Origin of the sequence: Pseudomonas sp. B15(2017) (assembly GCF_002113215.1) — a bacterium.
Taxonomy (GTDB): Bacteria; Pseudomonadota; Gammaproteobacteria; order Pseudomonadales; family Pseudomonadaceae; genus Aquipseudomonas.
Map to the genome: position 1 here is coordinate 1 of NZ_NEJZ01000006.1, position 57,671 is coordinate 57,671.

The following is a 57,671-nucleotide window of genomic DNA, read 5'->3' on the forward strand; positions in this document are numbered from 1 at the left end:
ACGAGCTAAAGGGTTCAGCACCACTCAGGCACTGGTGATTCTGGCCCGTAAACTTGCTCGGGTCGTATTCGCACTACTAAAGGGGCAGAGCGAATACCAACCGAAAGCAAGTTGAGGGTTTCCCCTAAACCATAGAATCTCCCACAGGGGGATTTCATTTCAGGCAGAAATCAGACCAGCGCTTTATCCAGCGCCTTTTCGATCTCGGCTTTGATCATGCCGCTCATGGCCGACATCATCAGGCCCAGTTCCACGTCGACCCGAATCGAATCCTCGGCCACATGCACCGCGCCCTTCACGCCCGAACGCTTGAGGTTCAGGACATCGCCCGACCACTGCGGCTCCAGACCATATTGATCGGAGAGTTTCTGCGCCAGTTTGTCGGCTTTCTCGCGGGCCGCTTCCTTGCCCAGGCTGTGGGCACGCTCAACACTGATATGGGCCATTGAATGACTCCTGCTTTTTGAATGGGGCTATGAATGCCTGCAACGAATCTTGACCGCCACTGCGGCAAATCGTCCCGAAGGTTGCCCATCTTACCTTTAGCCATTCCAAGACAAAGCATGGCTTGGGGATTAGAATGTCGCGCATTCTCTTTTGGTGACAGCGATATGACTGATCAGCGCAAAGGCAGCGATGCCGAACCCACCACTCACTTCGGCTTCAAAAACGTTCCGGAAAGCCAGAAAGCGGAAAAAGTCGCTGAGGTTTTCCACTCCGTGGCCGCCAAGTACGACCTGATGAACGACCTTCTGTCGGGCGGCATGCACCGTCTGTGGAAACGCTTCGCGATCGAACTCTCGGGCGTACGCGCCGGCAACCGCGTGCTGGACATCGCCGGCGGCACCGGCGACCTGACCAAGAAATTCTCGCACCTGGTCGGCCCGACCGGTCAGGTCGTTCTCGCGGACATCAACGAATCCATGCTCAAGGTCGGTCGTGACCGCCTGCTGGATGTCGGCGTGTCGGGCAACGTCGAGTTCGTCCAGGCCGACGCTGAAAAGCTGCCGTTCCCGGACAACCATTTCGACTGCGTGACCATCGCCTTCGGCCTGCGCAACGTGACGCATAAAGAAGACGCCCTGCGTTCGATGCTGCGCGTGCTCAAGCCCGGCGGCCGCCTGCTGGTGCTGGAGTTCTCCAAGCCGACCAACGCGCTGATGTCCAAGGCCTATGACGCCTACTCGTTCGCCTTCATGCCGCTGATGGGCAAGCTGATCACCAACGACTCGGAAAGCTATCGCTACCTGGCCGAATCGATCCGCATGCACCCGAATCAGGAAACCCTGAAGTCGATGATGGTCGACGCCGGTTTCGACCGCGTGACCTATCACAACATGACCGCAGGCATCGTCGCCCTGCACCGCGGCATCAAACCCTGATGCTGCTGACCGGGCTGCTCGCCAGCGTCGAACTCGGCCTCAACCGTGTGCTGCGTCTCGACAGCACGGCGCTGCCGAGACTGGCGCACCTGACCGGCAAAGTGATTGCCGTGGATTGCCGCAGCCCGGCGCTGCAACTGTTCATCCTGCCGAGCGACGAAGGCCTGATGCTGGCGTCCCACTGGGAAACCGGTGTCGACTGCACCCTGCGCGCCCCGGCCTCGAGCCTGGTGAAACTGGCCCTGAGCAAGGACAAGACGGCGGTGCTGCACGCGCCGGAAGTCGAACTCGACGGCGACAGCGGCGTGCTGCTGGAGCTGGCGGGAGTCCTGCAGGATCTGGAGCTGGACTGGGAGTTCGAACTCTCGCGCTGGCTGGGACCTGTCGCCACGCAACTGGTCGGCGGTCACCTGCGCAGCCGCGCTCGCTGGTATCAACAAGGATTTGCCAGCCTCAACCAGAACCTCGCCGAATACCTGGCGGAGGAATCGCGCACCCTCGTCGGGCAGCGCGAAGCCGAAGCCCGTTTCAGCGAACTGGACCGGATCAAACTCGATCTGGAACGTCTCGAGGCGCGCTTCGAGCGCCTTTCCCGATCCCTCGACCCAAGCGATAACGCATGAAGCTGCTCGCCGTCCGCCGTCTGTTGCGCATCCAGCGCGTCGTGATCCGCTACCGCCTCGATGACTTGCTGTTCGATCTGCCTTTGCCGTGGTTCCTGCTGGCGCTGCGCTACGTCCTGCCGTGGCGCTGGTTCCCGCGCAAGTCGCTGGACCTCAGCCGTGGCGCACGCCTGCGCCTGGCGTTGCAGGACCTGGGGCCGATTTTCATCAAGTTCGGGCAGATCCTCTCGACCCGCCGCGACCTGTTGCCGGAAGACATCGCCGACGAACTGATGCTGTTGCAGGACCGCGTGCCGCCGTTCGATTCGCAGCTGTCGGTCAAGCTGATCGAAGGACAACTGGGCAAAAAGATCAGTGAAGTGTTCAGCCGCTTCGACGTCGAACCGCTGGCCTCGGCCTCGGTGGCGCAGGTACACGCCGCACAACTGAAGACCGGTGAAGAAGTGGTGGTGAAGGTGATCCGCCCGGGCCTGAAACCGGTGATCGCCCAGGATCTGGCGTGGCTGTTCATCCTTGCCCGCGCCGCCGAGAAGGTTTCGGCCGACGCCCGCCTGCTGCACCCGGTGGACGTGGTCAGCGACTATGAAAAAACCATCTACGACGAACTCGACCTGTTGCGCGAGGCAGCCAACGCCAGTCAGTTGAGGCGCAACTTCGAAGGCTCGCCGCTGCTCTACGTGCCGCAAGTCTATTGGGATTGGTGCCGGCCGAAAGTGCTGGTGATGGAGCGCATCTACGGGATTCAGGTGACCGATCTGGCGACCCTCGCCGACCAGCGCACCGACATGAAAATGCTCGCCGAACGCGGCGTGGAGATTTTCTTCACCCAGGTATTCCGCGACAGTTTCTTCCACGCCGACATGCACCCGGGCAACATCTTCGTCAGCACCGTCAATCCGTGGAGCCCGCAGTACATCGCGATCGACTGCGGCATCGTCGGCAGCCTGACCCCGGAAGACCAGGACTATCTGGCGCGCAACCTGTTCGCCTTCTTCAAGCGCGACTATCGCCGTGTGGCGCAATTGCACATCGATTCGGGCTGGGTGCCGGCGGAAACCAAGCTCAATGAATTCGAAGCGGCGATCCGTACCGTGTGCGAGCCGATCTTCGAAAAACCATTAAAAGATATTTCATTTGGTCAGGTGCTGATGCGCCTGTTCCAGACTGCGCGCCGCTTCAACATGGAAGTGCAGCCGCAACTCGTCTTGCTGCAAAAGACCCTGTTGAACATCGAAGGCCTGGGCCGTCAGCTGTACCCGGACCTTGATCTGTGGAACACCGCGCAGCCGTTCCTCGAGCGCTGGATGCGCGAGCGCGTCAGCCCGAAAGCCTTGCTCGGCAACGTCCAGAGCCAGTTCGAACAGCTGCCGCACCTGGCCAACATGGCCCGCGATCTGCTCGAAAGGATGTCCCAACCGCACGCCAACGACCCGCCGCCACCGTGGAAAAAACGCAAGGACGATTGGTTCCTGCGTCTGCTCGGCAGTGCGCATCTGGCAGGAGGTACTATCCTCGCTGCCGGTGGTCCGCTGAACGAATTGGGGCATTGGCCTGCCGGGATCATGGTGGCCGTCGGCTTGTATCTGGTCGTTCGCCGATAGCCAGTTCCGTGATCGGCTGGCACACTGTTTCAACGCCTGAACCCGACTATTGAAGTGTGGGTTCGCTGTCGGAGTCGAAGATGAAAAACTGGCTGGACGAGATCAAGTGGGACGCCGATGGCCTGGTGCCGGCGATTGCCCAGGATCACAAGACCGGACGCGTATTGATGATGGCCTGGATGAACCGCGAAGCCCTGGAGCTGACTGCGGCGGAAAACCGTGCCATCTATTGGTCACGTTCCCGTGGCAAGCTGTGGCGCAAGGGCGAAGAGTCCGGCCACGTACAGACATTGCATGAAATGCGTCTGGACTGCGACGCCGACGTCATCATCCTGATGGTCGAACAGATCGGCGACATCGCGTGCCATACCGGCCGTCAAAGCTGCTTCTACCGCGTTTTCGAAAACGGCGACTGGAAAACGGTCGACCCGGTCCTGAAAGACCCGCACGCAATCTATTCCGCAGGACACAAACATGACTGACACCCTGACCCGCCTCGCTCAGGTGCTGGAAGAGCGCAAGGGCGCAGCCGCCGACAGCTCGTATGTCGCCAGCCTGTATCACAAGGGTCTGAACAAGATTCTGGAGAAAGTCGGCGAAGAATCGGTCGAAACGATCATTGCCGCCAAGGACGCCGCCGTCAGCGGCGACTGCAGCGACGTGATCTACGAGACTGCCGACCTGTGGTTCCACAGCATGGTCATGCTCGCCCAGCTGGGGCAGCATCCGCAGGCAGTGCTGGATGAACTGGATCGCCGTTTCGGCCTGTCCGGACACGTCGAGAAAGCCTCGCGCCCGTCCGCCTGAACAACTATTAGAGAGGAACAGCAACATGGGCATTTTTGACTGGAAACACTGGATCGTCATCCTGGTGGTCGTGGTACTGGTGTTCGGCACCAAGAAACTGAAAAACCTCGGCACCGACGTTGGCGAGTCGATCAAGGGCTTTCGCAAAGCCATGAACGACGACGAAAAGCCGGCCGATCCGACCGTCACGCCTGCGCAGCCGGTTCCACCGGTACAGCCGCAAGCCAATGCTCAGGCCAACCCGCCGCACACCATCGACGTGCAGGCGCAGAAAGTCGAAGAGCCGATCCGCAAAGACGTGTGAGCACTGACTAATGTTTGGTATCAGCTTCTCTGAACTGCTGCTCGTCGGCCTCGTGGCTCTGCTGGTGCTGGGCCCCGAGCGTCTGCCGGGTGCTGCGCGCACCGCCGGCCTGTGGGTCGGACGGCTGAAGCGCAGCTTCAACGCGATCAAACAGGAAGTCGAACGTGAAATCGGTGCCGACGAAATCCGTCGGCAACTGCACAACGAGCACATCCTGTCGCTGGAGCAGGAGGCGCGGAAAATCTTCACGCCACCGGTTCAGCAGGAGCCGACGCCCGTGCAGCCGGCGGCAGACCAGACGCCAACACCGCCTGTCGCTGAGCAAACGATTCATGCACCGGCGAGCGTCGAGCACGTTTCTGCCGCAGCCGCTGAAGCTGCCCCGGTCATGAAACCGATCGAACCCGTAGCACCTGCGGCTGCGCCAACCACGCCAGCCCCTCACGACCCAACACAGCCTCCGCGAGCACAATGAGCGATCTCCCCGAAAACGACCAGCACATGCCGCTGGTTTCGCACCTCACCGAGTTGCGCACCCGCCTGCTGCGTTGCGTGGCGGCGATCTTCATCATCTTCGCCGGGCTGTTTGCCTTCACCCAGCAGATCTACACCTTCGTCTCGACGCCGCTGCGCCAGTACCTGCCGGCCGGCGCGACGATGATCGCCACCGACGTGTCGTCGCCGTTCCTGACGCCGCTGAAGCTGACGATGATGGTCTCGCTGTTCCTGGCGATCCCGGTGATCCTGCATCAGATCTGGGGGTTCATCGCACCGGGCCTGTACAAGCATGAAAAGCGCGTCGCGGTGCCGTTGCTGATTTCCAGCATCCTGCTGTTCTACACCGGCATGGCGTTCGCCTATTTCTTCGTGTTCCCGCTGATCTTCAAGTTCTTCGCCTCGGCCACCCCGGCCGGCGTGGAAATGATGACCGACATCACCAGTTACCTCGACTTCGTCATGACGCTGTTCTTCGCCTTCGGCGTGGCGTTCGAAATCCCGGTGGCCGTTGTGCTGCTGGTGTGGATCGGTGTGGTCGACGTCAAATACCTGAAGAAGATCCGACCGTACGTGATCATCGGCTGCTTCGTGGTCGGCATGATCCTCACCCCGCCGGACATCTTCTCCCAGACCCTGCTGGCCGTGCCGATGTGGATGCTGTTCGAAGTCGGCATCCTGTTCGGCAGCCTGGTGAGCAAGCGTGAGCGCCCGGAAGAAACCGTCGACGATCATAACGACCAGCCGCCAGCGACTCAGCCATGAACCTGCTGCTGCTCGAAGAAGCCGACTTCATCGCGGCCGACCGCGTCGTGCTGCGTGATCGGCGCCTGACCCACATGCAGGAAGTCCACCGCTCGGAAGTCGGCGACAGCCTGCGGGTCGGACGCATCAACGGGTTGATGGGCTCGGCCGAGTTGCTGCGTCTGGAAGCGGGCGAAGCCGAACTGCAAGTCACCCTCGACCAACCACCGCCGGCCAAACTGCCGCTGACCCTGGTACTCGCGCTGCCCCGCCCGAAGATGCTGCGCCGGGTGTTCCAGACCGTAGCGACGATGGGCGTATCGAAGGTGATTCTGGTCAACAGCTACCGGGTCGAGAAAAGCTTCTGGCAGACGCCGTTCCTGGAGCCGGAAGCGATCCGCGAACAACTGATCCTCGGCCTCGAACAGGCCCGCGATACCGTGCTGCCGGAAATCATCATCGAGAAGCGCTTCAAGCCGTTCGTCGAAGATCGCCTTCCGGCCATCACCGACGGCACCCTCGGTCTGGTCGGTCATCCGGGCAACTTCCCGCCCTGCCCCCGCGCGCTCAGCGAACCGGTAACCCTGGCGATCGGCCCCGAAGGTGGCTGGATTCCCTACGAAATCGACCTGCTGGCCAAATCCGGCCTGCAACCGGTGCAACTCGGCGAGCGTATCCTGCGGGTTGAAACCGCCGTCACTGCGCTGCTCGCCCGGCTGTTCTGAACACTGCCGTTCCAGGCACTTCGCCAGACAAATCGCGTTACAGATTGCCATCATGCGGCCGATACACTCTCCATAAGTCCAATTAGTGGTCCGAGGGGAGTCGTCGCATGTACCGTTGGTTAGCCGAGAATCTTGGAAACGTCAGCGTCAAACGCAAGCTGGGCATCGGTTTCGGCCTGGTGCTGCTGCTGACGCTGTTGATCACCTTTACCGGCTGGACCGGCATGAGCGGGATCATCAGCCGGGGCGACAAGCTCGGTTTCATCTCCAGCCTCAATGAGCTGACCAAAGACTTGCGCCTGGCGCGCCTGGACTATGAAGCCCGCCGTGGCGAACAGGGCCCCGGCGCGGTCAACGACCTGCTCGGCAAACTCGACAGCGGCCTGCAAAGCGCCCGCGGCATGATCGAGCAACCGTCCGACGTAGCCCTGATCGATCAGCAACTGGCGGCAGTCGCCGAATACAAACGTGCCTTTGCCGACATGACCCAGGCCACCGTGCAGCGTGAAGACGCCCGCAGCAAACTCGGCGCCAGCGCCGACAACGCCGTGGCCAAGGTCAGCGAAGTCGAAAAATCCCTGCTGCAAGGCGACAGCGTTGCGCAATTCAACAGCGTGATCGAGCTGAGCAAACTGCTGCAACAGGCGCGCTATCAGGTGCGCGGCTACACCTACAGCGGCAAGGCCGACGCCGAACAACCGGCGCTGGATGCCATCGCCGCCGCCCTGAACAGTCTGGAAAGCCTGCCGAGCAAACTGCCCGAGCAACACATCGCCAACCTGCAACAGGCCACCGAATCGCTGAAGACTTACCGCGCTGCCGTCAGCCAGTTCCGCGACTCCCAGGTGAACAACGCCAAGGCGCTGGCTCGCATGTCGACCCAGGGCGACATCCTGCTCGACGTCAGCAAAAAACTCACCGAATCCCAGACCATCGTCCGCGACACCGACGCCGCGCACGCCAAGAACATGCTGATGATTGCCACCCTGCTGGCCTTGGCCTTCGGCCTGCTCGCCGCCTGGGCGATCACCCGGCAGATCATCATTCCGCTGGAGCAGACCCTGAAAGTCGCCGAACGCGTGGCCGCCGGCGACCTGACCCACAATCTGGTGTCCCTGCGCCGTGACGAACTCGGTCAGTTGCAGCGTTCGATGCAGAGCATGACCCAGGGCCTGCGCGAACTGATCGGCGGCATCAGCGACGGCGTGACCCAGATCGCCAGCGCTGCCGAACAGTTGTCCGCCGTGACCGAGCAGACCAGCGCCGGGGTCAACAATCAGAAAGTCGAGACCGACCAGGTCGCCACCGCCATGAACGAAATGGCCGCCACCGTGCAGGAAGTCGCGCGCAACGCCGAGGAAGCTTCGGAAGCGGCCGTCGCTGCTGACCAGCAGGCCCGTGAAGGCGACAAGGTGGTGGGCGAGGCCATCGCCCAGATCGAACGTCTGGCCGCCGAAGTCTGCCATTCCACCGAGGCCATGGGCGAACTCAAGCGCGAAAGCGACAAGATCGGCAGCGTGCTCGACGTCATCAAGTCCGTGGCCCAGCAAACCAACCTGCTGGCCCTCAACGCCGCCATCGAAGCCGCCCGCGCGGGTGAAGCCGGACGTGGTTTTGCGGTGGTGGCCGATGAAGTGCGCAGCCTCGCCCAGCGCACCCAGAAGTCCACCGAAGAGATCGAAGAGCTGATCGTCGGCCTGCAGAACGGCACCCAGCAAGTGGCGACGATCATGGATAACAGCCGCACCCTGACCGACAGCAGCGTCGAGCTGACCCGACGTGCCGGTGGTTCGCTGGAAAGCATCACCCGCACCGTTTCGGCGATTCAGGCGATGAACCAGCAGATCGCAGCGGCGGCCGAGCAGCAGAGTGCCGTGGCCGAGGAGATCAACCGCAGCGTGCTGAATGTGCGGGACGTCTCGGACCAGACCTCGGCGGCCAGTGAAGAGACGGCGGCCTCGAGCGTCGAACTGGCGCGTTTGGGCACTCACCTGCAAACGCTGGTGGGCCGGTTCAAGGTATAACGCTTGATCGTTCCCACGCTCTGCGTGGGAATGCCGCTCAGGACGCTCTGCGTCCCTTCGCAAGCGTGACGCGGAGCGTCACAGGATGCATTCCCACGCAGAGCGTGGGAACGATCGGTGACGTCGCGTTTAGAGGACTTGTCGCAGGAACGCCTGGGCTCGCGGATCCTTCGGCGCGTCGAAGAATTCCGTCGGCGAAGCATCTTCCAGCAGTTTGCCGTGATCGAAGAACAGCACCCGATCCGCCACTTCCCGGGCAAAACCCATTTCGTGGGTCACGCAGACCATGGTCATGCCTTCCACGGCCAGGTTTTTCATCACGTCCAGTACTTCGCCGACCATTTCCGGGTCGAGGGCCGAAGTCGGCTCGTCGAACAGCATGACCTTGGGATCCATCGCCAGCGCCCGGGCAATCGCCACACGCTGCTGCTGACCGCCGGACAGGCGCGACGGGTACTCGCGGGCCTTCTGGGCGATACCGACCTTCTCCAGCAACGCCAACGCCTTGGCTTCGCTTTCTTTCTGGCCGCGCTTGCGCACGACTTTCTGCGCCAGGCACAGGTTCTCCAGCACGGTCATGTGCGGGAACAGATTGAAATGCTGGAACACCATGCCGACTTCGCGGCGGTAGGCGTTGATGTCGGTTTTCGGGTCGGCCAGTTGCAGGCCGTCGATGCTCACCGAACCGGAATCGAATTCTTCCAGACCATTAAGGCAACGCAGGAAGGTCGACTTGCCGGAACCGGACGGACCGATCACCACCAGCACTTCACCCTTGGCGACAACGGTGCTGACGTTATCCACCGCGCGCACCACTTGCCCACGGGTGTCGAAGACTTTTACCAGATCGCGGACTTCAATCACTTTGCGCGAGCCTCCGCTCAAGCCGGCTGGCGATTTTCGACAGCGGCAGGTTGATCAACAAGTACAGACCGGCGACGCAGAACAGGATCTCGAACGGCGAGAACGAGGTGGTGATGACTTCACGACCGCTTTTCAGCAGCTCGGTAATGGCGATCACCGACACCAGCGAAGTGTCCTTGACCAGACTGATGAACTGTCCGGCCAGCGGCGGCAGCACGCGTTTGAAAGCCTGCGGCAACACCACATGACGCATCGACTGGCCGGCACTCAGGCCCAGCGAACGGGCCGCTTCGTTCTGCCCACGGGCAATCGACTGCACACCGGAACGGATGATTTCCGCCACGTAGGCGCCCGTGAACAGCGACAGCGCAGCGATCCCGGCGAACTCCCGGGACAGGTTCATTACCGTGCCAATGAAGAAATAAAAAATGAAGATCTGCACCAACAGCGGCGTGCCGCGTACCAGTTCGACATAGATCGTCGACAGGTCGCGCAGGGTCGGGTTGCTCGACAGCCGGCACAGCCCGGTGGCCAGACCGATCAACAAACCCAGCACGCCGGACACCACCGACAGCCAAAGTGTCGTCCACAGGCCCCACAACAGCGGACCCGCCGCCCAATGCCGCGTCACGCCCACGACGTCGCCTTCGGCCACATCGTCGCCCTGGGCGAATTGCAGGCTGTTTTCGTCGACGGTCAGGTGCTGCTCGTCACCGGCATCGTTGCGCAGGGTGACTTGCGCGCTGCCGCCCTTGCGCACCAGTTCGCTGACGGTGGAAATATCGTTCGCGCGCTGGGTTTCCTCGGCCTGATAGGCGAAGTACTGCGGCACACGGTTCCAGCGCCATTCGTAGGACATCAGCGACGTGGCGTAATACAGCGCGCCGGCCAGGCCGACCAGCACCAGCACGGTCAGGACGTGCCAGGGCCATTGGGCTTTTTTCTGTTTCATTGAATGTTTCTCTGATTCGCTCGTTCCCACGCTCTGCGTGGGAATGCATCCTGTGACGCTCTGCGTCACGCTTGCGAAGGGACGCGGAGCGTCCCGGGCGGCGTTCCCACGCAAAGCGTGGGAACGATCAGCGGGCGGGCCTTATTCCATGTCCTTGAGCCACTCGGTGCTCTTGAACCACTTGTCATGGATGCGATCGTAGGTGCCGTCTTCGTGGATCTGGTGCAGGAAGTTGTTGATGAAGTTGATGCTGTCGTAGTCACCCTTCTTCAGACCGAACGCCAGCGGCTCGTAGGTGAACGGCTTGTCGAGGAACACCAGCTTGCCGGCGCCGACCTTGTTCACCGCGACCACGTTGTACGGGGCGTCGTAGATAAAGGCGTCAGCCTTGCCGTTGACCACGTCGAGCACGGCTTCCTGCTCGTTGTCGTAGCCGTGGTACTTGGCCTTGGAGATCAGCTTCTTGGCGACCATCTCGCCAGTGGTGCCGAGCTTGGAGGTGATGCGGTAGTCGGCGCTGTTCAGGTCTTTGTAGGACTTGATGGTGCCTTCCAGCTCCTTGCGGATCAGCAGGGTCTGGCCGACCACGATGAACGGTTCGCTGAAGTTCAGGCGCAGGTTGCGTTCCTGTGTCAGGGTCATGCCGCTGCCGATCATGTCGAACTTGTCGGTCATCAGTGCCGGGATGATCCCGTCGTAACCGGTGGAGACCAGTTCCAGCTTGACGCCCATGGCCTTGGTCATGGCTTTGAGGAGGTCGACTTCGAAACCGATGATTTCGCCGCGCTTGTTGGTCATTTCGAACGGCATGTAGGTCGGATCCATACCGACTTTCAACGAGCCGCGCTTGACCGCGTCATCGATTGCGCCGGCCTGCGCCGCGTTGACTGCAACCAGTGCCGTGACGCCGACCAGCAGCATCGACAGATACTTCTTCATCTTCAAGTCCCCAAAACCATTGCGTTTGCAGCGCGAAAAACGACAGAAATGGACAAGAGTGTCCGGGTGCGCCAATTCGGGGACGGATGCTAACGCACTCGTTCGTTTGCACAAGGTTTTTTGATCGGTCGGTGCCGGATGGGGCGCAGAGCGTCCCGGCCTGCATTCCCACGCAGACGGTTCGACGTGGGAATGATTGATCCGCGTCGGTAATCGGCAGGCAAAAAAAACCCCGCTTTCGCGGGGTTTCTTCATCAGGCCGGTTGCGCCTGCAAGCTCACAGGCTTGAGCGGCAGCAGCGGCGCATGGGGATCGGCTTTCACCGAGGCCCGCCAGGCGTCCAGCCACTCGGCGTGGCCTTCGGCCCACACCTGCTCGTGCAGACGGGCCAGGGCCACCGGATCGCTCAGCAGTTGCAGGCGCTCATGGTTGTTCAGCCCGGCCGGGCCGACCTTGATCGCGTGACGCACACGTTCCTGACGCAGCCATTCGATCGGCTCGGCCTCACCGTGACGCGAGGTCGCCAGCGAGCACGCCAGGGCGTTCTGCTGCGGATCGACCACGGCGCGGATGAAGCCATCGTTCAGCGCGTGCCAGCGGTTTTCGTGGGTGTACTGATCGGTGGCCAGCAGCGCCTGTGGCGGATTGTATTCCTCGGGGATGAGGAACAGGCTCTCGTCACGGGATTTGAGGCCCAAACCGACGCGGCTGGAAATCACCGACACCGGAATCGACAGCATCAGCGAACCGACGATCGGCACCAGCCACCACAGGAAGCTCGGGTTCAGCCAGATCACCAGCAGCGCCCAGAGGAAGCCCAACAGGGTCTGCGGACCGTGACGCTTGACCGCTTCGCTCCACGGCGTCGAATCGTCGTCACGCTGCGGCGAGTTCCAGGTCGCAGCCCAGCCGAGGAACGCGGCGAGCACGAAACGGGTGTGGAAAATCATCCGCACCGGCGCCAGCAGCATGGAGAACAGCATCTCCAGCAGCATCGACAGAGTGACCTTGAACTTGCCGCCGAACTCTTTCGCGCCCTTGGCCCAGATCAGGATGACGCTCAACAGTTTCGGCAGGAACAGCAACACGATGGTCGTCGAGAACAGCGCAATTGCTTTGTCCGGGTGCCATTGCGGCCACAGAGGATACAGCTGACGCGGTTCGAGGAAGTACTGCGGCTCCATCAGCGTGTTCACCGCCAGCAGCGCGGTCGACAGCACCAGGAAGAAGAACCACAACGGCGCCGACAGGTAAGACATCACGCCGGTCAGGAACACCGCGCGGTGCACCGGGTGCATGCCTTTGACCAGGAACAGGCGGAAGTTCATCAGGTTGCCGTGGCACCAGCGACGGTCACGCTTGAGCTCGTCGAGCAGGTTCGGCGGCAGTTCCTCGTAGCTGCCCGGCAGATCGTAGGCAATCCACACGCCCCAGCCGGCACGGCGCATCAGCGCGGCTTCAACGAAGTCGTGAGAGAGGATCGCACCGGAGAACGCACCCTTGCCCGGCAACGGCGCCAGGGCGCAGTGGTCGATGAACGGCTTCATGCGGATGATCGCGTTGTGACCCCAGTAGTGGGATTCACCCAGCTGCCAGAAGTGCAGACCGGCCGTGAACAACGGACCGTACACGCGGGTGGCGAACTGCTGCATGCGTGCATACAGCGTGTCCATGCCCGAAGCGCGCGGCGCGGTCTGGATGATGCCGGCGTCCGGAGTGGCCTCCATCAGGCGCACCAGACTGGTCAGGCACTCGCCGCTCATCACCGAGTCGGCGTCGAGCACGACCATGTACTTGTAGTCACCGCCCCAGCGACGGCAGAAGTCGTCGAGGTTGCCGCTCTTGCGTTTGACGCGGCGGCGACGGCGGCGATAGAAGATCTTGCCGAAGCCCTTGGCTTCGCGGCAGACGTCCAGCCAGGCCTGCTGCTCGGCAACGCAGATGTCGGTGTCGTTACTGTCGCTGAGGACGAAGAAGTCGAAACGGTCCAGATCACCGGTAGCCGCGACCGACTCGAAGGTCGCGCGCAGGCCGGCGAACACCCGAGGCACGTCTTCGTTGCAGATCGGCATCACCAGCGCGGTGCGCGCGTCTTTCGGAATCGGCTCGTTACCGGCACTTTTACCGGAGATCCGGTACTTATCGTGACCGGTGAGCAATTCGAGGAAGCCCATCAGCGCGGTCCAGAAACCGGCCGACACCCAGCAGAACAGAATCCCGAACATGATCAGGATGCTGGTCTGCAGCGCATACGGCAGCACTTGCGTGGCGGTTTGCAGCAGCGGTTGATGCAGGACTTCTTCCAGATCGACAAACGACCAGCCCTGGTACGGCATGATGCCTTTCATGTACCAGCCGGCGACGATGGTCTGACCCAGCATCAGCAGCAAAAGAATGTAGCGACGGATCGAACCGACCGTGCGCCAGCGCGCCGCCGGCAGCACATTGGCGTCCTTCGGCGGTTTCGGCGGATTGGTCCGGCCGGTCAGGCGGCGCCAGCCACGCACCAGAATGTTGGTGCGCCACGGTTCCGGCACGACCTTGGTCCGACGGATCGGCGGCGTGGCCTTCATGCTGATCCGGCCGCTGGCGTCGAGCACCAGCATTTCCGCGTCTTGCAGCTCTTCGGCGGTGCTCAGGATCAGGCGCTTGCCCACCGAAGCCTGGGCGGCTTCGGTCGGAGCGTCAAAAGTCTTGGACGACAGGCGTTCATGCAATTCGCTGAAGGACTGGCAGCCCGCGAGTTCCGCGCGCTGCTCGTCGGTCATCGGCAGATGCGCCAGGTACTCGGACAGAGTCTCTGGCTGTACTTGAGAGTTACTCATCGGCAGGCAACTGATAGCTCCAGGTCTCGGTCAGGACTTCTTCAGTCGGTGCCGATTCCGGTGTGGCTGGGGCCGCGTCCGCAGCGGCTGGCTGCTTGGCGTCTTTGTTGGCCTTGTCCTTGGCATCTGCAACCGGCTTGGCGTCGGCCTGTTTGGCCTCGGCGGCCTTGGCTTCCTTGTCGGCTTTCTCTTGTTGCTTGGCGGCAACCTTGTCGGCCTTGGCCACCGACGAATTGGACGTCGGCACCGAAGACTTGGCCAGATCAGCGGTAACCACTGGCTGCACCAGCGCTGCGCGCATCTCGGTGGACTTGCTCGGGTCCTTGATCTTCATCCGCAGGGTCAGGCGCCAGCCCTTGGTTTCCGGGTTGTAGCGCACGCTGTTCTCGACCAGTTCGGCGTTGTCGCCGACGCTGACCTGGCTGCGAACGTCCGCATCCGGGGCCAAAGCGGCCAGGGACGGGCCTTCGAAGTCGATCAGGTAGGCAACGCTGCCATCCGGCTGACGGATCAGGTTCGATTGCTTGACGTCACCCGTGGAGCGCAGGGTCTGGTTGACCCAGGCGCTGTCCGGCGCGTGCAGCGCGGCTTCGTCGATGGTCCAGTGCATGCGGTAGGCGAAGTCCAGCGGCTGGCCCGGCTCCGGCAGTTTTTCCGGGCTCCAGAACGCAACGATGTTGTCGTTGGTTTCGTCGGCGGTCGGGATCTCGACCAGATCGACCGTGCCTTTGCCCCAGTCGCCCTTCGGCTCGATCCAGGCGCTTGGGCGCTTGTCGTAGCGGTCGTCGAGGTCTTCGTAGTGGCTGAAGTCACGGCCACGCTGCAGCAGACCGAAACCACGCGGGTTCTCGACGCTGAAGTTGCTCACGGCCAGGTGTTTCGGGTTGTTCAGCGGACGCCAGATCCACTCGCCATTGCCGGCATGGATCGACAGACCGCTGGAGTCGTGCAGCTCACGACGGTAGTTGAGCACTTTCGACGGCTGGTTGGCGCCGAACAGGAACATGCTGGTCAGCGGCGCAATGCCAAGCTTGCCGACCTTGTCACGCAGGTACATCTGGCCCTTGACGTCGACGATCGTGTCGCTGCCCGGACGCAGGATCAGACGGTAGGCGCCGGTCGCACGCGGCGAATCCAGCAGGGCGAAGATCACCAGGTGCTTGTCGCCCGGCTTCGGCTGCTGAATCCAGAACTCGCGAAAACGCGGGAATTCTTCGCCGGACGGCAGAGCGGTATCGATCGCCAGGCCACGGGCCGACAGGCCGTAGGTGTGACCCTTGCCGACGACGCGGAAGTAGCTCGCGCCCAGCATGGTCATGATTTCGTCTTGCTTGTCAGCCTTGTTGATCGGGTACAGCACACGGAAACCGGCGTAGCCCAGTTGTTCGGTGGCCTTCGGATCGAACTGCAGGTCGCCGAAATCGAAACGGCTCGGATCGTATTTGATCTCTTCGACGGTGTTCGCGGTGATTTCGTTGATTTTCACCGGCGTATCGAAGTGCATGCCCTGATGATAGAAGGACAGCTTGAACGGGGTCTTCTGGTCGGCCCATTCGGCTTTTTCGGTGCGGAAACGGATCTTCTGATAGTCCGCGAATTTCATCTCACGGAATTCGTTTGGCAGGTTGCTGCGCGGGGCTTCGAACTTCTGCCCGGCCAGCTCTTTGGCCTTGGCCGACACATCGTCAAGATTGAATGCCCAAAGCTGGCCGGCGCTGAGCAGGCAGAGTACTGCCGAGCCCGCTACCAGAGCGCTGCGCAAGCGTTTGGCAGACAATTTTGCTGCATTACAGGGACTAACAATCACGAGCAACCCTCGCCGAAAACAGATCAATAAACCAACGGCCAGATGAAGTGCCTGTGAGGGATTCGGTACAAAAAAACCGACCTTTCAGGGCACCCTTGCCAAGTTGGCGAGCATTGTTCCGACTCCGCTGGGTCAAAATGATTCCCCAATCGGATCCGGACAAGTCTCTACCTAAGTCAAAATGGACCAACGAACGCTGATCCCCGTAGCGCGCGATTATCTAGTAGCCCGCGTGACAACGCATCAGGGGTAACAAAGTATTTATCGCGAAAATTCCCTGTTTTCAGTCGAAAAGCCCTTAAAAAGATGTTTCAAGCGCTTTCATGTCTGTAACAGGAAGGTGACCGGGCCATCGTTGACCAGATGCACCTGCATATCCGCGCCGAATCTACCTGATGCCACTGTGCCATGCATCTGTTTCGCTTTGCTTAATAGATAGTCGAATAACTCCTCGCCCAACGCCGGAGGGGCGGCGGTCGAGAAACTCGGGCGCAACCCGCTTTTGGTGTCGGCGGCGAGGGTGAACTGAGAGACCAGCAGCAACCCGCCGCCCACATCCGTCAGGGACAAATTCATCTTGCCCTCGGCGTCACTGAACACTCGATAGTTAAGCAGCTTATGCAGAAGTTTGTCGGCGCTGGCCGGTGTGTCGTCGGGTTCGACCGCCACCAGCACCAATAACCCCTGATCGACACTGCCAACCACCTCGCCCGCCACTTCGACCCGCGCGCCTTTCACGCGCTGCAGCAGACCTTTCATGCTTCTTCAGGCGGCAGGTCGAGCAGACGCCGGGCCATTTTGCTGGCGGCGCGCACCAGTGCATCGGTGATGCCCGGTTCGGACGCGGCGTGGCCAGCGTCGCGGATCACCTGCAGCTCACTGTTCGGCCAGGCCTGATGCAGTTCCCAGGCGTTGTCGAGCGGGCAGATCACGTCGTAGCGACCATGGATGATCACGCCCGGCAGATGAGCAATCTTGCCCATGTCGCGAATCAACTGGTCTGGTTCAAGAAACGCATTGTTGGTGAAGTAGTGGCATTCGATCCGCGCGATCGACAGCGCGCGCTGCGGCTCGGAGAAACGGTCGACCACCAGCGGATTCGGGCGCAGGGTCGCGGTGCGCCCTTCCCAGGTCGACCAGGCCTTGGCCGCGTGCATCTGGGCGATCTGGTCGTTGCCGGTCAGGCGCTTGTGGAAAGCGCTGAGCAGGTCATCGCGCTCGTCCAACGGGATCGGTGCGAGGTAGTCCTGCCAGTAATCGGGGAACAGACGGCTGGCACCGGCCTGGTAGAACCATTCGATTTCCTGCGGACGGCAGAGAAAAATCCCGCGCAGGATCAGACCATGCACGCGCTCCGGGTGAGTCTGCGCGTAGGCCAGCGCCAGGGTCGAACCCCAGGAACCGCCGAACAGCACCCATTTATCAATGCCCAGGTGTTTGCGAATGCGCTCAAGGTCTTCGACCAGATCCCAGGTGGTGTTGTTTTCCAGGCTGGCGTGGGGCGTGGAACGACCGCAGCCGCGCTGGTCGAAGGTGACAATGCGATACAGATTCGGATCGAAGTAGCGGCGACTCTGGGCGTCGCACCCGGCGCCGGGACCTCCGTGGATGAACACCACCGGCAAGCCTTCCGGTGAACCGCTTTCGTCGACGTACAGCGTATGGGTGTCATCGACGGCCAGATCGTGCCGTGCGTGAGGTTTGATCTGCGGAAACAAAGTCTGCATTGCGCGCTCCGTAAGGGGTCGAGGTCATCCCTGGGGGGACTTCTATTATTCTGCCGTCCGGCATCATAAACCCGATTTACGTCAATGAGCATGCCCGCGCGCTGTCACAATTTGTCAGCCATGAACCCCAGCAGGTTCTCGAAGAGACGATCGACCTCGGCGACCTGATGCCGCGCTCGCAGGCAGCCGTGAACCAGCCCTTCGCCGTAGTACAGCGTTGCGTCGACGCCCGCCGCGTTCAGCCGTTCGGCGTAGCACACGCCGTCGTCACGCAGCGGATCGAACTGCGCCACCGCGATCCAGGCCGGGGGCAACCCACCGAAGTCCTCGGCCAGCAACGGCATCGCATAAGCGTTCGGCTTCACAGTGCCGCGCAGGTACAAGGCGTGATAGCAATCGACATCGCTGCTGGCGAGCAACGGCCCATCGGCGCATTCGCTGCGAGACGGTAACTGCTCGTCGCCACCCAGCCCCGGATAGATCAAGACCTGCGCGCCCGGCAGCGGCTCGCCGGCATCGCGCAGCGCCAGGCACAACGCCGACGCCAGATTGCCCCCGGCGCTGTCGCCCGCCACCAGCATCCGTCCGGGATCGAACCAGAACGGCCCGCTGCGCAATGCGCGCCAGACGCTCAGACAATCCTCGAAACCGGCCGGGAACGGATGCTCCGGCGCCAGCCGATAATCCACCGCGACCACCATCGCCCCGAGCGCCATGGCCAGCTCGCAGCAGATGAAATCGTGGGAATCCAGCCCGCCGACCACCCAACCGCCGCCGTGCAGGTACAAAACGCACGGCCAGCCACTGGCCGGTGGCTGGACGGGCGGGCGATAGGAACGCACCGCCACCCCGCTCAACTGGAAATCCACCACCTCCAGCCCCGCCGGCCGTTCGGGCGTGAAGGCGCGGCACATCTCGTCATAGGATTTGCGCAACCCGCCGAGGCTGCTGTCATCGCTGGCAAAGCCTTCGGTCCTGGCGACGAACGCCGCCATCGACGGCGAGAGTGGATAAGTGCCCATCAGTTTTTCAGGCTGGCCTGAACCGTGGCCACGCCATCCTTGCCGTCGAAACTGCTGACACCCGCCAGCCAGCGTTGCAGGTCTTCGGGATGCTCACGCAGCCAGGTCCTGGCCACTTCCTGCGGTGTCTTGCGCTCCATGATCGGCACCATCAACTGGCTTTCCTGAGCCGCGGTGAAGGTCAGGTTTTCCAGCAGTCGATGGACGTTCGGGCAGCGCTCGGCGTAGTCCGGCGCGGTGACGGTGGAAACAGTGGCGGCGCCCTCGTTTGGACCGTAGACGTCTTCGCTGCCGGTCAGGTAGGTGATCTTCATGTTGATGTTCATCGGATGCGGGGTCCAGCCGACGAACACCACGAATTCCTTGCGGTTCACCGCTCGTTGCACGGCGGCGAGCATGCCGGCCTCACCGGATTCGATGATCTTGAAATCCTTCAGGCCGAAGTGGTTGGTTTCGATCATGGTCTTGATCGTGGTGTTGGCGCCGCTGCCGGGCTCGATGCCGTAGATCTTGCCGCCGAGCTGATCCTTGAATTTCGCGATGTCGCCGAAGGTTTTCAGCCCGGCCGCCGCGACGTAGTCCGGCACTGCCAGCGTCGCCTGGGCATCCGCCAGACTTGGCTTGTCCATGACCTTGACCTGATTGGCGGCGAGAAACGGCGCGATGTTCTTGTCCATCGCCGGTTTCCAGTAGCCGAGGAAGATATCCAGACGCTTGTCGCGGATGCCGGCGAAGATGATTTGCTGCACCGCACTGGTCTGCTTGCTTTCATAACCGAGGCTGTTGAGCAGCACGTCGGCCATGCCGCTGGTGGCGATCACGTCGGTCCAGTTGACCACGCCCATGCGCACGGTTTTGCAGGAAGCATCGTCGGAAGCCATGGCGCCGGCGCTGAGCAGCGCACTGCTGGTGAGGATTAACGCACAACGAGTGAACAGTTTTTTCATGTGGGATCGTCTCGTGCGGCAGCGGGTTATTGTTCGGATCGGTGTCTTCTTGCACCGTGGCCGAAACATTACGCAGCAGACGAGACGGAAAAACGAACTGTGGCGACCGGGATTTGCACAGTGGCGACTGTTTGGCTGCGCCCCCAGACCGCTCACTCACTGCAGATCGTTCCCACGCTCCGCGTGGGAATGCCTCAAGGGACGCTCCGCGTCCAGTGACGCGGAGCGTCACGGGCTGCATTCCCACGCAGAGCGTGGGAACGATCAGAGCAGACTCAGTTGTAGTGTTTTTTGCCCCAGGCGAGCAGCCCCTGCAGCAACTCCTTCAACACCACCCGCGTCGGCTCCGCCAGATCGGCGCGGTAGCGGAACGGTTCGAACTCTTCCATATAGGTGCACTGGCCCAGTTCCAGTTGCACGGCGTGGATGTCATCGGCCGGGTTGCCGTAGTGACGGGTGATGTGGCCGCCCTTGAAGCGCCCGTTCAGCACATGGGTGTAAGCGTCGTGGCGGGCGCAGATCGCTTCCAGTTGCGCGGCCAGTTGTGGATCGCAGCTGGCGCCATTGAAGGTGCCGAGGTTGAAGTCCGGCAGCTTGCCGTCGAACAGGTGCGGGATGATCGAGCGGATCGAGTGTGCATCGAACAGCAGCGCGTAACCGAACTCGGCCTTCAGCCGCGCCAGCTCTTGCTGCAAGGTGCGGTGATACGGCGTCCAGATCTGCTCCAGATACGTCGCACGTTCTTCTTTCGACGGCTCCTTGCCTTCCTTGAACAACGCAACGCCATCGAACAGCGTCGCCGGATACAGACCGGTGGTGGCGCCGGCGTACAGCGGTTTGTCGTCGGATGGCCGGTTCAGGTCGATGACGAACCGCGAATACTCGGCAGCCAGCGTGCTGGCGCCCAGTTCGGCGGCGAAATCGTAAAGCTGCGGAATGTGCCAGTCGGTGTCCGGCAGGCTTTTCGCGTCCGGGATCAACCCGGCCTCGACCGCCGGGGTCAGGCGCACACCGGCGTGGGGCATGCTGATCAGCAGCGGTACGCGACCTTGTTTGAAGTTCAGAACCTTATCCACAACCGCTCTCCTACAGACTTGATTCAACGCCGTGACGCACGACGCGTTTGTCCAGTTCGCCACCCAGCCAGTACGCCAGATCCGCCGGGCGGTCGATCTGCCAGGCGACAAAATCCGCGACCTTCCCAACCTCCAGCGAACCGTGGGTCTCGGCCATGCCCAGGGCTTGCGCCGCGTGAATCGTGGCGCCGGCCAGCGCTTCTTCCGGGGTCATGCGGAAGCAGGTGCAGGCCATGTTCAGCATCAGGCGCAATGACAGCGCCGGCGAAGTGCCGGGATTGAGGTCGCTGGCGATGGCGATTTTCACCTTGTGTTTACGCAGGGCTTCCATCGGCGGCAACTGGGTTTCACGCAGGAAGTAGAACGCGCCCGGCAACAACACCGCGACAGTATCGGACTTGGCCATGGCGATGGCGTCGGCTTCGTCCATGAACTCCAGGTGATCGGCGGACAACGCGTGATAGCGCGCGGCCAGACTTGAGCCGTGCAGCGACGACAATTGCTCGGCGTGCAGCTTCACCGGCAACCCGAGTTTTTGCGCGGTGATGAACACCCGCTCGACCTGTTCCGGGGAGAACGCCAGGTATTCGCAGAACGCATCCACCGCATCCACCAGGCCTTCGGCGGCCAGCGCCGGGAGCATCTCGGCGCAGATGTGATCGATGTAATCGTCAGCGCGATCCTTGTATTCCGGCGGCAAGGCGTGAGCGGCCAGGCAGGTGCTGCGCACGCTGATCGGCAGCTCGGCGGCGAGGCGACGGATGACCCGCAAAATCTTGCGCTCGCTGGCCAGATCGAGACCGTAGCCGGATTTCATTTCGACCGTGGTCACGCCGTCGCGCATCAGGCTTTTCAGGCGTTTGGCGGCGCTGGCGAACAGCTCGTCTTCCGAAGCTTCACGGGTGGCGCGCACGGTGCTGGCGATGCCGCCACCGGCCGCTGCGATCTCGGCGTAGCTGACGCCTTGCAGGCGCTTCTCGAACTCGCCGCTGCGGTTGCCGCCGAACACGGTGTGGGTGTGGCAGTCGATCAGGCCGGGGGTGACCCACGCGCCTTGCAGGTCATTGACCGCCGGGTATTCGCCGGACGGCAATTGGCTGCGCGGGCCGATCCACTCGATGAGCGCACCGGACGTCACGATGGCCGCATCCTCGATGATCGAGTAGACGCCTTGCGCCATGGTCGCGACGTGGCAGTGTTGCCAGAGGGTTTTCATCCCAAGTCCTCGTCTTGTGATCGTTCCCACGCTCTGCGTGGGAACGATCAGTGGTGGGGTTAAAGGCTCGGCAGCAGTTTCGCCGGAACCAGTTCGGTCAGAACCCGCGATGCCAGCAGTTCAGTCGCCGCATTGATGTCCGGCGCGAAGAAGCGGTCCTTCTCGTAGAACGGCACTTCGCGACGCAGAATCCCTCGGGCCTGCTCCAGTTTGGCCGAGGTCTTCAGACCATTGCGCAGGTCCAGCCCCTGCACCGCCGCCAGCCATTCCACCGCGAGAATCCCGCGCGTGTTCTCGGCCATTTCCCACAGGCGCTTGCCGGCGGCCGGAGCCATCGAAACGTGGTCTTCCTGGTTGGCAGAAGTCGGCAGGCTGTCCACCGAGTGCGGATGGGACAACGCCTTGTTTTCACTGGCCAGGGCCGCAGCGGTCACCTGGGCGATCATGAAGCCGGAGTTCACGCCACCGTTGGCCACCAGGAACGGCGGCAGTTGCGACATGTGTTTGTCCATCATCAGCGAGATACGGCGCTCGCTGAGGGAGCCGATTTCGGCGATGGCCAGGGCCATGTTGTCGGCGGCCATGGCCACTGGTTCGGCGTGGAAGTTGCCGCCGGAAATCACGTCGCCTTCGGCCGCGAACACCAGCGGGTTGTCGGATACGGCGTTGGCTTCGACAACCAGCACTTCGGCGGCCTGACGGAACTGGGTCAGGCACGCGCCCATGACTTGCGGCTGGCAACGCAGCGAATACGGGTCCTGAACCTTTTCGCAGTTCTGGTGCGAGTCGGAGACTTCGCTACGCTCGCCCAGCAGATCGCGGTAAGCGGCAGCGGCGTCGATCTGGCCTTTCTGGCCGCGGGCTGCGTGGATGCGTGCGTCGAACGGCGAACGCGAACCGAGCACCGCTTCCACCGTCAGCCCGCCCAGCGCCAGCGCGCCGGCGAACAGGTCTTCACCTTCGAACAGACCACGCAGCGCAAACGCGGTGGAAACCTGTGTGCCGTTGAGCAACGCCAGACCTTCTTTCGCCGCCAGGGTCAGCGGGGTCAGGCCGGCGACTTTCAGCGCTTCGGTCGCTTCCATCCACTCGCCCTTGTAGCGCGCCTTGCCCTCGCCCAGCAGCACCAGCGACATGTGCGCCAGCGGTGCCAGGTCACCGGAAGCACCGACCGAACCTTTCAACGGAATGTGCGGGTAAACCTCGGCGTTGATCAGGGCGATCAGCGCATCGATTACCACCCGACGGATGCCGGAGAAACCACGGCTGAGGCTGTTGACCTTGAGCACCATGATCAGGCGCACCAGCTCATCGCTGATCGGCTGGCCGACGCCGGCGGCGTGGGACAGCACCAGCGAACGCTGGAGGTTTTCCAGGTCTTCGCTGGCGATACGGGTCGAGGCCAGCAGACCGAAACCGGTGTTGATGCCGTAGGCGGTGCGGTTTTCCGCAAGGATCTGCTCGACGCACGCCACGCTGGCTTCGATCTGCGCGCTGGCGCTGTTGTCGAGGGTCAGCTTGACCGGGTTCTGATAAACGTCACGCAGTTGGGCCAGGCTCAGTTGGCCGGGGATCAGGTTCAGCGCAGTCATTTAAATGCTCCTTTTGAGGCATTCAGCTCTTAGTTAAAGAGAAACTACCAGTCGCTCCGGAGCATTCCGTTATCCGTCGCCTCTCGTCTTTTGGACGATCCGCGCCTTGGCACGCTGGTATGGGTAGTTGTCAGTGCAGATTCGGTAATGCGTTGTGCAGCAGGTTCGAGTCTTTCAGAACGCGAGCGGCGGCGGCGATGTCCGGTGCCAGCCAGCGGTCCTGATCGTAGGCCGGGACTTTTGCGCGCAGCAGTCGCCAGGCGGTATCGGTGCCCGCGCCGAAGCGCTGTTCCTTGAGGAACTCAAACGCCTGGGCCGCCAGCAGGTATTCGATGGCGAGGATCTGCGTGCAGTTTTCCAGCGCGCGGTGCAGCTTCAGCGCGGCGTTGGTACCCATGCTCAAGTGATCTTCCTGCAGGCCCGAGGTGACGTAGTTATCGAGCACCGCCGGTTGCGCCAACTGGCGGTTTTCCGCGCACAGCGATGCGGCGACGTATTGCACGATCATCATCCCGGAGTTCACCCCCGGATTGGCCACCAGAAACGCCGGCAGACCGCTGACGTGCGGGTTGATCAGGCGATCCAGGCGCCGCTCGGCAATCGAGCCGATTTCAGCCATCGCAATCGCCAGCAGATCCGTCGCCAGCGCCACCGATTGCCCGTGCGGGTTGGCCTGGGACATCACCCGGAAGTCGTCCGGCGTGCCCAGCAGCAACGGGTTGTCGGTGCAGCCATTGAGTTCGGTTTCGATCTGTTTGATCGCGTGTTCCAGTTGATCGCGCGCGGCACCATGCACCTGCGGGATCGAGCGGATGCTCAGGGCATCCTGAGTGCGAATGCCTTTGCTCGCGGCGATCACTTCACTGCCATCGAGCAAGGCGCGCAGATTGACGCCGACCTGCTGCATGCCCGGATGCGGCTTGAGCGCGATGATCTCCGCATCGAATGCGGCGATCTGGCCGCGCTGGGCTTCGAAGCTCATGGCGCCGATCACATCCGCCCATTGCACCAGACGCGTGGCGTCGGCGATCGCCAGGCAACCGAGGCCGGTCATGCACGGCGTGCCGTTGACCAGGCACAGACCGTCCTTCGCCCCGAGCTGCACCGGTTGCAGGCCCTCTTCGGCCAGCGCCTGCTGCGCGGACACCACTTGCCCGCGATAGCTGACATTGCCCACGCCCAGCAGCGCGATGCCGATGTGCGCCATGTGGGTCAGGTAACCCACCGAACCCTGGGACGGCACTTGCGGGGTGATGCCGCGATTGAGCAGCGCCAGCAACGCCTCGACCACCCGGCGATGAATACCGGATTTGCCGTGGCTGTAGTTGCGGATCGCCGAGCACATGATCGCGCGCGTCTGCTCATCGGTCAGTATCGGGCCGACGCCGCAGGCATGGCTGAGCAAGGTGTTGCGCGACAGCTGGCTGAGCTGTTCGTCTTTCAGCGAAACGTTGCACAGCGCACCGAGACCGGTGTTCACGCCATAGGCGCGCTCGCCGCTGGCAACGATGCGCTGGACGATGCCCTGTGCGTTTTCAATGCGCGCCCAGGTCTGCGCCGACAGCTCGAGCTGCGCGCCGTGACGGGCGACTGCGACCACATCCTGCCAACGCATCGGAGCGTCGGCGATAACGATTTTTTCAGCCTGGGACATCTAAAACCTCTTGGACTTGATCGTTCCCATGCTCTGCGTGGGAATGCCGCTTGGGACGCTCCGCGTCCCGCTCTCAACGCAAGACTGGAGTCCTGCGCAATGGTGACGCGGAGCGTCACGGTATGCATTCCCACGCAGACGGTTCGACGCCTCGACGTGGGAACGAGCCTGCCGTAAAACCTTTAAACCACCGCCGCCCGGCGCTGCACGAACCGGTCGACATATTCGTCCGCCGGCGAATGCAGGATCTCTTTCGGCGTACCGACCTGGATCAGGCGGCCGTCCTTGAGAATCGCGATGCGGTTACCGATGCGCACGGCCTCGTCGAGGTCGTGGGTGATGAAGACGATGGTCTTGTGCAGGGTCTTTTGCAGCTCCAGCAACTGGTCCTGCATCTCGGCGCGGATCAGCGGATCGAGTGCACTGAACGCTTCGTCCATCAGGATGATGTCGGTGTCCGCCGCCAGGGCGCGAGCCAGGCCCACACGTTGGCGCATGCCGCCGGAGAGCTGGTGCGGGTATTTGTTTTCGTAGCCCTTGAGGCCCACGGTGTTGATCCAGTGCAGCGCGCGTTCGGCGCACAGCTGCTTGCTCTCGCCGCGCACTTTCAGGCCGTAGGCAACGTTGTCGAGGACGGTCTTGTGCGGCAGCAGGCCGAAGCTCTGGAACACCATGCTGATCTTGTGCCGGCGAAATTCGCGCAGGGCTTCCATGTCGTATTGCAGGATGTCCACGCCGTCCACCAGGATCGCGCCGCTGGTCGGGTCGATCAGGCGGTTGAAGTGGCGCACCAGCGTCGATTTGCCGGAGCCGGACAGGCCCATGATCACGAAGATCTCGCCGGTGCCGATGCTCAGGGACAAGTCGTTGACCCCGACCACGCAACCGGTTTCGTTCAGCACCTGATCCTTGGTCTTGCCCTGGCCGACCATCGCCAGAGCGTCCGAGGCACGATTGCCGAAAATCTTGAAGACGTTTTTGACTTCGATCTTGCTCACGGTTGCGTTGCTCATTTGCTCACCTCATGCCGTGGCCGACCATAAGCCTGGGTAATGCGGTCGATGACCACTGCGAGAATCACGATCGCCAGACCGGCTTCCAGGCCGCGTCCGACGTTGAGGGTCTGAATGCCCACCAGCACGTCTTCACCCAGGCCACGGGCGCCGATCATCGAGGCGATCACCACCATCGACAGGGCCATCATGGTGGTCTGGTTGATCCCGGCCATGATGCTCGGCAGGGCCAGTGGCAGTTGCACGCCGAACAGTTGCTGCCAGCGGTTGGCGCCGAAGGCGTTGATGGCTTCCATCACTTCGCCGTCGACCTGGCGGATGCCCAGATCGGTCAGGCGGATCAGCGGCGGCGCGGCGTAGATCACGGTGGCGAAAATCGCCGGTACCTTGCCCAGGCCAAACAGCATCAGCACCGGAATCAGGTACACGAAGCTGGGCATGGTCTGCATGATGTCGAGCAGCGGCATCAGCACCGAACGCAGGCGATTGCTGCGCGCCGAGAGAATCCCCAGCGGTACGCCGATCAGCACCGAAATGACCGTCGCCACCATCATCAGCGCGAGGGTCTGCATCAACTTGTCCCACAGACCGACAGCGCCGACCAGGAACAACAGACCGACGATCACGGCGGTGGTCACGGCTTTGCGCGTTGCGTGCCAGGCCACGACACCGACGATGGCCAGCATCAACCACCACGGCGCGGCGCGCAGCAGGCCTTCAAGATTGACGATGGCCCACAGCAGGGTGTCGGAGATATGGCGGAACACATCGCCGTAGTTGGTGACCAGCGCGTCGACCCAACCGTTGACCCAGTCGGCGATGGAAAAGGTAAAGCTTTCGGGAAACATAAGCGGCTCTCAATCAGGAAACTCAATCAAGCGATTGCGGCGAATACCCCGGCCCGCCTCTCGGTTGGCCGGGAGGAATTCGACCTACAGCGCCGCTTCGATTTTCTTGGCAGCGTCTTCACTCACCCACGCATGCCAGACCTCAGGATGTTCCTTGAGGAAGATTTTCGCCAGTTTTGGCGACTCGATACGTTCCTTCGCCATGCGGCCCAGATTCTGGTTCAGCAGGTCGATCGGCAGGTTGACCTTTTCCAGCACGGCCACCAGTTCCGGGGCTTCGTCGTGGAAGGTCTTGGACAGGCCAACCTTGATGGTCACGGTCTTGTCGACGCCCGGTTTTTCTTCCAGTTTCACCGCGTCGATCTGCCCCATCAGCGGGGTTGGTGTCCAGTAGTAGAACAGGATCGGCTCGCCACGCTTGTAGCTCGACAGCACGGCCGCATCCAGCGCCGGGCCGGTGCCGGGGCGGAAGTTGGTGTAGCTGTTTTCCAGGCCGTAGCTTTTCAGCATTTCGCTGTTGTCCAGCTCGCAGGTCCAGCCGGCCGGGCAGTTGTAGAAGCGGCCTTTGGAAGGCTCTTCGGCGTCCTTGAAGACGGCGGCGTATTTGCCCAGGTCGGCGATGTTTTTCAGGTCCGGCGCCTTGGCTTCCAGCTTGCGCTTGGCATCGCCTTCGATCACGTAGCGCGGCACGTACCAGCCTTCCACTGCACCGACCACCGGGGCGCCGACACCGACGACCTTGCCGGCCTTCTCGGCCTTGTTCCAGACCTCGCTGCGGCCGACCCATTCTTCGGCAAAGATCTGGATGTCGTTGCTGCTCAGGGCGTTTTCCATGGTGATGGAGTTGCCCGGCAGGCTGTCGGTCTTGCAGTCGTAACCTTTCTCCAGCACCACCTGCAGAACGTCGGTCAGCAGCATGCCGCTTTCCCAGTTCAGGCCGGCGAATTTCACCGGTTTGCCGGACTCGCACCAGCCGGCGGCCTGGGTCGCGCCAGCGCTGGCCAGCAGGCCCATGGAAAGCAATGTGGTCAGCAGGGTCTTGTTCGATTTCATTGTTGTGACGCTCCTAATCATGAATTGGCTTACGGCAGTCAAGAGGCATCCAGCCCTGTCCACGTCCAAATCAGGCCTGCGCCGCAGCGCGACCGGCCCCGCTTGTTTTAGGTTGTACAACGCTGTCCTGCTCGACGGGCAGAATCAGTCGATCGGGTACGGTGCCGTGCCATTTTTTCGCGCAGACGTAGTACAGCGCTGCGGGCAGCACGAGACCGATGATCCAGGAAATATCCACATCCCCCAGGGCCGCTACCAATGGACCGGTATAGAACTTGGTGGAAATGAACGGCAGTTGCACCAGCACCCCGAACACATAAACGCTGATACCGAGGAGGTTCCAGCGGCCGTAGCGACCGTTCGGATCCGCCAGCGCCGGTACGTCGTAGCGCTCGCGGGTGATGCAGTAGTAGTCCACCAGGTTGATCGCACTCCACGGCGTGAAGAACGCCAGCAGGAACAGGATGAAGGACTTGAACGCACCGAGGAACGAATGCTGGCCGAGCAGCGCAATCAGGGTCGCTGCGCCGACGATCACCAGCACGAACACCAGGCGCTGCATCCGGGTGACCGTCAGGTGGCCACGGAAGCCGCTGATGATGGTCGCGATGCACATGAAGCTGCCGTAGGAGTTCAGGGTGGAGATGGTGACCTTGCCGAACGCGATGCTGAAATACAGCAGCGCGGCAGTGGCACCGGTCCCGCCCAGACCGACGATGTAAGCGACTTCATGCCCGGCGAATTGCCCGTTGGCCGAAGCGGCTGCGAACACACCGAGGATCATCGCCACCTGCGCGCCGATCACCGAACCGGCACCGGCGGCGAAAAAGGTTTTCACCGAAGACACCTTGCTCGGCAGGTAGCGCGAGTAGTCCGCAACATACGGGCCGAAAGCGATCTGCCAGGAGGCTGCGAGCGAAACCGCCAGCAGGAAACTGCTCCAGCTGAAGTGACGGATTTCCAGAAGTGCGCCGACGTCCACCTGACTCATCAGGCGGCTGAACAGGTACACGAAAGCGATCACGCCAATGGCACTGGCGATCCGGCCGATCCAGTGAATCACCCGATAGCCGAGCACCGTGACCACCACGATGACGCTGGCGAACAGCAGGATGCCGACGGTGTCGCTGACCCCGAACAACTGGCCCAGCGCCTGGCCGGACAGCACGGTCCCGGTGGCGGTGAAACCGAGGTACATCAAGCACACCAGCACGATCGGAATCGCCGCGCCGTAGACGCCGAACTGCACCCGGCTGGAAATCATCTGCGGCAGGCCAAGCTTCGGCCCCTGCGCCGCGTGCAGCGCCATCACCCCTCCGCCCAGCAGTTGACCGATCAGCAGACCGATCAACGACCAGAACACATCGCCGCCCAGCACCACGGCCAGGGCCCCGGTGACAATCGCGGTGATTTGCAGGTTGGCACCCATCCACAGGGTGAACTGACTGAACAGACGACCGTGTCTTTCCGCTTCCGGGATGTAGTCGATCGAACGCCTTTCGATCAACGGTTTACTGCCTGCACGATCGGTGTTGCCTGCCATGATTCAACCTCTGTGGATTGTTTTGATTGTTCACTAAGCTTCTGTAGGGCAGCTTTTCTGTGGGAGCGAGCTTGCTCCGGGCGGCGATCCGACGAAAGCGATTTGTCAGTCAGCACAGATACTGAATGTGCCGGCCTCTTCGCGAGCAAGCTCGCTCCCACACAAAGCCAAAGCCCTTTATTTGCCGGTGATCATCGGCAGGTTCAGCCCTTGTTCCCTGGCGCAGTCGATGGCGATCTGGTAACCGGCATCGGCGTGACGCATGACACCGGTGCCCGGGTCGTTGTGCAGAACGCGAGCGATACGCTCGGCCGCTTCGTCGGTACCGTCGCAGACAATCACCATGCCCGAGTGCTGGGAGAAGCCCATGCCGACGCCGCCGCCGTGGTGCAGGGACACCCAGGTCGCACCGCTCGCGGTGTTCAGCAGCGCGTTGAGCAGCGGCCAGTCGGAGACGGCATCGGAGCCGTCCTGCATCGATTCGGTTTCACGGTTCGGGCTGGAGACCGAGCCGGAGTCGAGGTGGTCGCGACCGATCACGATCGGAGCCGACAGCTCGCCGCTGCGCACCATTTCGTTGAACGCCAGACCGAGCTTGGCGCGCAGGCCCAGGCCGACCCAGCAGATACGCGCCGGCAGACCCTGGAAGCTGATGCGCTCGCGCGCCATGTCCAGCCAGTTGTGCAGGTGGGCGTCGTCCGGGATCAGCTCTTTGACTTTGGCGTCGGTCTTGTAGATGTCCTGCGGATCACCCGACAGCGCAGCCCAGCGGAACGGGCCGATGCCACGGCAGAACAGCGGACGGATGTAGGCCGGTACGAAGCCTGGGAAATCGAATGCGTTTTCGACGCCTTCTTCCTGAGCCATCTGACGGATGTTGTTGCCGTAGTCGAAGGTCGGCACGCCCATCTTCTGGAAATCGAGCATGGCTTTGACGTGAACGGCCATCGATTGCTTGGCGGCCTTGACCACAGCGGCTGGCTCGGTCTTGGCGCGGGCGCGGTATTCGTCCCAGGTCCAGCCGGCCGGCAGATAACCGTTGAGCGGATCGTGGGCGCTGGTCTGGTCGGTGACCATGTCCGGGCGTACGCCGCGCTTGACCAGTTCCGGAAGGATTTCAGCGGCGTTGCCGCACAGGGCGATGGAAACCGCCTTGCCTTCAGAGGTGTATTTGGCGATGCGGGCCAGCGCGTCGTCGAGGTCTTTGGCCTGCTCGTCGACGTAGCGGGTCTTCAGGCGGAAATCGATGCTGATCTGCTGGCATTCGATGTTCAGCGAGCAGGCACCGGCGAGGGTCGCGGCCAGTGGCTGGGCGCCACCCATGCCGCCGAGGCCGGCGGTCAGGACCCACTTGCCGGTGAGGTTGTCGTTGTAGTGCTGGCGACCGGCTTCAACGAAGGTTTCGTAGGTGCCCTGGACGATGCCCTGGCTGCCGATGTAGATCCAGCTGCCGGCGGTCATCTGGCCGTACATGGCCAGGCCTTTGGCGTCGAGTTCGTTGAAGTGTTCCCAGGTCGCCCAGTGCGGAACCAGGTTGGAGTTGGCGATCAGCACGCGCGGGGCGTTGCTGTGGGTCTTGAACACGCCGACCGGCTTGCCCGATTGCACCAGCAGGGTTTCGTCTTCGTTGAGGTTGGTCAGGCTCTCGACGATCTTGTCGTAGCACTCCCAGTTACGCGCGGCGCGGCCGATGCCACCGTAGACCACCAGCTCTTTCGGGTTCTCGGCGACTTCCGGGTCGAGGTTGTTCATCAGCATGCGCAGCGGCGCTTCGGTCAGCCAGCTCTTGGCGGTCAGCTTGTTGCCGCGGGCGGCGCGGATCTCAACATTACGAAACTTAGTAGGCTTATTGTTAGTCACGAAAAAGACTCCTCAGCGATCAATTCAAACCAACCCTGGCAGTGGGCAAGCAGCCTGTGCGCCTCAGTGCGCGACAAGCGAATCAGTGGACGCTGCGGAGAGTCTCGTTCGACTCATACGCATACGTCTTTACTTGTACATACAAGCATATGCAATCAAGCGGCCAACTTGTTGGAGGACCGTTCAACAAAAATCCAGGACAGGTCTGCAGAGCGCCTGAATCAAGGGCTCCGGCGTTCATGAATTTTTTCGCGGGGTGGATTGAGGACAGCGACAGGTTGTTACGAAAGCGTGGCTTTGCGCCACGCTGGGGCGTTCGGTAACAAGTTGGTGCGCATTTCGGGAACGTCGGGACGAAAAAAAACCGCTGCTTTCAAAGCAGCGGTTTTTGATCGTTGATCGTTAGATCGTTCCCAGGCTCTGGTGCGAACGAGCAGTAGAGAGAATCAGCGCGCAGACAGTTCAATCACGCAGCAACCGGCATTGACGGCAATCTCGGTCAAACCGGTGTTACCGTCCAGTTGCAGGCAGTCATGGCGGCCGAGTTGCGAGGCGCCGCCACCGACCGTGACTTCCAGCCGTTCACTGACGCTGAAGACCAGCACCGTGCTCGCCGAACTGAAAAACCGCAGTTCGCCGTCCAGCCATTGCAGGCGTGCGCTGTAACGCTGCGGCGAGTAGATCAGGTTGAAGTCGCGGATCGCGCCGCCGAGCAAGGTGCAGGACACCTGGCTCTCGCCGCTGAAGGCAAACGGGTCGAGGGGTAACAACGGCCGGGTATCGTCGCCGTCGACACACAGGGACATGCCGTCGCCCTGCAATACCGTGATTACCCGCTGGTAACCGGCGAAGGTCGAGAAACCGCCGGATTCGGCGATGTCGGCAATCGACAGACGCCAGCCGAAACCGTCGAGGCCGGCGCCGGCGTCACGGGTGATTTCCTCGGTGCTGCCGCCGCCGTTTTTCCACGGCATGCGCGGGTAGCCTTCGGCGCGTAGAACCTTCAACTCTTTCATTTATGGAACCGACCTTCCAGACGATGACGGGAACCGGGGTGGATCAGGCGCGCCGCCGTCACCGGCTGACGACCCGACCAGGTACGACGGCGGATCAGCAGGCATGGCTCGCCTTTTTCGATCTGCAGCAATTTGCATTCGGACGCTTCGGCGAGGATCGCTTCAACCACGTGCTCGCCTTCGGTCAGCGGCGCGACCTGGTTCAGATAGGCGTAAGGCGTTTGCAGGGTGAAGTCCTGCTTGAGGTATTCCGGAGCCACCAGCGCGTTGACGAAGCGGTCTTCGATCTGCACCGGAATGTCGTTTTCGTAGTGCACGATCAGCGAGTGAAAGACCTTCTGCCCTTCGCGCATGTCCAGCGCCAGCGCGCGCTCGGAACCGGCGGCCTCTTCTTCCAGGGTGATCACCTGGCAAGTATGGCGATGGCCACGGGAGGCGATTTCGTCGGCGATGTTGTGTACTTCGAACAGCGCGGACTGGCTCTTCGGTTCGGCGACAAAAGTACCGACGCCTTGCATGCGCACCAGCAGGCCGTCGGCGGTCATTTCCCGCAGCGCGCGGTTGATGGTCATGCGGCTGAAGCCCAACTGGCTGACCAGCTCGCTTTCCGACGGCACGCGGTAATGCGGCGGCCAGTTACCGCTGTCGATCTGTTGAGTGATCATCTGTTTGACGCGGGCGTACAAGGGCGCCGGACTGTCGCCCATGTTCGCGGCCAACGGGGAGACTGGAGGCGGAGTCGGCACGGTGGATCCCTGTTCATTGGATGAAAGTTGCTAGCTTGCCGGAGTTTACCGGGCAGGCAAACGTCTGTATATGTATATACAAATAACACACGATGGGGTGCCGAACCATGTCCGCCTTCTTTGCCGAACGCGCGCTGCTGCCTAACGGATGGGCCAACAATGTACGTCTCGAGGTCAGCGCCGATGGCGTGTTGACCCGAATCCAGGCCGATTCCACCGCAGATGGCGCCGAACGGCTGAGCGGTCCGCTGCTGCCGGGGATGCCGAATCTGCACTCCCACGCGTTCCAGCGAGCGATGGCGGGACTGGCGGAAGTGGCCGGCAACCCCAACGACAGTTTCTGGACCTGGCGCGATCTGATGTATCGGCTCGTCGGAAAAATCAGCCCCGACCAGCTCGGGGTGATTGCCCGCCAGCTGTACATCGAAATGCTCAAGGCCGGTTACACATCGGTCGCCGAATTCCATTACGTCCACCACGATAACAACGGCCAGCCGTACGCCGACCCGGCCGAGCTGGCATTGCGCATCAGCCAGGCGGCCAGTGCCGCCGGCATCGGCCTGACATTGCTGCCTGTGCTTTACAGCCACAGCGGTTTTGGCGGCCAGACGCCGAACGAAGGTCAGCGCCGTTTCATCAACAGCACCGAAAACTACCTGAAACTGCAATCGCGCCTGCAACCCCTGCTCGCGCAGCAAAAGGCGCAGTCGCTGGGCCTGTGCTTCCACTCTTTGCGCGCGGTCACCCCGCAGCAGATCAGCGAAGTGCTGGCAGCCAGCGACAAGCAATGCCCGGTGCACATCCACATTGCCGAACAACAGAAAGAAGTGGACGACTGCCTAAGCTGGAGCGGTCGCCGCCCGCTGCAATGGCTGTATGAAAACACCGAAGTCGATCAGCGCTGGTGCCTGGTGCACGCGACCCACGCCAATCCGGAAGAAGTCACGCTGATGGCCAGGAGCCGCGCCATCGCCGGTCTGTGCCTGACCACCGAGGCCAACCTCGGCGACGGTATTTTCCCGGCGGTGGATTTCCTCGCGCAGGGCGGGCGCATGGGCATCGGCTCAGACAGTCATGTGTCATTGAGCGTGGTGGAAGAATTGCGTTGGCTGGAATACGGCCAACGCCTGCGCGATCAGCGGCGCAACCGCTTGTATGGCGCAGATCAGCCGATGGTCGGGCGCACGCTGTATGACGCGGCGCTCGACGGTGGTGCTCAGGCGCTGGGCCAACCGATCGGTGCGCTGGAAGTCGGCAAGCGAGCTGACTGGATTGTGCTCGATGGCAGCGATCCATACCTGGCCACGGCCAGTGGTGACGGGATTCTCAATCGCTGGCTGTTTGCCGGTGGCGACCGTCAGGTGCGCGATGTGCTGGTCAACGGTCAGTGGGTCGTGCGCGAGGGGCGACATGCCGAGGAGGAGGACAGCAATCGCGCCTTCACCCAGGTCTTGCGAGAGCTTTTGGGCTGACACAAAACCTCTGTTCTGATCGCTCCCACGCAGAGCGTGGGAGCGATCAGAACAGGAGAAGTCAGTTGGACGTCTTGGCCATCTGCTGATCCGACGTACGCCAGATCAGGCGCGTGGTGTCGTAACCCTGCTGGCGCGCCTTGCTCAACAGTTCCTCACGCACCACACCGTTGACGGTCGGCGTGCGCGACAACAGCCACAGATAGCGGCGACTCGGGTCGCCGACGAGAGCGGTCTTGTAGTCATCGCTGACGTACAGCACCCAGTACTGACCCTTCGCCACACCCGGAATCAGACGCGAGAACCAGGTATCGAACTCGACCCACAACTTGTCGGTCTTGCCCGGCACCTGTGGATAAGCCGTGCCTTTGACTTCTTCCCACGTCCAGTCCGCCGTCAGGCAGCGGTTGTACACCGCGACATTGCCGTCGGGCTTGAGGGAATATCGGGCTTCGGATTGTGCGCAATTGCGCTGGAAATACATCGGCAGACGCGCCAGTTCGTACCAGGTGCCCTGGTAACGCTTGAGATTGACACTGTTGACCGTCTTCGGCGCCAGCGGATCTTCACCGGACGTGGCGCAGCCGGCCAATACCAGGCCGGCCAAAAGGACAAGCAATAACCGCTTCATTGTTTTTCTCCCGTGGGCGCGAAGCCCCGGTTTACTTCAGGCCTTGGCCGGAAAACATCAGCACTTTGTCACCGGCGTACTGCACGCTGATAAAGCTGTTCTTGTCGCCCCAGGTGCAACTGGACATGCCGAGCGCGCCCGAGCAATCGGTGGGCTTGCCGAGCAGCGTCTCGACTTCAGCCTTGGCCATGCCGGCCGAGAGCTTCGAATAGTTTTCCTGATTGACCTTGCTGCATGCAGCCAACAGCACGCAAAACGACAGCAGGGCGATAGATCGCAGCGACATGGTGTAACTCCTGGAGCGGAAGGGGGATGGCATGGCGCCAACCAGAAGCTTAGAAGAGAAAACCCCTGTCTGGTTCCCTGGCAGGCCGGCTATTTGTTAACCCGCTCGTCCGGCTTTCGCCGATAAATCAGACAGTTTGTAAAGCTGTTGAGCATTTCGTCGCCTTTCGCAAAAGGCGCCTAATCTTTGGCGCGCGGCGGTCGAAATAAGAGCAGCGCAAAGCCCCAGAGTGTGGCAAATTGCCGCCCTTTCTTGACCAGCCCCTTCGCGGTAGCTCCCTTAATGACCAGAAACATGAAATTCAGCCACAAGATCTTGTTGGCTGCCGCCCTCGTGGTGGCCGTTGCATTCGCCTGTTTCATTTTGTTCAACGACTATCGCCAGCGCGAAGCCCTGCAAAGCAGCACCGAAGCGTCGATGCAGGAACTGGGCAGTCTGACCACCAGCAACATCCAGACCTGGCTGGAAAGCCGCATCCAGTTGCTGCAATCGATGGCGCAACAGGTCGTCGCCGACGGCAACGCCCCGGCCAGCCTGAAACGCATCATCGACCTGCCCGCCTACACCGGCAATTTCCAACTCAGCTACTTCGGCGGCGCCGACGGCGTGATGCTCTCGGTCCCGGCCGGCAACCGTGCGCCGGATTACGATCCGCGCGCCCGTGGCTGGTACAAGGCAGCCAATGCTGCACAACAGACCATCGTCACCGAGCCGTACATCGCCGCCTCGTCGGGCAAACTGGTGATCACCGTGGCCACGCCGGTGCAGCGCCAGGGCCAGATGATCGGTGTGGCCGGCGCCGACATTGATCTGTCGAGTGTCAGCGCGATCATCAACTCACTGAACTTCGGCGGCCACGGTCACGCGTTCATCGTCAGTGCCGACGGCAAGATCCTGATCCACCCGGACAGCAAACTGGTGCTCAAGACTCTGGCCGAGGCCTATCCCAACGGTGCGCCGAAAGTCAGCCCGGGCCTGAAGGAAGTCGAGTTCGACGGCAAGACCCAACTGATCTCCTTCACCCACGTCAACGGCGTACCGTCGGCCGACTGGTACGTGGCGCTGGTGCTGGACAAGGACACCGCGTTCTCGATGCTCAGCGAATTCCGTACCTCGGCGCTGATCGCCATGGTCATCGCCGTGGTGATCATCATCGCCCTGCTCGGCATGCTGATCCGTGTGCTGATGCAGCCGCTGCTGACCATGGGCCGCGCCATGCATGACATCGCCGAAGGCGAAGGCGACCTGACCAAACGCCTGATCATCCACGGCCACGATGAATTCGGTGCGCTGGGCTTGTCGTTCAACCGTTTCGTCGAGCGCATTCACACCTCGATCCGCGAAGTGTCGTCGGCCACCGGGCAAGTCAACGAAGTCGCACTGCGCGTAGTCGCCGCGTCCAACTCGTCGATGTTCAACTCCGACCAGCAGGCCTCGCGCACCAACAGCGTGGCCGCCGCGATCAACCAGCTCGGCGCCGCCGCCCAGGAAATCGCCCAGAACGCCGCCCTCGCCTCGCAACACTCCAGCGACGCCCGCAGCCTGGCCGAAGACGGCCAGCAGGTGGTGGATAAAACCATCCACGCGATGCAGCAACTGTCGGCGAAGATCAGCGACTCCTGCGGCAACATCGAAACCCTGAACAGCAACACTGTGAACATCGGGCAGATTCTGGAAGTGATCACCAGCATCTCCCAGCAGACCAACCTGCTGGCGCTCAACGCGGCCATTGAAGCAGCCCGTGCCGGTGAAGCCGGTCGTGGTTTCGCCGTGGTGGCCGATGAAGTCCGCAACCTGGCGCATCGCACCCAGGATTCGGCGCAGCAAGTGCAGAAGATGATCGAAGAGCTGCAAGTCGGTGCGCGTCAGGCGGTCGGCATCATGACCGAGAGCCAGCGTGAGAGCGAAAGCAGCGTCGGCATCGCCAACCAGGCCGGCGAACGCCTGGGCAGCGTGACCCAGCGCATCGGCGAAATCGACGGCATGAACCAGTCGGTGGCGACGGCGACGGAAGAGCAGACAGCGGTGGTCGAGTCGATCAACGTTGATATCAACGAGATCAACACGCTGAACCAGGAAGGGGTCGAGAATTTGCAGGCGACGTTGCGCGCTTGTGCGGATCTGGAGCAGCAGGCTGCGCGGTTGAAGCAGTTGGTGGGTAGTTTCCGGATCTAAGGCGTCCGAAGCCGTCTTCGCGCGTAAAACCGCGAAGACGGAACAACACGCTTGTCACCTCGGCCTGACTCAGGACTGAATTAAGACTAAACTCGGTCCTAGTCCACTGAGCGAGGCGCAGCCCGTGAAGCTTTCATCCCAGATCAAACCCATCAGTTACCTGAAAAGCCATACCGCCGAAATCGTCAAAACGATTAGCGAAAGCCGTGAGCCGCTGGTGATAACCCAGAACGGTGAAGCGAAGCTTGTAGTCATGGACATCAAGAGTTTTGAAGAGCAGGAAGAAACAATGGCTCTGCTCAAACTGCTTGCCATGGGAAATCGAGAAATTGAGGAAGGCAAGTACAGGGACGTTGAAGACGTTTTCGCAGAGCTGGACAGGATCGACCCCCAATGAGTTTGAAGGTCGTTATTCTTCAGTCCGCCGAAACAGATCTCAAAGATCTTCGCACCTACCTCATCAAACAGTTCTCACCTCAAACCTGGCATAGCACTTATGCCAGCTTGAAGGTCGCTATTCGCAGTCTCGCATCCTTACCCTATTCAGGATCCATTCCCGAAGAAATAGAAAGACTGAACCTTGGTCAATATCGGCAAGTCATCTCTGGTTTGAATCGCATTATTTATGAAGTCCGAGAGCAGACTATTTATATCCATATCATCGCCGATACGAGAAAAAACCTGCCTGCACTCTTGATGAAGCGTTTGCTTCAAGGCAATCCCTGAGTCTGATGCAGCTCAGAAACTCGACCCCGGCTGCGAAAGAAACTCCAGCTCCTCCACCGTAGACTCCCGCCCCAACACCGCATTGCGATGCGGAAACCGGCCAAACCGGGCAATCACCTTCTGATGCCGCTCGGCATAATCCAGGTTGTCGGCAAACACCCCGCGCTCCGCCTCCGGCTGTTCTGCCACCAGTTCGATGAATCGCGAGACGGCTTCATTCTGCACCGCGAGGTTTTCGCAGTGTTCGAAGACAAGGTAGATGAAGAGTCGCTGGATCGGTTTCAACTGCCGATCGAAGTCTGCAGCAACCCCCTGAGCAACCAGCTTCTGGGCCCGTAGATCACCGGAAAAAGCCTTGGGTGTATCGCGAAAGATCATGCGCGGGAGTTGGTCGAGCAACAGCACCACCGCCAGCCAACCTTCGGGACGTTGCGTCCACTCGGTCAATCCGCCGGCGAGGGCCTGATCGACAAAGACCCCGAAACGCTCACGCGCTTCGAGGTCCTGGCTGTCTTTCTTGCCAAACCACAACTTGCCCTGTTGCGCCGAAACTTCAGTGGCTGATTCGGCATGACCGAACCACCAATCGAGCAACGGCTGCCAGGGCGCGGTCATGGTTTATTCCTTGTGGTAAGCCGTGGCGCGGGCGACTTCTTCTTTCGAGCCGAGGAACACCGCTACGCGCTGGTGCAGGCCTTCAGGCTTGATGTCGAGAATGCGCTGGTGGCCGTCGGTGGAAGCGCCGCCTGCCTGTTCCACCAGGAAAGACATCGGGTTGGCTTCGTACATCAGGCGCAGCTTGCCCGGCTTGGACGGCTCGCGGCTGTCGCGCGGGTACATGAACAGACCGCCACGGGTCAGGATGCGGTGCACGTCGGCCACCATCGCCGCGACCCAACGCATGTTGTAGTTCTTTTTCAGCGGGCCTTCTTCACCGGCCAGCAGTTCGGAAACGTAGCGCTGTACCGGAGCTTCCCAGTGACGCTGGTTGGACATGTTGATGGCGAATTCCTGGGTGCTTTCAGGAATGGTGATGTCTTCGTGGGTCAGGACGAAGCTGCCCATTTCGCGGTCCAGGGTGAAGCCCTTCACGCCGTTGCCCAGGGTCAGGATCAACATGGTTTGCGGACCGTAGATCGCGTAACCGGCCGCGACCTGCTGGGTACCTGGCTGCAGGAAGGCCTTTTCGTTCAGGGCTTCGTTCTGGCTCAGGTATTCGTTCGGGCAACGCAGTACCGAGAAGATGGTGCCGACCGGGGCGTTGATGTCGATGTTCGACGAACCGTCCAGCGGGTCGAATACCAGCAGGTAGGCGCCTTTCGGGTATTTGCCCGGGATCTGGTAGGCGTTGTCCATTTCTTCGGATGCCATGCCGGCCAGGTGACCGCCCCACTCGTTGGCTTCGAGCAGGATTTCGTTCGACAGCACGTCGAGCTTCTTCTGCACTTCGCCTTGCACGTTTTCCGTGCCCATGCTGCCCAGAACGCCGCCCAGGGCGCCTTTGGACACGGCGTGGCTGATTTCCTTACAGGCGCGCGCCACCACTTCGATCAGGAAACGCAGATCGGCAGGAGTGTTGTTGCTGCGGGTCTGCTCAATCAAATAGCGACTCAGGGTAACGCGGGACATGGACGGCTCCGGTGGAATGGGGGGCTAAAAACCCGCGCAGTTTACAGGGAGTCTGAAACCGTAGCGAGCAATGACGCCCGGTAACGTGCGTCGAGTGCAATTCCTGCTATCAGACGTGATCGGACCTGGAGAGTTCAGGCACCGGATTCAGCGTAGTTGGAAACCCGACGGGTGTAGCGACCACACCCGTCATATTCAGGATTTGGCCGGTGGCTTGCGCAGCAGACTGAAGGCCATCGCCGCCAGAAACAGCACGCTGAGCAACAACACCGCCCACAGGCCGAATTTCTTCCAGTTGGTGTCGCTGGTCGCTGCCGCAGTGGCCGTCGAAGTCTGGGTCGCCAGCGCTTCGCCCTGCACCGCGGCCTTGCCCAGCGTGGCCAGTTTCTCCGGTTTGAAATCGGGAATCAGCGTGGTCAGCGGCAGGTTCGCCGTCTTCACGGTCGGATTGCCCAGCGCCAGGCTGTACGGCCCTTCACCACGGGCAAGGAAGATTACCTGCGTGGCGCGCACCGCATATTTCAAGCTCGGTGCCTGTTCGCCGAGGCCGCCGCCGCGTTCGTCGACCGTGAGCTTCAACTGCTGCACGGTCTGGCCGTAAAGCTGCAATTCGTTCTGCAGCACGTCCTGGCCATTCTGGGTCAGGCGATAGAGCAGACCGCTGCTCAGCGGTTGCCACGGCAGACTGCTTTCGCGACGTCCCGACAACGTCACCGGCGCCAGACTGTTGGCCTGCTTCAGTTCGACCTGCACCCGCTCGATGTTCAGCCCCATCGGCAACTGCCAGGTGTATTCCCCGACCTTGCCGCTGCTGCCCGCCAGCGCCGGCGACCAGACCAATGGCAGCGGCAGGTGACGCGGGTCGCTGCTTTTCAGTTGTGCCGACGTCAGCTCCGGCGCCGAGGCCGGGGAATCCCACAGCAGACGCAGATACCGCGCCGATTGCCCCGGCAGCGCCACTTCATGTTGCTCGACCCGTTCGTCGGCAAAGGTCAGGCGCGCGACCTGGCCTTCGCCCCAGGCTTGCCAGTGCTGCAAGTCGTCGCTGGCCTCGATGCTGAAACGCTGGAAGCCGTCGCGCTCGCTGGTCCAGTCGAGGATCAGTTGCTGCAACGGCGCCTTGATCGCACTGGCGTCGAGCAGCCAGCCACGCAGCACTTCTTCACCGGCTTCGAGCTGGCTGGACGGCTGCACTTCCACTAGCGTGCCGGTGGTGGTGGATTGCACGCGAACGCTCGGCGCGCGCTCGGTCGCATCCGCCGAGTTGTACAGCGGGAACCACTTCACGTCATGTAACTGGCCGTCGTCGCGGGTCTGTGCTGATTCCCGGGCCAGGGCATAGGCCTGCGGCTCTCCGGCGGCATTGAACACCCGCAGATCGCTGAGATCGGTCTGACGTGCCTGCAACTGCACGCTCAGCGGCAGTTCGAGGCGATACCACGGGCCTGCGCCACTTACCGACAACGGCACCTGCGCGGCGAAGTCCGCCGGTTTTTCCTGGGCGCCGGCCGTCATGGCCACCCCCAGCAACAGCCAACCGAGATTAAGCTTGCGACTCAAGACGACACTCCTTCGGTTTCCGGGGCCGGTTTGTCCGCCGCCGGTGCAGCTTCGGCGCGTTTGGGCGGCAGCGGCGCAAAGTAGCCCACCACCAGCAGCAACACGCCGACGCCGATGAACGAGACGATCCGGGCCAGTCCGCCACGGTTGCTCAATTCGACAAAAATCAGTTTGGCCACCACCAGCGCAATCAGCGCCGCGCCGATCAGCCACACTTCGCGGCGATGGCGCAGGTGCCCGCCGATCATCAGCCCCAGCGCCATCAGCGTCCAGACGATCGACAACCCGGCCTGCACCAGCATCGATTCGAGCAGCAGATCCAGCTCGAACGGAATCCCCGCCCAATGGTGCGCGGCGCGGGTGACCAGCGCGGTGCAGAAGGCGAACAGCGAAACACCGGCAATCAGTTGCGTGGCGTAAGCCGCGTAATCCAGGCGGATCGACAGCTCGGCAACAGCGCTGCGCGACCAGACGTAAACACCGAACAAAGCAAACAGCAGACCCAATTCCAGCGGGTTGAGCAGCGGCACATAAGGCAGCGGTTCGGCGTTGCCATCACTGATGCCATTGGCCAGCCAGAACCAGACCAGCATCAGCACCGCCAGCGGTGCCGCCGCGTACAAACGGTACTCCCGAGGGAACGCCGCCACCGGCCATGGCCAGTTGCGCGGCGCGGCCATCAGCAACAGATACACGCTTGGCAGAATCGCCCAGCCCAGCCAGCGCCAGGCGTTGTATTGCTCGGACAACAGCAGCAGGCCGTAACGCAATTCCAGCGCCAGCACGCCGATCAGCAGCCAGCAACCGAGTACATGCGCCGTACTCAAGACCCGCGCCGGCAGCATGGGCGCCAGACGCCGCAGGCTGATGAAATGCACGACGAACACCACCGCCCACGCCAGCCAGCCGAAATTCGCCGCCGGGTGATAACGCGAATGCCACGCGGCGAGCAACGACAGCCCGGCCGCTGGCATCAGCAGGGTGCAGAGCAGACCGAGCGACGGCCATTTCAGGCGCGAGGCCAACAGCGTCCACAACACGACGCTCAGCGCAGCGACCAGCAGCAACAGCGTCGCCTGCACATTCAGCGGCGCAAACCGCAGCACTTCACTGACCCACGCCAGCGCCCACCAACCGGCGCCCCACACCAGCAACACTTCGGACAACCGCTGCAAACTCAGCACATCGAACGCCGACGCGTGATTGCCCAGTTGCAGGCGCCACGCCCCGATCATCGCCGCCAGCCCCAGCACCAGCGGCGTCCAGAAACCGCCATGGGCCAGCGGTCGCAGGCCTTCGCTGGACAACGGCCCGAGCAACTCGGGGCCGGCCAGCAAGAACGCCGCGCCGCCGATCAACTGCAACAACAGACCGAAGACAAAACTCACGCGCTGCCTGAGGTACAGACTGAGCCAGATGATCAGCAAGCCACTGGCCGCCCACACCGCACTCGCGGTTTGCCACGGCAGCACGAACAACACCGCCAGATTGACCAGCACCAGCCCCGCCAGCAGCACCACCGACAAACCGCGCAACAGCCGCACATCGCTGCGCACCATTTCGTCACGCGCCGCCAGCAGCATGCCGGCGATCAACGCCAGACCAATCAGAGAGGCGCTGAGCAAACCGCTCCAGCCAGCGCTGAACACGGCCGCCGAATCCTCGCCTGCTCCTTGCAGGCGCAGCAGGAACAACACCCCGCCGAGCAGTTGCACGGCAAACGCGGTGAACAGGAATGTGCGCGATTGCAGGCGCAAGCCGACGAACAAGGTCACCAGTCCGGCCAGGGCCCAACTGATCGCCGTGCCCTGCGTGAAGAAGAACAGCGGTGCCAGCAGATAAAGGAACGTCAGCCCCAGACTCGCCAGCACCGGCTGCCCCTGACGCTCCCACGCCGAAGTCTGCTCCGGCGACGCCTTGCGCAATTGATAGAAACTGAACAGCAACGCCGCGCCGAGCATCAATGCGCCCAACGGCGCACCGTCGAGCAGACTGCTTTGGCCAATGCGTAACTGGCTGAGAAACGCCAGCGCCGAACCCAGTTGCAGCAGCAATGCGAAGACCCGGGCCAACGGTCGTTGCTGACGCAAGCCCAGCCAGAAAATTCCCGCGCCCTCCACCGCCCACGCGGCGGAAGTCCAGCGCGCATCCAGCCCCAGCGGAATCGCCAGACTGGCGAAGATCACCCCGAGCGCCAGGCAAGTCTCACCCAGCAACAACGCCCGGCCGCCCATCAGCACTTTGGCGAGGGCCATGTAGATCATGCCCAGCGCTAGCGCGCTGAACGCTGCGGCGAACTCCAGATGCTGGATCAATGCGAATTGCAGACCGAAACCCACCAGCGGCGGACCGAACAGCATGGTGCCGTCAACGTAATCACCCTTGCGCGCCGACCACTGCAGCAGCGCCTCACGATCGCTTTCTGCCGGGGCGTCCGGCATGTCCAGCAACTTGCGCCGGGCGAACAGCAGGCCGATGGCCAGGTACATCAGGAAGAACAGAATCAGGAACGGCTCGGTGCTCCACAGCAGTTCCGGCGTGTACAAACGCAGGCCCCAGGCGAAACCGATGCCGAAGGTGCCAATGAAGCCGATCAGGTTGAGCAGGCGCCAGGCCTTGAACCAGGCGATGGCCAGGATGCCGGCGTTGAGCAATGCGAAATAACTGAACAGCGCGACATGGTTGCCGGCGCCGGTCGACGTCAGGATCGGCGCGGCGAAACCGCCCAGTGCGGCGACGCAGGCCAGTGCCAGAGAATCCTGGGTGATCGCCAGAATGGCCGAGAACACCGTCACCGCTACCAGCAAGCCCAGCGCAGCAGACGGATCAAGCAGCGGGTGCAGACGCATCGCCGCAAACACCGTCAGGTACAACACCGCAATCCCGGTACCTTGCAGCATCAAGGCGTAGCTGTTGTTGCGATGGCGCAACCACCAGCCCAGCGCCAGCAATCCCAGCGCCGCCGCTGCGACCCCGGCGTAACGCATTTCGATCGGCACCACCATGCCTTCGGTGGCGTAGCGCAGCAGGAAGGCCAGACCGAAGAACAACAGCACCACACCGACCCGCAGCACGGTATTGCCACCGAACAGCCAGTTGCGCGCAGCACTGATGCCGCGCTCGATAAGGTTCGGGCCACGAGGTTCGGCAGGCGGTGATGGTTCGCGGGTAACGGGCTCCGGGCGCCAGGCATCGACCGGCAGCGGCTGATCAGCTTCGCTGGCGGCGACGGCGACAGGTTCGAGTTCGGGTGGCAGCTCCCAGATCAGCTCGGGTTCTGCGCCAGAGGGTTGTTCAAATACCGTGACAGGCTCAACGAGCGTTTCGCTGGCCGGTGCGACACTCGCCGGTGCCGGCGAATGTGCCGGAGCGCCCTCCAGCAGAAACAGACGCTGTTCGACGCCCTGCAACGCGATCTTCGCGTGATCCAGCTGACGCTGTTGCTCGGCAGCCTGTGAACCGAGCCGCGCGATGCGCATCGCCTGTCCGATGGCGAGCCCCAGTAACGCGCCCAACAGTGCATCGCTGAACGACTCGTCGAGCAGCCAGCCGAGCAAAAGCCCGATCAACATGAACATCCATTGCATGGTCGATATCCCTGAGCAGCCCCGTGGCGGGGCGAAACCAAGGCTCAGTATATCGGCCCGGCCCAACAATCGTGGGGCCGGGCGCACATTTGTCGCTAAAAGTTACTCCAGTGCCTTCCAGATATCCGTGGCGTACTCGCGGATCGTCCGGTCGGACGAGAACCAGCCCATGCGCGAGGTGTTCAGCACCGCCGAACGCCACCAGTTATTGGCGTCGTGCCAGAGCGCATCGACGCGCATCTGCGCTTCCCAGTACGAATCGAAATCGGCGCAGACGAAGAACCGGTCGTAATCCACCAGCGAATCGATCAGTCCGGTGTAGCGCGACGTGTCGTCCGGCGAGAACACCCCGCTGCGGATCGCCTGCAGCACGTCGTTGAGGCGATGGGACGCAGCGATATCCGGCAAGGCGCTGAACTCGTGGTTCTGCTTGCGCGCTTCGACCTGCTGGGCACTGAGGCCGAAGATGAACATGTGCTCGGCGCCGATGTTTTCGCACATTTCCACGTTGGCACCGTCGAGCGTGCCGATGGTCAACGCACCGTTGAGGCCGAACTTCATGTTGCTGGTGCCCGAGGCCTCGAAACCGGCAGTGGATATCTGCTCCGACAGGTCCGCCGCAGGAATGATGCTTTCCGCCAGACTGACGTTGTAGTTGGGCAGGAACACCACTTTCAGCAGCCCGCGCACGGTCGGGTCGTTGTTCACCACCCGGGCGATGTCGTTGGTCAGTTTGATGATCAGCTTGGCCTGGTGATAACTCGCCGCCGCTTTGCCGGCGAAGATTTTCACGCGCGGCACCCAGTCGATTTCCGGCTCGGCGCGAATCGCCTGATACAACGCGACCGTATGCATGAGGTTGAGCAACTGACGTTTGTATTCGTGAATCCGTTTGACCTGCACGTCGAACATCGCTGCCGGATTGACCGCGATCCCCAGCCTTTCATGAATCAGGTACGCCAAGGCTTTTTTGCTGTGCAACCGTTGCTCGGCGAAGGCTTTGCGAAAGGCGGGTTGTTCGGCGAACGGCTCAAGATCGAGCAATCGCTGTTCCGGGTTATCCAGGACGTCCGGGCCGAGGGAATCGACCAGCATCGATGTCAGTTCAGGGTTGGCCTGGTACAGCCAGCGGCGGAAGGTAATGCCGTTGGTCTTGTTGTTGATCCGCTCCGGATACAGCTTGTGCAGTTCGGCGAACACGGTTTTGCGCATCAGTTGCGTGTGCAGCCCGGACACCCCGTTGACGCTGTGGGAGCCGAGGAACGCCAGGTTGCCCATGCGCACCCGGCGCCCGTTGTCTTCCTCGATCAGCGACACCGCGCGCAGCACGTCGAAATCGTGGATGCCCTTGGCCCGCAGCGAATCGATGTGCTGGGCGTTGATCAGGTAAATGATCTGCATGTGCCGCGGCAGCATGCGTTCCATCAGCCCCACCGGCCAGGTTTCCAGCGCTTCGGGCAGCAGCGTGTGGTTGGTGTACGACAGCGTATCGACAGTGACTTGCCATGCCGCATCCCAGGCCACGTCGTAGACATCGACCAGTTGGCGCATCAGTTCGGCGACAGCGATCGAAGGGTGCGTGTCGTTGAGCTGGATTGCCGCGTGATCGCCCAGCGTCAGCACCGAGGTGTGCATGTTGCGGTGACGGCGCAGCAGATCCTGAAGCGAGGCTGCGACGAAGAAGTATTCCTGACGCAGGCGCAGTTCCTGCCCGGCTTCGGTGCTGTCCGCCGGGTAAAGTACGCGGGAAATACTTTCGGCCCGGGCCACTTCGGCGACGGCGCCCAGGTGGTCACCGGCGTTGAAGCGCTCCAGGTGCAGGTCTTCCATGGCCCGGGCCCGCCACAGGCGCAAGGTATTGACGCTCGCCCCGCGCCAGCCGACCACGGGGGTGTCGTAGGCGATGGCCCGCACGGTTTCCGCCGGATGCCAGACCTGTTTCGATTTGCCTTCGCTGTCGGTCACGGTCTCGACGCTGCCGCCAAAGCCGATCGGATAGACCACCTCTGGCCGCTCGAACTCCCAGGGGTTGCCGAAATCCAGCCAGTGTTCGGTCTGTTCCTGCTGCCAGCCGTCGACGATGGCCTGGCGGAACAGCCCGTGTTCGTAACGAATGCCGTAGCCGTGGCCGGCGATGCCGAGGGTCGACATGCTTTCCATGAAGCACGCAGCCAGCCGTCCGAGACCTCCGTTGCCCAGCGCCGCATCCGGCTCCAGGATGCGAATGCGCTCCAGATCGACGCCCAGTTCGGTCAGCGCTTCACGGGCGACGTCCAGCAGACCTAGGTTGCTCAGGCTGTCGTACAGCAAGCGGCCGATAAGGAATTCCAGCGAGAGGTAATACACCCGCTTCTGACCTTTGCGGTAGATCTGCCGGGTGTGGTCCATCCAGTGCTCGACCATGTGATCGCGCGCCGCCAGGGCGATGGCTTCGAACCAGTCATGGTCGAAGGCGTGATCCGGGTCTTTGCCCACCGCGTAGGTGAGTTTGGTCAGGACGGCGTCGCGGAATGCGGCCACCTCTGCTTCGCGAACTAGTGGTTCTTGAGTCATCGATAGGACCTCGAGCGAGCGGGGAATTGTCAGAGCCTAGACGGTCTGACCGACGGTAGGGGCTCTGGTTCGGCAGTTTTTCGTGAGAGTGAGACTTCGTCCGGCAATACCTTGGGCAATGCCTTAATGAATGCAGGGGCCGTGCCGAATTGTTGGACGATACTTGCGCATGAAGAAAAAATCTGGCGAAAGGTTGTTCAAAAATCCACCAGTCCCGGTATGATCGCGCGCCCTGATGCACACGCCTGGTAAACACCGATGATGAAGCCCAACCTGATCGCCGCAGCCGAGATCGACCGTCTCGATACCTGGGCCAAATATTCGGCCCCGATGTGCGGCTCGTGCGTCTCCAGTTGCTGCACGCTGCCGGTCGAGGTCAAGATCAAGGATCTGGTGCGTATCGGTGTGGTCGACGAGTTCGAACTGGGCGACCCGCCGAAGAACATCGCCAAGCGTCTGCAAAAGGAAGGTCTGGTCGAGCGTTTCAACCAGAAGTCGGGGATCTTCACCCTCCAGCGCATGAGCAACAACGATTGCTACTACCTGGATCGCAAGAGCCGCCTGTGCACCATTTATGACAAGCGCCCGGACACCTGCCGCAACCACCCGAAAATCGGCCCGCGCCCGGGATATTGCGCTTACAAGCCAAAGGAAGTGGAGCGGGTGCAGAATTCGCGGTCGATCGAACGCTTCTGATCCTGCTTGATCGTTCCCACGCTCCGCGTGGGAATGCAGCCCGGGACGCTCCGCGTCCCAGACGCCGAACGCGATATTCAAATCCCGGACAAACAAAAACGCCCCCGGTCTCTCGACCGGGGGCGTTTTTTTCAAGCCTGGCTAAAGCTTATGCCTTGGCTTTCTTGGCAGCGCGGGTGCGCTCGCCTTCGTCCAGGATCTTCTTGCGAAGACGGATGGACTTCGGCGTCACTTCGCACAGCTCGTCATCCTGGATGAATTCCAGAGCCTGCTCCAGAGTGAAGCGGACAGGTGGAACCAGAGCGATGGTTTCGTCTTTACCCGAAGCACGCATGTTGTCGAGCTTCTTGCCCTTGGTAGGGTTGACGCCCAGGTCGTTGTCACGGCTGTTCAGACCCACGATCTGACCGTTGTAGATCTCCTGACCGTGTTCCACGAACAGCTTGCCACGAGCCTGCAGGGTTTCCAGGGAGTAGGTCAGTGCCTTGCCGGTTTCAACCGATACCAGAACACCGTTCTGACGGCCGGACATGTGACCGGACTTCATGGTGTCGTAACGATCGAAGATCGAGGTCAGGATGCCTGCGCCGTTGGTCAGGGTCAGGAACTGGTTACGGAAACCGATCAGACCGCGAGCCGGGATGTTGTACTCCAGGCGCACACGGCCCTTGCCATCCGGGGACATGTTGGTCAGGTCGCCCTTACGCAGACCCATTTCTTCCATGACCTTGCCCTGGGACTCTTCAGGGATGTCGATGGTCACGTTTTCGAACGGTTCCTGCTTCACGCCGCCCACTTCGCGGATGATCACTTCAGGACGGCCCACAGCCATCTCGAAGCCTTCGCGACGCATGGTTTCGATCAGTACCGACAGGTGCAGCTCACCACGACCCGATACCTTGAACTTGTCGGCGGAATCGCCTTCTTCAACTTTCAGGGCAACGTTGTACAGCAGCTCTTTGTCCAGACGTTCCTTGATGTTGCGGGAAGTCACGAACTTGCCTTCTTTACCGCAGAACGGCGAGTCGTTGACCTGGAAGGTCATGGAAACGGTCGGCTCGTCGACGGTCAGCGGCTTCATCGCTTCGACAGTGTTGATGTCGCACAGGGTGTCGGAGATGAACAGCTCGTCGAAACCGCTGATGCAGACGATGTCGCCGGCCTGGGCTTCTTCGACGTCAACGCGGTGCAGACCGTGGTGACCCATCAGCTTCAGGATACGACCGTTGCGGCGCTTGCCTTCGGTGTCGATGGCGACGACCGGGGTGTTCGGCTTGATGCGGCCACGGGCAATACGGCCAACGCCGATCACACCCAGGAAGCTGTTGTAGTCCAGTGCGGAGATCTGCATCTGGAACGGACCGTCACGGTCAACGGCCGGCGCTGGAACGTTGTCGATGATCGACTGGTACAGCGGGGTCATGTCTTCGGCCATGTCGGTGTGGTCCAGACCGGCGATGCCGTTCAGGGCCGAGGCGTAGACGACTTTGAAGTCCAGCTGTTCGTCGGTGGCACCCAGGTTGTCGAACAGGTCGAAGATCTGGTCCAGAACCCAGTCAGGACGCGCGCCCGGACGGTCGACCTTGTTGATCACGACGATCGGCTTCAGACCGGCTTCGAACGCCTTCTTGGTCACGAAACGGGTTTGCGGCATAGGGCCGTCTTGAGCGTCAACCAGCAGCAGCACGGAGTCGACCATCGACATGACGCGCTCTACTTCGCCGCCGAAGTCGGCGTGGCCCGGGGTGTCCACGATGTTGATGTGGTAGCCGTTCCAGTTGATGGCGGTGTTTTTCGCCAGAATGGTAATGCCGCGTTCTTTTTCCTGGTCGTTGGAGTCCATCACGCGCTCGTCGTTGAGCTCGTTGCGCTCCAGGGTGCCGGATTGACGCAGGAGTTTGTCTACCAGGGTGGTCTTACCGTGGTCAACGTGGGCAATGATGGCGATGTTACGTAGATTTTCGATCACTTGTGTATCTCGATCAGAGGATTCGGTTTGCTGACAAGTCCTGGCAGCGATTAGCAGTAGTGTCCGGCATGGCCGTTACAGCTTGACGGCGGTGTCGGGGGGCCGGTGACGCAGGCCACAGGCAAACAGCCCCGGGCACTTAGCTCGGTCGATAAACGCGCACATTGGCATGCCCCTCACTGAGCAAATGGTGGGCATGCAGGCGACTCATCACGCCTTTGTCGCAATACAGCAGGTACTGGCGAGTAGGGTCCAGTTCCTTGAAACGAGCGTTCACTGCGTAGAACGGCATCGTCTGTACCTCTATGCCGGCGAGTTCCAGCGGGTCATCCTCGGCGGCATCCGGGTGGCGGATGTCGATGACGATCTGACCGGCCAGCGCTTCGCTGACTTCTTCGATCTGCAAATCCTGGCCCAATTCGTCGATCACCCGATCGATCGGCACCAGTCTGGCGTTTGCGAGCGCACGCTCGAGCACCGCCATGTCGAATTCCTGCTCTTCGTGCTCGACCCGGCCACGCTTGGCGGCGGTCTTCGGGTTGACCGAGATGACGCCGCAGTATTCCGGCATGTGCCGGGCGAAATCACCGGTACCGATCTGGTCGGCCGTGTCGATGATGTCTTGCTTGTGGGCGACGATCAGCGGTCGCAGCACCAGTTTGTCGGTAACGCAATCGATGACCGACAGGTTCGGCAACGTCTGGCTCGACACCTGGGAAATCGCTTCGCCGGTGACCAGCGCATCAATATGCAGGCGCTCGGCAATGCTCGACGCTGCGCGCAACATCATACGCTTCAATACGACGCCCATATGACTGTCGTCGACCTTGCCGAGAATTTCGCCCAACACTTCTTCGAACGGAACACTGACAAATAGCACGCGTTGCGAGCTGCCGTACTTCTTCCAGATGAAATGCGCGACTTCCATTACGCCCAATTCGTGGGCACGACCGCCCAGATTGAAGAAGCAGAAGTGCGTCATCAGGCCGCGGCGCAGGATCTGGTACGCGGCAACCGTCGAGTCAAAGCCGCCGGACATCAATACCAGCGTCTGTTCCAGCGCACCGAGCGGGTAGCCGCCGATGCCATTGTGCTGGCTGTGGATCACAAACAACCGTTTGTCGCGAACTTCGATACGGACTTCGATTTCCGGCGCTTTCAGGTCGATCCCCGCGGCACCGCATTCACGGCGCAGCTTGCTGCCGACGTATTTTTCGACGTCCATCGAGCTGAACGCATGCTTGCCTGCACGCTTGCAGCGCACCGAAAAGATCTTCCCGGCCAGCGCGTCGCCGTAGTGCTGCTTGCACTTCTCGGTGATGTCGTCGAAGTCGCCCAGCGGGTACTCGTCGATCTGCAGAAAGTGCGCGATGCCCGGCATGCAGGTCAGGCGTTCGCCCATTTCCTTCAGGGCCTTGGGATCGGTGACGCGGGTTTCCAGCTCGAGATTGTCCCACACACCGTTCACCACCACCGCCGGGTCCAGGTCGCGGAGCACGGTGCGGATGTTCTTGGCCAGCTGGCGGATGAATTTCGTCCGGACAGGTCGGCTTTTGATGGTGATCTCGGGAAAGACTTTAACGATTAGTTTCATGAAAACAGCGCGCGCAGGGCCAGCCGAAAAAGGGGGGCGCGGATTATAGCGGAAATTGCTCAAGGTTTAACCAGTTAATGTGCAGAAGGTTTTACACGCACCAAAACGGGTCATTTTTAGATTTGAACGCTACATTAAAGGGCGAGATTTTCGCCATTAAGGCGCTTTCGACCTTCAGAAGCGTGAATTTGGGGCAAAAAACCCATGCTGGGGCACTGGCATGCAATTTGCTCCCTTGTGAGGCAGGTTGCCTTGGCAGAGTATTCGCGCCGGCATCACCAACATTTAAGGGCATCCACTACCCGCCCTAAGCCACCCGGAGGACACTATGTCGAAGTCGGTTCAACTCATCAAAGATCATGACGTCAAGTGGATTGATCTGCGCTTCACGGACACCAAAGGCACTCAGCACCACGTGACCATGCCGGCTCGCGATGCGCTGGAAGACGACTTCTTCGAAGCGGGCAAGATGTTCGACGGTTCCTCCATCGCTGGCTGGAAAGGCATCGAAGCCTCCGACATGATCCTGATGCCGGACGACGAAACCGCCGTTCTGGACCCGTTCACCGAAGAACCGACCCTGATCCTGGTCTGCGACATCATCGAGCCTTCGACCATGCAGGGCTACGACCGCGACCCACGTGCCATTGCCCGTCGCGCCGAGGAATACCTGAAGACCACCGGTATCGGTGACACCGTATTCGCCGGTCCCGAGCCTGAGTTCTTCATCTTCGACGAAGTGAAGTTCAAGTCCGACATCTCCGGCTCGATGTTCAAGATCTACTCCGAGCAAGGCTCGTGGATGTCCGACCAGGACGTGGAAGGCGGCAACAAGGGCCACCGTCCAGGCGTGAAAGGCGGCTACTTCCCGGTTCCGCCGTTCGACCACGACCACGAAATCCGTACCGCCATGTGCAACGCACTGGAAGAGATGGGTCAGACCGTTGAAGTTCACCACCACGAAGTGGCAACCGCCGGTCAAAACGAAATCGGTGTCAAGTTCAACACCCTGGTGAAGAAAGCTGACGAAGTTCAGACTCTGAAATACGTTGTACACAACGTGGCCGATGCCTACGGCCGCACTGCGACCTTCATGCCGAAGCCACTGTACGGTGACAACGGTTCGGGTATGCACGTGCACATGTCCATCGCCAAAGACGGCAAGAACACCTTCGCTGGCGAAGGCTATGCCGGCCTGTCCGAAACCGCCCTGTACTTCATCGGCGGCATCATCAAGCACGGTAAGGCCCTGAACGGCTTCACCAACCCGGCCACCAACTCCTACAAGCGTCTGGTGCCAGGCTTCGAAGCTCCGGTGATGCTGGCCTACTCGGCTCGCAACCGTTCCGCCTCGATCCGTATTCCTTACGTCAACAGCCCGCGTGGCCGTCGTATCGAAGCACGTTTCCCGGATCCGGCTGCCAACCCGTACCTGGCTTTCGCAGCACTGCTGATGGCCGGTCTGGACGGTATCCAGAACAAGATCCACCCAGGCGATGCTGCCGACAAGAACCTGTACGACCTGCCGCCTGAAGAGGCGAAAGAGATCCCGCAAGTTTGCGGCAGCCTGAAAGAAGCTCTGGAAGAGCTGGACAAGGGCCGTGCGTTCCTGACCAAGGGTGGCGTGTTCTCCGACGACTTCATCGATGCCTACATCGCGCTGAAATCCGAAGAAGAAATCAAGGTCCGCACCTTCGTACACCCACTGGAATATGAGCTGTACTACAGCTGCTGATCCGGTAGCGCCGCGCTACGCGGCGTGGCAAAAGAGAGGCCTCCTTCGGGAGGCCTTTTTTATTGGACGGATGTTTTCCATCCGAGCCTTCCCCGCTCCACTGTCCTATGCTGCATCCCATCGTTTTCGTTTTCGGTCGATTTCATGGGTCGCACCCTTCTCTATATTTTGCTGCTGATCGCCCTGCCCGTCGCCGCGCAGATCTACAAGTACACCGACGCCGGCGGCAACACGGTGTACAGCGATCACGCGCCGGACGGCGTGCAGGCGCAGGCGGTGGAGTTGCCGCCGCTCAACAGCGTCCAGCCTCAGGCACCGAATGCGCCGTCTACCGATACGGTCAGTCGTGAGCCTGCGCGCAATGCCTACGAAGTGCTGGAGCTGACCGGCCTGCCCACCGAGGAAGCCCTGCGCGCCAACAACGGCACCTTCACGGTCAGTGTGCTGATCAAGCCGCGTCTGCAACCGACGCATCAATTGCGCCTGCTTTTGGACGACGCGCCTTATGGCCAGCCGAGCAACGTGCCGATCCTGCAACTGGTGAACGTCGACCGGGGCGAGCATCGGCTGGCGGTGCAGGTCATCAATGGCGAGGCGATCATTCAGCAGAGTCCGGCGGTGGTGTTCACCGTGCAGCGGGTGCACAAGCCATGACGCAGGGATCGATTGCCTTGTTCCTGTCGTTGATCGCGCTCGGCGCATCGGCCGAGGTGTTCACTTACATCGACGCACAGGGCAATCGCGTCTACACCGATCAACCGCGTGGCAACGCCAAGCGCGTGCCGCTGGCCACCAGCAATCGCATGGCCTCGAATCCGAGCAGCGCCGCCACGATCACGCCGTCGAAGAAATCTGCGGAACCACCGCTGTTCCACTACGACATGCTGCGCGTGCTGATCCCCGAGCCGGACGCGACCATTCGCAGCAGCGCCGGCGAACTGATCGTCAGCGTCACCAGCGAGCCGGGCCTGCAAAGAGGTCATCTGTATCGCTTGCTGCTGGATGGCAAAGCCGTCGGCGAACCAGGTCTGAGTCCGGTGTTCCCGCTGAGCAATATCGATCGCGGCAGCCACAATCTGTCGGTCGAGATCCTCGACGCTCAGGGCCGAACCGTGGAGAAAACCGCCAACCAGCCGTTCCACATGCAACGCATCTCTCTGGCCCAGAAGCGTCAGGTCAAACCGTGCGTCAGCGCCGACTATGGCGTGCGTCCGGAATGCCCGCTGAAAGACAAACCCGCCGAACCGAAAAACCCTTTCCTGCGTTTCTTCTGACGCCGTTCAGCTTTGCGCACTATATTGGTGCAATACACTGCACCGTACTCACATTCCAACCCATTTTGGTTCGAAAGTACCCGCCAGAGCGGTTTGACTGCCACGCAAACGAGCGTCAAACGCCCGTTTCAGGGGTTGAACGCTTCTTTTCGGAGCCTTGGTTTGGTTTTTGCATTTTCCTCGCATCAGCGCTGTATCCCTGCGCGCGCCATGCTCCAAAAGAGGTCCTCATGACCATCAGTGACGCACTGCATCGCTTGCTACTCGACAACCTGACCACCGCTACCATCCTGCTCGACAGCGAATTGCGCCTCGAGTACATGAACCCGGCGGCGGAGATGCTGCTGGCCATCAGCGGCCAGCGCAGCCATGGCCAGTTCATCAGCGAGCTGTTCACCGAGTCCACCGAGGCGCTCAACTCGTTGCGCCAGGCGGTGGAGCAGGCGCACCCGTTCACCAAGCGCGAAGCGATGCTCACCGCTCTCACCGGACAGACCCTGACCGTGGATTACGCGGTGACGCCGATCCTCAGCAACGGCGCGACCCTGCTCCTGCTGGAAGTGCATCCCCGTGACCGTCTGTTGCGGATCACCAAGGAAGAGGCGCAGTTGTCGAAGCAGGAAACCAGCAAGATGCTGGTGCGCGGCCTGGCCCACGAGATCAAGAATCCGCTGGGCGGTATCCGCGGTGCCGCGCAATTGCTGGCCCGGGAGCTGCCGGAAGACAGCCTGCGCGACTACACCAACGTGATCATCGAAGAGGCCGACCGCCTGCGTAATCTGGTCGACCGCATGCTCGGTTCGAACAAACTGCCGTCGCTGGCCCTGTGCAATGTCCACGAAGTGCTGGAGCGCGTCTGCCAACTGGTCGAGGCCGAAAGCCAGGGTTGCATCACGCTGGTGCGCGATTACGACCCGAGCATTCCCGACGTCCTGATCGACCGCGAACAAATGATTCAGGCGGTGCTGAACATCGTGCGCAATGCGATGCAGGCCATCAGCAGCCAGAACGAGCTGCGCCTGGGCCGCATCAGCCTGCGTACCCGCGCCATGCGCCAGTTCACCATCGGCCACGTCCGCCATCGTCTGGTGACCAAGATCGAGATCATCGACAACGGCCCGGGCATTCCGGCGGAACTCCAGGAAACCATCTTCTTTCCCATGGTCAGCGGCCGTCCGGACGGTACCGGGCTGGGCCTGGCCATCACTCAGAACATCATCAGCCAGCACCAGGGCCTGATCGAATGTGACAGCCATCCAGGCCACACCACGTTTTCGATCTTTCTGCCACTGGAACAAGGAGCCACATCGACATGAGCCGTAGTGAAACCGTGTGGATCGTCGATGACGACCGTTCTATCCGTTGGGTTCTGGAAAAAGCCCTGCAACAGGAAGGCATGACCACCCAGAGCTTCGACAGTGCCGATGGCGTGATGAGCCGCCTCGCGCGCCAGCAGCCGGACGTGATCATCTCCGATATCCGCATGCCCGGCGCCAGCGGCCTGGACCTGCTGGCGCGGATCCGCGAGCAGCACCCGCGGCTGCCGGTGATCATCATGACCGCTCACTCCGATCTGGACAGCGCTGTCGCCTCCTATCAGGGCGGCGCGTTCGAGTACCTGCCCAAGCCGTTCGACGTTGACGAAGCGGTGTCGCTGGTCAAGCGCGCCAACCAGCACGCCCAGGAACAACAGGGCCTGGAAGTCGCTCCGACCCTGACCCGCACCCCGGAAATCATCGGCGAAGCGCCGGCGATGCAGGAAGTGTTCCGCGCCATCGGGCGCCTGAGCCATTCCAACATCACCGTGCTGATCAACGGCGAATCCGGCACCGGTAAAGAACTGGTGGCTCACGCCCTGCACCGCCACAGCCCGCGCGCGGCCTCGCCGTTCATCGCGCTGAACATGGCGGCGATTCCGAAAGACCTGATGGAATCCGAGCTGTTCGGCCACGAGAAAGGCGCGTTCACCGGCGCGGCCAACCTGCGTCGCGGCCGCTTCGAACAAGCCGACGGCGGCACGCTGTTCCTCGATGAAATCGGCGACATGCCGGCAGACACCCAGACCCGACTGCTGCGGGTGCTGGCCGATGGTGAGTTCTATCGCGTTGGCGGGCACGTGCCGGTCAAGGTTGATGTGCGGATCATCGCCGCGACTCACCAGAATCTGGAAACCCTGGTTCACGCCGGGAAATTCCGTGAGGACTTGTTCCACCGCCTCAACGTGATCCGCATCCACATCCCGCGCCTGTCGGATCGCCGCGAAGACATCCCGACCCTGGCCAAGCACTTCCTCAGCCGCGCCGCGCAAGAACTGGCAGTCGAGCCGAAGCTGCTGAAAAGCGAGACCGAGGAATACCTGAAAAACCTGCCATGGCCGGG

The 57,671-nt window shown here is 61.6% G+C and carries 50 protein-coding genes and 2 pseudogenes (1 of these 52 running past the window's edge); 22 read left to right on the forward strand and 30 right to left on the reverse strand.

The genetic code is table 11. The features are described 5' to 3' along the window. A pseudogene (locus tag CAF73_RS30455) lies at positions 1-115 on the forward strand (IS110 family transposase); the annotation flags it as partial. 55 nt (positions 116-170) lie between these two features. Here the strand turns inward: CAF73_RS30455 and CAF73_RS10865 are convergent. Next, positions 171-446, reverse strand: coding sequence for a polyhydroxyalkanoic acid system family protein (locus tag CAF73_RS10865; RefSeq protein ID WP_007952417.1), 276 nt, complete (start codon positions 444-446; stop codon positions 171-173). Between the two features lie 165 nt (positions 447-611). Between CAF73_RS10865 and ubiE the strand changes: the two genes are divergently transcribed. The 11 genes and pseudogenes from ubiE to CAF73_RS30785 all read left to right on the forward strand — a co-directional run bounded on the left by ubiE (position 612) and on the right by CAF73_RS30785 (position 8,705). Next, complete coding sequence (gene ubiE / locus CAF73_RS10870; protein WP_007952418.1) at positions 612-1,382, forward strand: bifunctional demethylmenaquinone methyltransferase/2-methoxy-6-polyprenyl-1,4-benzoquinol methylase UbiE; 771 nt, start codon at positions 612-614, stop codon at positions 1,380-1,382. Beyond that, entirely contained in the window at positions 1,382-2,005 is a 624-nt protein-coding gene (locus CAF73_RS10875; protein ID WP_085702675.1) for an SCP2 domain-containing protein, read from the forward strand. Before ubiE ends, CAF73_RS10875 begins: the two co-directional genes overlap by 1 nt. Continuing rightward, entirely contained in the window at positions 2,002-3,606 is a 1,605-nt protein-coding gene (gene ubiB, locus CAF73_RS10880) for a ubiquinone biosynthesis regulatory protein kinase UbiB (protein ID WP_085702676.1), read from the forward strand. Before CAF73_RS10875 ends, ubiB begins: the two co-directional genes overlap by 4 nt. Positions 3,607-3,686: 80 nt before the next feature. After that, the gene (gene hisI, locus CAF73_RS10885; protein WP_085702677.1) at positions 3,687-4,088 is read left to right on the forward strand and encodes a phosphoribosyl-AMP cyclohydrolase; all 402 of its coding nucleotides are present in this window, start codon (positions 3,687-3,689) and stop codon (positions 4,086-4,088) included. Next, positions 4,081-4,413 carry a phosphoribosyl-ATP diphosphatase gene (locus tag CAF73_RS10890; protein WP_085702678.1) on the forward strand — a complete coding sequence of 111 codons (333 nt, stop codon included), beginning with the start codon at positions 4,081-4,083 and terminating at the stop codon, positions 4,411-4,413. Before hisI ends, CAF73_RS10890 begins: the two co-directional genes overlap by 8 nt. 25 nt (positions 4,414-4,438) lie before the next feature. After that, a complete protein-coding gene (locus tag CAF73_RS10895; protein WP_085702679.1) occupies positions 4,439-4,717 on the forward strand; it encodes a twin-arginine translocase TatA/TatE family subunit in 279 nt (92 codons plus the stop codon). A gap of 10 nt (positions 4,718-4,727) precedes the next feature. Continuing rightward, entirely contained in the window at positions 4,728-5,192 is a 465-nt protein-coding gene (gene tatB / locus CAF73_RS10900) for a Sec-independent protein translocase protein TatB (protein ID WP_085702680.1), read from the forward strand. Continuing rightward, a complete protein-coding gene (gene tatC / locus CAF73_RS10905; protein WP_085698099.1) occupies positions 5,189-5,977 on the forward strand; it encodes a twin-arginine translocase subunit TatC in 789 nt (262 codons plus the stop codon). Before tatB ends, tatC begins: the two co-directional genes overlap by 4 nt. Then, on the forward strand, positions 5,974-6,681 hold the full coding sequence (locus CAF73_RS10910) for a 16S rRNA (uracil(1498)-N(3))-methyltransferase (RefSeq protein ID WP_085698098.1): 708 nt from the start codon (positions 5,974-5,976) through the stop codon (positions 6,679-6,681). The genes tatC and CAF73_RS10910 overlap by 4 nt, the downstream gene beginning before the upstream one ends. 224 nt (positions 6,682-6,905) lie before the next feature. Then, positions 6,906-7,850 (forward strand): annotated as a pseudogene (locus CAF73_RS30780) (methyl-accepting chemotaxis protein); the annotation flags it as partial. Between the two features lie 141 nt (positions 7,851-7,991). Next, positions 7,992-8,705 (forward strand): methyl-accepting chemotaxis protein, encoded by a 714-nt coding sequence (locus CAF73_RS30785; RefSeq protein WP_371918969.1) that lies wholly within the window; start codon positions 7,992-7,994, stop codon positions 8,703-8,705. A gap of 129 nt (positions 8,706-8,834) precedes the next feature. Here CAF73_RS30785 and CAF73_RS10920 read toward each other — a convergent pair whose 3' ends face one another. From CAF73_RS10920 to hutC, 20 genes are all read right to left on the reverse strand, one after another. Then, positions 8,835-9,569: an amino acid ABC transporter ATP-binding protein gene (locus tag CAF73_RS10920; RefSeq protein ID WP_085702682.1), complete on the reverse strand. Its 735-nt coding sequence runs from the start codon at positions 9,567-9,569 to the stop codon at positions 8,835-8,837. Next, on the reverse strand, positions 9,562-10,521 hold the full coding sequence (locus CAF73_RS10925) for an amino acid ABC transporter permease (RefSeq protein ID WP_085702683.1): 960 nt from the start codon (positions 10,519-10,521) through the stop codon (positions 9,562-9,564). The genes CAF73_RS10920 and CAF73_RS10925 overlap by 8 nt, the downstream gene beginning before the upstream one ends. Positions 10,522-10,662: 141 nt before the next feature. After that, entirely contained in the window at positions 10,663-11,460 is a 798-nt protein-coding gene (locus CAF73_RS10930) for a transporter substrate-binding domain-containing protein (protein ID WP_085698095.1), read from the reverse strand. 254 nt (positions 11,461-11,714) lie between these two features. Next, positions 11,715-14,285: a glucans biosynthesis glucosyltransferase MdoH gene (mdoH, locus tag CAF73_RS10935; protein WP_085702684.1), complete on the reverse strand. Its 2,571-nt coding sequence runs from the start codon at positions 14,283-14,285 to the stop codon at positions 11,715-11,717. Beyond that, entirely contained in the window at positions 14,278-16,092 is a 1,815-nt protein-coding gene (locus CAF73_RS10940) for a glucan biosynthesis protein G (RefSeq protein WP_085684400.1), read from the reverse strand. Before CAF73_RS10940 ends, mdoH begins: the two co-directional genes overlap by 8 nt. A 321-nt stretch (positions 16,093-16,413) precedes the next feature. Then, positions 16,414-16,851 carry a D-aminoacyl-tRNA deacylase gene (gene dtd / locus CAF73_RS10945; protein WP_085698093.1) on the reverse strand — a complete coding sequence of 146 codons (438 nt, stop codon included), beginning with the start codon at positions 16,849-16,851 and terminating at the stop codon, positions 16,414-16,416. Next, positions 16,848-17,819, reverse strand: a complete 972-nt coding sequence (gene pip, locus CAF73_RS10950) for a prolyl aminopeptidase (protein ID WP_085698092.1) — start codon at positions 17,817-17,819, stop codon at positions 16,848-16,850. Before pip ends, dtd begins: the two co-directional genes overlap by 4 nt. A gap of 104 nt (positions 17,820-17,923) precedes the next feature. Next, positions 17,924-18,841 (reverse strand): alpha/beta hydrolase, encoded by a 918-nt coding sequence (locus CAF73_RS10955; protein ID WP_085702685.1) that lies wholly within the window; start codon positions 18,839-18,841, stop codon positions 17,924-17,926. Beyond that, entirely contained in the window at positions 18,841-19,788 is a 948-nt protein-coding gene (locus tag CAF73_RS10960; RefSeq protein WP_085702686.1) for a choline ABC transporter substrate-binding protein, read from the reverse strand. Before CAF73_RS10960 ends, CAF73_RS10955 begins: the two co-directional genes overlap by 1 nt. A gap of 275 nt (positions 19,789-20,063) precedes the next feature. Then, positions 20,064-20,864, reverse strand: coding sequence for an N-formylglutamate deformylase (hutG, locus tag CAF73_RS10965; protein ID WP_085702687.1), 801 nt, complete (start codon positions 20,862-20,864; stop codon positions 20,064-20,066). A gap of 10 nt (positions 20,865-20,874) precedes the next feature. Next, positions 20,875-22,080 (reverse strand): imidazolonepropionase, encoded by a 1,206-nt coding sequence (hutI, locus tag CAF73_RS10970; protein ID WP_085702688.1) that lies wholly within the window; start codon positions 22,078-22,080, stop codon positions 20,875-20,877. A 59-nt stretch (positions 22,081-22,139) separates the two neighbouring features. Then, positions 22,140-23,672, reverse strand: coding sequence for a histidine ammonia-lyase (gene hutH / locus CAF73_RS10975; protein WP_085702689.1), 1,533 nt, complete (start codon positions 23,670-23,672; stop codon positions 22,140-22,142). Between the two features lie 130 nt (positions 23,673-23,802). Beyond that, positions 23,803-25,326 carry a histidine ammonia-lyase gene (hutH, locus tag CAF73_RS10980; protein WP_085702690.1) on the reverse strand — a complete coding sequence of 508 codons (1,524 nt, stop codon included), beginning with the start codon at positions 25,324-25,326 and terminating at the stop codon, positions 23,803-23,805. Positions 25,327-25,508: 182 nt separating this feature from the next. Beyond that, the gene (locus CAF73_RS10985) at positions 25,509-26,339 is read right to left on the reverse strand and encodes a glycine betaine/L-proline ABC transporter ATP-binding protein (RefSeq protein ID WP_085684013.1); all 831 of its coding nucleotides are present in this window, start codon (positions 26,337-26,339) and stop codon (positions 25,509-25,511) included. Beyond that, on the reverse strand, positions 26,336-27,187 hold the full coding sequence (locus CAF73_RS10990) for a proline/glycine betaine ABC transporter permease (protein ID WP_085698084.1): 852 nt from the start codon (positions 27,185-27,187) through the stop codon (positions 26,336-26,338). Before CAF73_RS10990 ends, CAF73_RS10985 begins: the two co-directional genes overlap by 4 nt. Positions 27,188-27,271: 84 nt before the next feature. Further along, the gene (locus tag CAF73_RS10995; protein WP_085702691.1) at positions 27,272-28,240 is read right to left on the reverse strand and encodes an ABC transporter substrate-binding protein; all 969 of its coding nucleotides are present in this window, start codon (positions 28,238-28,240) and stop codon (positions 27,272-27,274) included. 70 nt (positions 28,241-28,310) lie between these two features. Then, positions 28,311-29,783 carry a cytosine permease gene (locus CAF73_RS11000; protein ID WP_085684018.1) on the reverse strand — a complete coding sequence of 491 codons (1,473 nt, stop codon included), beginning with the start codon at positions 29,781-29,783 and terminating at the stop codon, positions 28,311-28,313. 177 nt (positions 29,784-29,960) lie between these two features. Next, entirely contained in the window at positions 29,961-31,643 is a 1,683-nt protein-coding gene (gene hutU, locus CAF73_RS11005; protein WP_085702692.1) for a urocanate hydratase, read from the reverse strand. 446 nt (positions 31,644-32,089) lie between these two features. Then, the gene (locus CAF73_RS11010) at positions 32,090-32,659 is read right to left on the reverse strand and encodes a HutD family protein (RefSeq protein WP_085702693.1); all 570 of its coding nucleotides are present in this window, start codon (positions 32,657-32,659) and stop codon (positions 32,090-32,092) included. Then, on the reverse strand, positions 32,656-33,366 hold the full coding sequence (gene hutC / locus CAF73_RS11015) for a histidine utilization repressor (RefSeq protein WP_170844914.1): 711 nt from the start codon (positions 33,364-33,366) through the stop codon (positions 32,656-32,658). The genes CAF73_RS11010 and hutC overlap by 4 nt, the downstream gene beginning before the upstream one ends. A gap of 146 nt (positions 33,367-33,512) precedes the next feature. Here hutC and CAF73_RS11020 point away from each other — a divergent pair, with 146 nt between their 5' ends. Beyond that, a complete protein-coding gene (locus CAF73_RS11020; protein ID WP_085702694.1) occupies positions 33,513-34,877 on the forward strand; it encodes a formimidoylglutamate deiminase in 1,365 nt (454 codons plus the stop codon). Between the two features lie 61 nt (positions 34,878-34,938). On the opposite strand, the gene CAF73_RS11025 is transcribed toward CAF73_RS11020, so the two are convergent. Both CAF73_RS11025 and CAF73_RS11030 read right to left on the reverse strand, forming a co-directional pair. Then, the gene (locus CAF73_RS11025; RefSeq protein WP_085702695.1) at positions 34,939-35,508 is read right to left on the reverse strand and encodes a lipocalin family protein; all 570 of its coding nucleotides are present in this window, start codon (positions 35,506-35,508) and stop codon (positions 34,939-34,941) included. 31 nt (positions 35,509-35,539) lie between these two features. Further along, positions 35,540-35,794 carry a hypothetical protein gene (locus CAF73_RS11030; RefSeq protein WP_007952486.1) on the reverse strand — a complete coding sequence of 85 codons (255 nt, stop codon included), beginning with the start codon at positions 35,792-35,794 and terminating at the stop codon, positions 35,540-35,542. Between the two features lie 282 nt (positions 35,795-36,076). Here CAF73_RS11030 and CAF73_RS11035 point away from each other — a divergent pair, with 282 nt between their 5' ends. The 3 genes from CAF73_RS11035 to CAF73_RS11045 all read left to right on the forward strand — a co-directional run bounded on the left by CAF73_RS11035 (position 36,077) and on the right by CAF73_RS11045 (position 38,695). Then, a complete protein-coding gene (locus CAF73_RS11035) occupies positions 36,077-37,969 on the forward strand; it encodes a methyl-accepting chemotaxis protein (RefSeq protein WP_218191826.1) in 1,893 nt (630 codons plus the stop codon). A gap of 124 nt (positions 37,970-38,093) precedes the next feature. Next, on the forward strand, positions 38,094-38,366 hold the full coding sequence (locus CAF73_RS11040) for a type II toxin-antitoxin system Phd/YefM family antitoxin (protein WP_085702697.1): 273 nt from the start codon (positions 38,094-38,096) through the stop codon (positions 38,364-38,366). Further along, complete coding sequence (locus tag CAF73_RS11045; RefSeq protein WP_085698076.1) at positions 38,363-38,695, forward strand: type II toxin-antitoxin system RelE/ParE family toxin; 333 nt, start codon at positions 38,363-38,365, stop codon at positions 38,693-38,695. Before CAF73_RS11040 ends, CAF73_RS11045 begins: the two co-directional genes overlap by 4 nt. Before the next feature lie 12 nt (positions 38,696-38,707). On the opposite strand, the gene CAF73_RS11050 is transcribed toward CAF73_RS11045, so the two are convergent. From CAF73_RS11050 to CAF73_RS11070, 5 genes are all read right to left on the reverse strand, one after another. Then, positions 38,708-39,310, reverse strand: a complete 603-nt coding sequence (locus CAF73_RS11050; RefSeq protein ID WP_085702698.1) for a DUF924 family protein — start codon at positions 39,308-39,310, stop codon at positions 38,708-38,710. Between the two features lie 3 nt (positions 39,311-39,313). Continuing rightward, the gene (locus CAF73_RS11055; RefSeq protein WP_085698074.1) at positions 39,314-40,324 is read right to left on the reverse strand and encodes a class 1 fructose-bisphosphatase; all 1,011 of its coding nucleotides are present in this window, start codon (positions 40,322-40,324) and stop codon (positions 39,314-39,316) included. A gap of 195 nt (positions 40,325-40,519) precedes the next feature. After that, the gene (locus CAF73_RS11060; protein ID WP_085698073.1) at positions 40,520-41,884 is read right to left on the reverse strand and encodes a DUF3999 domain-containing protein; all 1,365 of its coding nucleotides are present in this window, start codon (positions 41,882-41,884) and stop codon (positions 40,520-40,522) included. Beyond that, the gene (locus CAF73_RS11065) at positions 41,881-45,471 is read right to left on the reverse strand and encodes a DUF2339 domain-containing protein (protein ID WP_085702699.1); all 3,591 of its coding nucleotides are present in this window, start codon (positions 45,469-45,471) and stop codon (positions 41,881-41,883) included. The genes CAF73_RS11060 and CAF73_RS11065 overlap by 4 nt, the downstream gene beginning before the upstream one ends. A gap of 102 nt (positions 45,472-45,573) precedes the next feature. Continuing rightward, entirely contained in the window at positions 45,574-48,024 is a 2,451-nt protein-coding gene (locus CAF73_RS11070; RefSeq protein WP_085698071.1) for a glycogen/starch/alpha-glucan phosphorylase, read from the reverse strand. 258 nt (positions 48,025-48,282) lie between these two features. Between CAF73_RS11070 and CAF73_RS11075 the strand changes: the two genes are divergently transcribed. Continuing rightward, the gene (locus CAF73_RS11075; protein ID WP_007952500.1) at positions 48,283-48,720 is read left to right on the forward strand and encodes a YkgJ family cysteine cluster protein; all 438 of its coding nucleotides are present in this window, start codon (positions 48,283-48,285) and stop codon (positions 48,718-48,720) included. A 148-nt stretch (positions 48,721-48,868) separates the two neighbouring features. Here the strand turns inward: CAF73_RS11075 and typA are convergent, their stop codons facing one another. Together typA and thiI are read right to left on the reverse strand one after the other, a co-directional pair. Further along, positions 48,869-50,689, reverse strand: a complete 1,821-nt coding sequence (gene typA, locus CAF73_RS11080; RefSeq protein ID WP_085702700.1) for a translational GTPase TypA — start codon at positions 50,687-50,689, stop codon at positions 48,869-48,871. A gap of 139 nt (positions 50,690-50,828) precedes the next feature. Next, positions 50,829-52,283, reverse strand: coding sequence for a tRNA uracil 4-sulfurtransferase ThiI (thiI, locus tag CAF73_RS11085; protein ID WP_085684040.1), 1,455 nt, complete (start codon positions 52,281-52,283; stop codon positions 50,829-50,831). A gap of 328 nt (positions 52,284-52,611) precedes the next feature. Here thiI and glnA point away from each other — a divergent pair, with 328 nt between their 5' ends. The 5 genes from glnA to ntrC all read left to right on the forward strand — a co-directional run. Continuing rightward, on the forward strand, positions 52,612-54,018 hold the full coding sequence (glnA, locus tag CAF73_RS11095; RefSeq protein ID WP_085698068.1) for a glutamate--ammonia ligase: 1,407 nt from the start codon (positions 52,612-52,614) through the stop codon (positions 54,016-54,018). 144 nt (positions 54,019-54,162) lie between these two features. Then, positions 54,163-54,672 (forward strand): DUF4124 domain-containing protein, encoded by a 510-nt coding sequence (locus CAF73_RS11100; RefSeq protein ID WP_085702702.1) that lies wholly within the window; start codon positions 54,163-54,165, stop codon positions 54,670-54,672. Beyond that, positions 54,669-55,292 (forward strand): DUF4124 domain-containing protein, encoded by a 624-nt coding sequence (locus tag CAF73_RS11105; RefSeq protein ID WP_085702703.1) that lies wholly within the window; start codon positions 54,669-54,671, stop codon positions 55,290-55,292. Before CAF73_RS11100 ends, CAF73_RS11105 begins: the two co-directional genes overlap by 4 nt. 230 nt (positions 55,293-55,522) lie before the next feature. Continuing rightward, positions 55,523-56,608 carry a nitrogen regulation protein NR(II) gene (gene glnL / locus CAF73_RS11110; protein ID WP_007952516.1) on the forward strand — a complete coding sequence of 362 codons (1,086 nt, stop codon included), beginning with the start codon at positions 55,523-55,525 and terminating at the stop codon, positions 56,606-56,608. Continuing rightward, on the forward strand, positions 56,605-57,671 hold the 5' portion of the coding sequence (gene ntrC / locus CAF73_RS11115; RefSeq protein ID WP_007952518.1) for a nitrogen regulation protein NR(I). It continues 370 nt past the right edge of the window; only the first 1,067 of its 1,437 coding nucleotides appear in the window; the start codon lies at positions 56,605-56,607; its stop codon lies off the right edge, out of view. Before glnL ends, ntrC begins: the two co-directional genes overlap by 4 nt.

Bases quoted from the DNA above. Each gene is read 5' to 3' on its own strand.
- CAF73_RS10865 (WP_007952417.1), bottom strand. From the start codon at position 446: ATGGCCCATATCAGTGTTGAGCGTGCCCACAGCCTGGGCAAGGAAGCG.
- ubiE (WP_007952418.1), top strand. From the start codon at position 612: ATGACTGATCAGCGCAAAGGCAGCGATGCCGAACCCACCACTCACTTC.
- CAF73_RS10875 (WP_085702675.1), top strand. From the start codon at position 1,382: ATGCTGCTGACCGGGCTGCTCGCCAGCGTCGAACTCGGCCTCAACCGT.
- ubiB (WP_085702676.1), top strand. From the start codon at position 2,002: ATGAAGCTGCTCGCCGTCCGCCGTCTGTTGCGCATCCAGCGCGTCGTG.
- hisI (WP_085702677.1), top strand. From the start codon at position 3,687: ATGAAAAACTGGCTGGACGAGATCAAGTGGGACGCCGATGGCCTGGTG.
- CAF73_RS10890 (WP_085702678.1), top strand. From the start codon at position 4,081: ATGACTGACACCCTGACCCGCCTCGCTCAGGTGCTGGAAGAGCGCAAG.
- CAF73_RS10895 (WP_085702679.1), top strand. From the start codon at position 4,439: ATGGGCATTTTTGACTGGAAACACTGGATCGTCATCCTGGTGGTCGTG.
- tatB (WP_085702680.1), top strand. From the start codon at position 4,728: ATGTTTGGTATCAGCTTCTCTGAACTGCTGCTCGTCGGCCTCGTGGCT.
- tatC (WP_085698099.1), top strand. From the start codon at position 5,189: ATGAGCGATCTCCCCGAAAACGACCAGCACATGCCGCTGGTTTCGCAC.
- CAF73_RS10910 (WP_085698098.1), top strand. From the start codon at position 5,974: ATGAACCTGCTGCTGCTCGAAGAAGCCGACTTCATCGCGGCCGACCGC.
- CAF73_RS30785 (WP_371918969.1), top strand. From the start codon at position 7,992: ATGAACGAAATGGCCGCCACCGTGCAGGAAGTCGCGCGCAACGCCGAG.
- CAF73_RS10925 (WP_085702683.1), bottom strand. From the start codon at position 10,521: ATGAAACAGAAAAAAGCCCAATGGCCCTGGCACGTCCTGACCGTGCTG.
- CAF73_RS10930 (WP_085698095.1), bottom strand. From the start codon at position 11,460: ATGAAGAAGTATCTGTCGATGCTGCTGGTCGGCGTCACGGCACTGGTT.
- mdoH (WP_085702684.1), bottom strand. From the start codon at position 14,285: ATGAGTAACTCTCAAGTACAGCCAGAGACTCTGTCCGAGTACCTGGCG.
- dtd (WP_085698093.1), bottom strand. From the start codon at position 16,851: ATGAAAGGTCTGCTGCAGCGCGTGAAAGGCGCGCGGGTCGAAGTGGCG.
- pip (WP_085698092.1), bottom strand. From the start codon at position 17,819: ATGCAGACTTTGTTTCCGCAGATCAAACCTCACGCACGGCACGATCTG.
- CAF73_RS10955 (WP_085702685.1), bottom strand. From the start codon at position 18,841: ATGGGCACTTATCCACTCTCGCCGTCGATGGCGGCGTTCGTCGCCAGG.
- CAF73_RS10960 (WP_085702686.1), bottom strand. From the start codon at position 19,788: ATGAAAAAACTGTTCACTCGTTGTGCGTTAATCCTCACCAGCAGTGCG.
- hutI (WP_085702688.1), bottom strand. From the start codon at position 22,080: ATGAAAACCCTCTGGCAACACTGCCACGTCGCGACCATGGCGCAAGGC.
- hutH (WP_085702689.1), bottom strand. From the start codon at position 23,672: ATGACTGCGCTGAACCTGATCCCCGGCCAACTGAGCCTGGCCCAACTG.
- hutH (WP_085702690.1), bottom strand. From the start codon at position 25,326: ATGTCCCAGGCTGAAAAAATCGTTATCGCCGACGCTCCGATGCGTTGG.
- CAF73_RS10985 (WP_085684013.1), bottom strand. From the start codon at position 26,339: ATGAGCAACGCAACCGTGAGCAAGATCGAAGTCAAAAACGTCTTCAAG.
- CAF73_RS10990 (WP_085698084.1), bottom strand. From the start codon at position 27,187: ATGTTTCCCGAAAGCTTTACCTTTTCCATCGCCGACTGGGTCAACGGT.
- CAF73_RS10995 (WP_085702691.1), bottom strand. From the start codon at position 28,240: ATGAAATCGAACAAGACCCTGCTGACCACATTGCTTTCCATGGGCCTG.
- CAF73_RS11000 (WP_085684018.1), bottom strand. From the start codon at position 29,783: ATGGCAGGCAACACCGATCGTGCAGGCAGTAAACCGTTGATCGAAAGG.
- CAF73_RS11010 (WP_085702693.1), bottom strand. From the start codon at position 32,659: ATGAAAGAGTTGAAGGTTCTACGCGCCGAAGGCTACCCGCGCATGCCG.
- hutC (WP_170844914.1), bottom strand. From the start codon at position 33,366: ATGGGCGACAGTCCGGCGCCCTTGTACGCCCGCGTCAAACAGATGATC.
- CAF73_RS11020 (WP_085702694.1), top strand. From the start codon at position 33,513: ATGTCCGCCTTCTTTGCCGAACGCGCGCTGCTGCCTAACGGATGGGCC.
- CAF73_RS11025 (WP_085702695.1), bottom strand. From the start codon at position 35,508: ATGAAGCGGTTATTGCTTGTCCTTTTGGCCGGCCTGGTATTGGCCGGC.
- CAF73_RS11030 (WP_007952486.1), bottom strand. From the start codon at position 35,794: ATGTCGCTGCGATCTATCGCCCTGCTGTCGTTTTGCGTGCTGTTGGCT.
- CAF73_RS11035 (WP_218191826.1), top strand. From the start codon at position 36,077: ATGACCAGAAACATGAAATTCAGCCACAAGATCTTGTTGGCTGCCGCC.
- CAF73_RS11045 (WP_085698076.1), top strand. From the start codon at position 38,363: ATGAGTTTGAAGGTCGTTATTCTTCAGTCCGCCGAAACAGATCTCAAA.
- CAF73_RS11050 (WP_085702698.1), bottom strand. From the start codon at position 39,310: ATGACCGCGCCCTGGCAGCCGTTGCTCGATTGGTGGTTCGGTCATGCC.
- CAF73_RS11055 (WP_085698074.1), bottom strand. From the start codon at position 40,324: ATGTCCCGCGTTACCCTGAGTCGCTATTTGATTGAGCAGACCCGCAGC.
- CAF73_RS11065 (WP_085702699.1), bottom strand. From the start codon at position 45,471: ATGCAATGGATGTTCATGTTGATCGGGCTTTTGCTCGGCTGGCTGCTC.
- CAF73_RS11070 (WP_085698071.1), bottom strand. From the start codon at position 48,024: ATGACTCAAGAACCACTAGTTCGCGAAGCAGAGGTGGCCGCATTCCGC.
- CAF73_RS11075 (WP_007952500.1), top strand. From the start codon at position 48,283: ATGATGAAGCCCAACCTGATCGCCGCAGCCGAGATCGACCGTCTCGAT.
- thiI (WP_085684040.1), bottom strand. From the start codon at position 52,283: ATGAAACTAATCGTTAAAGTCTTTCCCGAGATCACCATCAAAAGCCGA.
- glnA (WP_085698068.1), top strand. From the start codon at position 52,612: ATGTCGAAGTCGGTTCAACTCATCAAAGATCATGACGTCAAGTGGATT.
- CAF73_RS11100 (WP_085702702.1), top strand. From the start codon at position 54,163: ATGGGTCGCACCCTTCTCTATATTTTGCTGCTGATCGCCCTGCCCGTC.
- CAF73_RS11105 (WP_085702703.1), top strand. From the start codon at position 54,669: ATGACGCAGGGATCGATTGCCTTGTTCCTGTCGTTGATCGCGCTCGGC.
- glnL (WP_007952516.1), top strand. From the start codon at position 55,523: ATGACCATCAGTGACGCACTGCATCGCTTGCTACTCGACAACCTGACC.